Origin of the sequence: Halocynthiibacter styelae, from assembly GCF_016123485.1 — a bacterium.
Taxonomy (GTDB): domain Bacteria; phylum Pseudomonadota; class Alphaproteobacteria; order Rhodobacterales; family Rhodobacteraceae; genus Halocynthiibacter; species Halocynthiibacter styelae.
Genome location: NZ_JADCKQ010000009.1, coordinates 1 through 57671 on the forward strand (window position 1 = coordinate 1; position 57671 = coordinate 57671).

The window sequence follows — 57671 nt, forward strand, 5'->3', positions numbered from 1 at the left end:
AAAGCGTTCATTGCGGGCCAGGCCGCCTGTGCGGTCCACGCTGCCCTGGCCATAGACATACCAGCTGAGCGCATCAGATGGGGTTGCGGTGTAACGCAGGGCCAGATCGGTGCGGGTGCCGGTATTGATGGCATCCCCGGGGGTGACACGATCCAGATATTCCACACCGAAGGACAGCTCACGTGTGTCAGACAGTTTGTGATGCAGTTCCAGACCTGCTTCCAGATCTTCCCGGCCCGCAGCATTTTCATAACTGTCGGCATAGAAACGCAGACGGGTGCGATCTGAAGGCTCAATCTCTACAAAGACACCCCAGAGGGTTTCATCATCGACAACGGCATAATCGAGCGAGGTAAAGCCCGCATCGCGACGCTCATAATAAGCGCCAATCAGGCCAGGGGTCGCCAGACCGATTTCATTCAGATCGGCCTGGGCTTCCAGACGGATTGCCTGACCTTTGCCTCCCTGGGCGTCTGTTTCTGAGTTGGTCAAACCACCATCGGTGGAATTGCTGAAGCCAAAGCCCGGCCCGTCCGATTGTGCCACTTCCAGTTCCGCCCAGGTGGTTTCGGAATGCTGCCAGCGCAGATCCGCACCAAGGGCTGTCTGATCGGCAGCGCCTGTGTTCTCAACCATGCCAGTCGCACCAATGCGCACAGAGTCACTGACCCAGGCCTCAGCACGGGCACCATAAGCAAACCCATCCAGATCACCGGCAGTTGGCGTATATTCATAAGCCGCCACCAGATTGACGTTATTGTCGCCATTCGGGTTCTCGCTGATCAGACCGGATGTGCCGCCGTAAGCAGACAGGGGTTGGTTCAGACGGATTACGCCTTGCGTGTAGTTGATGGTGTAATCCGTGCCATAGGACAGGGTCCGGCGGTCCAGCACACGGCCATTGGTCGGATCTGTAATCTCAATGGTCAGATGATCCGACCCCCGGCTGATATCCTGCTGATTGAGGAAGTAGATCGACCCGCCGGTGCCCCGGAAGATATCTCGTCCCGGCAGATTGTCGGGCTGGGCCGCATAGGCATTGATGCGCAGGCGCGCTTCGCCGTCGGCTGTGGTGTTCTGTGACGCCCATTCCCCGTGCAGTCCGTAAAGCGTGCGGGTGTTGCGGATGAACTCAGCGCCCTCAAGGTTCGCTTTGCCATCGCCCCAGGTGATGTGATTGCCATCCCGTTCCGCCCGCAGATAGAAACGACCGCTGGTTGGGGCGTCTTCCACGATGGAACTGTCATCGCCGTAAGTCGGGTAAGCATCATCCGTATCAATCCGGTTCAGGACAGAACGCGGATCACGTTTGTCGAGGTTGCGGAAGATATCAGACAGATCCTCTTCGCGCGTATCAACAGAGGCTGTGATTTCCGTGCCATTGGCCAGGCGCCCGTTGACGTAACCGGCAATGCGGCCGCGCTGATAATCCTCAGAGCCATCCGTGTCATCTGAGCGCCAGCCAAGGGTCACATCTGCGACACCAACATAGAACCATTCAGATCCCGGGATCTCAATATCACGCGTCAGATCAACGGTGCGGGCCGCGACCTGCACCGCGTGATCGCCAACCGGCATAATGCGCTGGATGACAAAGCGACCGGAACCATCGGCTTCAATCACCTCACCAAGGGTACGGATACGGGCCCCTGCGGGCAGACCAGTGCCGGATACAGTGACAGCACCCCCGCGCACAGGGATGTTCTGACGTGCCAGGGCTGAGGTGCCTTCTTCCTGTGTGGCCACATCAGAGATGCCGCGTGTATCGCGTTGTGACAAGGGCAGAGCAACAGTTTCATCATAACGGCCATTGGCATCATAAACCCGGTGCACAAAGGCAAGATTGTCGCCCGCAGGCAGGGTCACAGAAGCCTGCGTGCCTGGCGTGATGGCAACGGTCGCAACCGTCTTTGCCCCACCACGGGCCGCCGTATCAAGGATCCGGATTTCGCCACGGGTGACAAAAGCCGGATAGTTCATGCGGCTCTGGAAGGTGACCGTATCACCCGCCTGCCAGGCCTGATCTCCGATCACATGCGCATCCAGGCGACGGGACTGATCCAGACCGTCATAGCGGACCTGAATATCCGCCGCCGCAAGGGCCACATCCGCCCGGCGCTGTGCCTCAATCAGGCGGGTGTCCCCTTGTGGTGTGGCCCCGTTAATTGAGATCGCAAAGCCCTGTGCTTTTGGAGCCGTTGCGGCCACTTCGGCATTTGCCCCCACAGGCATGCTGACCACAGCCTGTGCGTTGGCCGCGCATTCCAGATCTGTTGCACTGCAGGTTTCGGCCCATGCACTGCCCGGAATAATCCAGGCAGCTGTCATCATGAGACCGGCGATTGTTGATTGCGTTTTCATAGTACTGGTTCCTTACCGGTCTTATTGGTTGAGACGCAGGGTTTCACGTTCCACCAGAAGGCGGGTACCGCTTTGCCCTGTCCAGGCGTCGTTCAGGATGTTTTCCACCAGGTCGAGATGACGGCGGGCTGTGCGCGGGCGTTCACTGCCGGCGCGGTGGTAACGCAGATGCACCACAGACACCGGATTGGCAGGATCGTTCAGCATTGCACGCAACGCCTGATCCAGAGCCGGGATCGCCACAGGGCGTCCGTTCTGATCTGTGGCAAACGCCGTTGCATCCAGATCAATCCGCGCCACATCCGCAATGGCTGCACCAAAGTTCATGCGACCAAAGCGACCCGCAGTCAGACGCAGAACCCGTGGGTTTTCCGTCGTCATACGGTAGCCGGACGGCAATGTGCGGGTGTCCACTTTCAGAGTGAAGTTAGACCCGCCATCCGCTGGCAGCGCTGCACATGGCACATGGAAGCGACCATAAGCATCCGTCGTAATCAGATGACCATTCACAGTCACAAGACGTACTCCAGAAAGACCAGGCTCGCCCTTATTAACCACTTTCGGAGCAATACTAGCTTTGCTTGCGTCATAGTTTTGATCAGACAAACCTGCCAGGCTGTCAGGACCATCCTGAATGCCATTGCCATTGCGGTCATCAAAGACCTTCCCGATCACATCAGAGCAATGGAAAACATGTTCTGCTTCGATACGGATGGTCGCAGACCCGATATTTGACACAACAGTGTTGCCTTGAAGCGCCCAGGTCTTGTTCTCAAGCTCCCGTGTTGCGCGGTCCGGCAGAACACGCGCAGCCAATGTGACTTCAACAGAGGCACCAGCCGCGATATCCACACCAGACCACGTCAACTGACGACCAGCAACAGAAGGTTCTATCGCCACACCAGCCAGTGCAGCCGTGCCCGGCGTATAAGCCAGCCCACCTGGCAGTTCATCCAGAAGATCCAGATCAGCAATATTCAGGGCGGATGTGTTCTCATAAACCAGCGTGTAGGTCACCGTATCACCATAGTTCACAACGCTAAGGTTGGCTGTCTTACTGACAGTGATGGCACCCGCTTCCGCAGCCAGAGGCGTCAGAGGCACGATGGTCGGGTCGCTGGTCGGGTCCCCATCCGTGTTGCCTTCAAGATCCGGATCATCAGATGTTTCAGAGCCACCGCCGTTGCGGGTGTCGGAAACATCCTCAGCCGGGCCAGCGGTGGACGTTCCTGTAACCGTTGCGGTTTTCTCAATACCACCGGTATTAAAGTCATCCACAGTGATCACATGCGGATCCGCCGTACAGGTCGCCATTTCGCCCGGGGCCAGTGTGGTCGGGTTACAGACAATATTGTTCAGGTCCGCGCTGGTGATGATGATGTCTTCCATCGTCACGTCACCATCATTGGTTACGGTCAGCGTGTAAGGCACTGTGTCACCCGGATCCGTCACAGATGGATCCGTACCGCCATCTGTCCCGGGGGTGCCGGATTCCAGTGTCAGCGTCAGCTTCGGAACACCAATGGTGATCGTCTCTGTCGTTGTGGAACAGGTAACAGGGGCTGCTTTGGTGCAGATTTCATAATCTACAAAGTAGTCACCCGCTGCCAGACCCGGATCAATTGTGATCAGGCCCGTTGCCGGGTCCAGGGTCAGACCTGTGACAGGCTGGCCGCTGGCATCCTTGTAGTCACCCGGAACAGGGGCTGTGATGTCCACAGTGGACAGATCCGCAGTTTCACCGTTCAGGGTATCCGACGCCAGGATAGATGGGGTTGTGCCCCCGGCAGGACCGAAGGTGTCAAAGGTTTCAGGGGCTGCTTCGATCTCAGGTGTGACTGTGATGGTCGCCGTGGCGGTCTCACAGACAGGCACTGTATCAAGGCTACACAGCTGGTAGTCAAAGCTGTAAACGCCAGGCGCCGTGCCGGGCTTTACATCAACGCTGCCATCCGGGTTCACCGTCAGCTCGCCTGGAACAGAGGTCGGATCCACAGGCACAACCGTTGCATTGGTTGTGTCCGCAGGATCGCCATTGATCGTGTCGCCGTCAAAGAGGTTCACAACACCGGTCGCCCCCGCATCCCCCGTGGATCGATCAATGGTTTCCGCATCGTCTGTGGCAACCACGTCGCTTGGCAGAACCGTCACAGTTTCCACAGCCGTATCACAGGTGACAGGCAGGGCGATTGTGCAGATCTCATAGGCCACATTGTAGGTGCCCGCATCTGTGCCAGGGGCCACGGTGATGATGCCCGTCGCCGGATCAAGCGTGATGCCGGATACGGTGCCACCGCCGAGTTTGCTGTAATCAGCGGCCATAGGGGCTGTGATCTCCACAGTCGTCAGATCCGCTGTCGCGCCGTTGAGCGTGTCAGACCCAAGGATCGAAGTGGTATCCCCACCCGCTTGCGTAAAGTCCGCAAAGGTCTCAGGCGTTGCTTCAATCTCAGGTGTGACTGTGATGGTCGCTGTGGCGGTCTCACAGACAGGCACTGTATCAAGGCTACACAGCTGGTAGTCAAAGCTGTAAACGCCAGGCGCTGTGCCGGGCTTTACATCAACGCTGCCATCCGGGTTCACCGTCAGCTCGCCTGGAACAGAGGTCGGATCCACAGGCACAACCGTTGCATTGGTTGCATCCGCAGGGCCGCCATTGATCGTGTCGCCGTCAAAGAGGTTCACAACACCGGTCGCCCCCGCATCCGCTGCAGAACGATCAATCGTCTCTGCATCATCCGCAGGAAGCACTTGTGTCGGAGGCGTCACAGTGGTTGGCGTGCCGGTGTCCTCATCCGGTGTGCCGGTGCCGCCATCTGTGACGTCATCAGATTTGTCGCTGATACGTGTGCCATCCGGACGATCGCCTGACGCGGTTGCGGTGTTTTCGAACGCAGTCGCAGAGGTTGCAGCCGGATCAATGCGCACGGTGAAGGTCACGTTGATTGCATCACCGGTGCCAAGCTGGCCGTTGGCGGCAAGCATGTTTGCACCGTCACCGGCCCAGGCAGAACTGCCGGTCAGACCAGAGGATTCCGCAGAGAGCGTACCAACAGGAGACACGACAGGTGCAAACACAACGGACACAAACGCTGCACCAAACTGAGCTGCCAGATCATCTGTCACAATCATATTGCGCAGGTTGATGTTGGACATGTTCTCGACCGTGATGACATAGGTCACATCAAAGGTGCCATCCGCATTGCGCGAACCTACGGTCGTAGCGGCCTTTGTGGTGTTAATGGATGTTGTACAGGTCGGGGCCAAAAACATCGCGGCATTATTGTCGTCGTCTGGTTCCGTCGTGAAGATTTCAAACTGGGTTGCCGGCGTGACTGAGGACCAACGCACCTGTTGTGCAGGTAAAGCACCAGAGTTGCTCAGAGGCCGTGACACGCCATATTCATTGCCGTTGCGGTAAGCGGTATATACGCTTGGCGCAAGGCTGGAAATCAGCGCATATTCCACACCATCAAGCGCACGGAAACCATCGGTGTCACCAGGTCTAAGTGCCTTGCCGTGCTGCGGTTCAATATATATAGGATGCGTGCCTGATAGGGTGAAGGTCGCCGTCGGCGGCGATGCGGTAAGGCCAACCCCGATGCTGCTACCACTACGTCGGTTGTAATTCGCATCCACGATCACACTGCCAGCCGGGAAACCTGGGAACAGGTGGCTGATATCCGCACCGACAATCGAAGTCGCCAGTTGAGATTCTGGTGTATGCGTGCCCGTACCATTCGCGGCACTGATCACCGCAGCGTCAAACAAAGCACCACCAGACATGTTCAGTGAGGTCGGGAAACAGCGTCCGGGCTGGGGCCCTGGATTTGTGATCGGGGGAACGTCTGAGCTGGTAACAACAATCGTTTCCACCGTTGTTGCACAGTTGGAAGATAAATCCTGCGCACAAATTTCATAGTTGATTTTGTATGTCCCGGCGGGTGTCCCCGCAGAAACAGAGATCAGGCCTGTTGTCGGATCAAGAGAAAGCCCAACCACAGGATCACCATCTGCGTTCGTATAATCAGCAGCAACCGGTGCTGTAATTGTCACATTCGAAAGTGTTGCTGCGCCACCATCAAAAGTATCGCTGCCAAGAACAGAGGTCGTGACACCGCCGGAAGCACTGTCAATGTCAGAGAATGTTTCAGGATTTGCGTCGATTTCTGCGCCAATAGTGAAGCCAACAGAGGTATCGTTGTTTGCAGGGTTGGTATCTGTCTGCAACATCGACACGTCGGACAGGGAGATCGCGTTGGTGACAGTGTCGCCAGAATTTCCGCTGGTCACTTCGAATGGCAGGGTCAGAGTAACGCTTTCGCCAATCTGAAGTGTCCCAATTGTCCAGACCTGCGTTGCAGGGTCATAGCTTCCCTGGGATGCGGTGGCTGTGCCATTCAGGGTGACCTCAACCGGCAGAACATCCCGCAGAGAAACGAGAGACGCAGAAGAGGCCGATGGGCCACCTGCATGGGTTACGGTGATAACATAGTTCGCGGTGCTTCCGACGCTGAGAACCACGCCACTGTCCATACCATCGATGGTTTTATTGACAGCAAGATCTGCTTCAGACAGCAATGAGAAACGAAAGCCTTCCCTTGAGGCGCCATTGATTGCTTCAAGCCGCAGGTTCCCATCTCCGTCGAAGGAAGGGGTGCGAACCTGCCAGTCCAGGCAATTGTTCCGCCATGCACCAGAGTTTCCAGCAATGCAGCGTTCCGCAATGACGGCATCAAGATGCGCCTGTGTCGCCCCTGGCAGGCTGGCCTGAAAATCCGCCAGGTTCTGCACATTGATGATCGGTTGCTGGAAGGTCACCCCGCCCGGAACTGCGCTGAGATTGGACAGCTGGCCCGGGAACGACAAAAGCGGCACCACACCATTGATCAGATAGGCCGGATCTACCTTGGCAGGAGCACCGCTGGCACCGGGTGCGGTCACCGTGTACTCATCAAACCGGGCACCAAAATCGTCTCCCCGGCCGCTGTTTCCTTCCAGAACAAGAACATATTTGAAGCCTGTCGCATCGAAAGCTGTAGGATCAAGTTCTACGCCCAGAGTTGCATCGAGATTCCAGGTTTCGAACCGCCGATTGTGATCGTAGGAAAGCCCTGTGCCATCAGACTGCAAATCCCCCCCGGGAACCTGCACAGTCGGAGACAGGGCGTTCGCCGTTTGCGTCGTGAACGTCCAATTACCAATATCTATTCCATTTACGATCAGCTCACCGGCGAATACACCGTTAGACCCGGACCCGACAGGCATCGTGATCTGTGCATTTGCAGCAGTATTCAACGCGATAAGCGAACCGGCCATCCCGCCCGCAATCATTGCCGCATGGGGGAACAGTATATTGTCCAGCTTGAAGAAGCTGAGTTTCGATTTGACACGACTGAAGAGTGCAGTGCCAAAGCCTGCGCGCGAAATTCTATAGAACATCTCGGGCCTTATGTTTGTTATAAAAGGGGGGGCGAACGACCAGTAATGAGAACTACCTGAATTTGCGATCCTTCAATGTCGGAAATTCCCGCATTTCGAAATTCCGCAAATTCGGCGACACCAATTCACGTAATAATTGATAGATTCAAATTCATTTCCCTCAAAAGAATGTGAAGTTGCAAAAATACCTCAAAATTCATGCAATTACCCGACGTCTCATTTTATTTCATAGCGGGGAATTATCTCAGAAATTCCCCATACTCGCTTTAGTGAATGGAATTTCCCTATTTCCTTTATATTCAATACATAAGACGCGAATCAAATGACGAATCCCTCCCGGTAGCACTGCGCAGCCATAATCGATTGAAGTTTGATATTCTTATGCGTTCACGCGCCTGATTCATTTCCGAATGTACCGTAATGCTTCTCGGCTTCATTTCCGTATGGGCATCATCCAGGCACTCTGAGGAAATACAGTATTAACTCATGATATAAGGATAGACGTTTCAGACGGATCATAGATCAGCCTATGGGGTATCAATACCGTTATGCCCGCCAGATTGCGCCTGCGTCCACAAGATGTCCGACTGCATTACGCGGCTCAACAAGCAACCGGGATTCACGGGCAATCCCCCTCCCCTGTCTCCAACGTTTGTTTTAAATGTCGAGACTGCTGGCTGCTGCACTGTTCGGATCGTGCCCTGACAATTGCACCGCTACCTGCCCCGGGTGAAATGGCCCTGTTCGGGATAAAGGAAGTGTCCGTGACGAACGCAAACTTAAGGTGCTTCTGCATGCCACCAAAGCTTGCCGGTATTTAGGTCTCGGCAGGTCCAGCTTTCACAGATGGCGTGACGCTGACCAAAAGCATGGCGCGGCTGGCTTGAAGAATGGCCGGCAATTCCGCAGAAACCCGTTAATCAAATGCCATCGTTTTCACTAATAGACAGACAACAATTTACCTTAAGCGACTGAAAGCATAATACGCTCTACTATTTCATAGGTTTCTGATTGCCGGAACGCGGGCGTGAGCCTGGCGACCATATTGCGCGGCAGTTCGACCGATGCGGCAAAAGGACGAACGAGATGACCGCGCTCTAACATTGTTTCGACCAGACTTTCATCGGCGATTAAGACACCGCCGCCGTGGCGTGCCTCTTCTAAGGCAATGGAATAAAGGGAATGTGTAGTGCCTGTGCGACGGATCTGGTCTGAGTCTGGTTGATGTCTGAGCCAAATGTCCCAATCATCCGCCCAGGCACCCTCATGCAACAGGGTTTCCTGAGCAAGGTCACTGATGCTGTGCAACCGTTCGGCTATGGGTGGGGCGCACACCGGAAAAATCCGATCGCCTGCGATTTTGACTTCATCTTTGCCAGGCGGATCTGACAAGAAAAACAACGTCATATCAAAAGGTTCCCGTGCCAGATTGGGCGGGGTATTCTGGGCAACGACAGATACGGGAATCTCTGGTGCAACCTCGCGCAACAGGCCCAGACGTGGTGCCAGCCAAAGCTGGGCGATTGCGGGCAATGCCGCGACCTTTATCTTTTGTGGCGTCGCCTTATTGCGCAGGGCGTGAACGGAAAATCCAAGTTGATCAAACGCTTGTGTGAATCCCGGCAGCAATTCTTCGGCAAGCAGTGTCAACTTTACACCGCGTGCGTTGCGAATGAACAACTGCGTTTCTGCCCAGGCTTCCAGCGTTTTGATATGCTGCGTTACAGCCCCCGGTGTGACGGAAAGTTCGTCAGCGGCGGCAGTAAAACTACCCAATCGTGCGGCGGCCTCAAAGGCGCGCAGGGCATTCAGATGCGGCCCTTTGGGACGGACAGGGGAAAGCGGTCTGTCTGCTTGAGGCCATGTCTGATGACTTCAAAGCCTACGGCGCACAGGTTAAAGCGAACGCGGCGAAATTGGCAGAAACCCTGCAAAGCCGTGGTCTGCGCATCGTTTCCGGCGGCACGATGCAGAGAAACAGTTGCAGATCTGTGTCAGTCCTTCCCGTCTTACCCGGCCTGATCCCTACTTGTAGTTCCCTGGCAGGACTGCAACTCTGGCCCTGCTGTTTCCCTATGCAGCAGGGTCTTTTTATACCAACCTCATAGCAACGAAGGATGACATCATGATCGACGCACAGCTGAAATCACGCCTGCAAAAAGGCACGCCATTGCTGTGGGTTAATCCGGATCAAATTCCGGTCTTGATGGCCGAGGTTCCGGTCCGGCCCGCACAGGTGAAAGATGCAGAACAGAACTGGCGTGATCTTGCCCCGCTTTTGCAACAGTGCTTTCCCGAATTGCAGGGTCCGAATGGTGCAATTTCATCTGACCTGATTGAGGTTGCAACCCTCGCCCAGGTTATGGGCAACGATCAAGGGCGCCATTTCGTAAAGGGCGACCATGCCTTGCCCGTTGCCGGGTCGGTCAAAGCGCGCGGAGGTATCTATGAGGTCTTTCTTTACGCTCTGTCGCTTGCCCGTGATCTCGGCTTGATCAAGGCCGATGATACGCCCATGGCCCTGGCACATCCCGACGTGAAAGCAGCTTTTGCGAACTATACAGTTGCGGTTGGGTCCACCGGAAACCTGGGTCTCAGCGTTGGGATTGCGGCCCGTGCGCTTGGATTTCGTGCTGTGGTGCATATGTCGTCTGACGCCAAAGCCTGGAAGGTGGAACGGTTGCAACGCCACGGCGTTGATGTGGTTCAACATGACGCGGATTACGGCAGCGCGGTTGCCGCTGCCCGTGATCAGGCCGACGCAGATCCGAAAACCTATTTTGTGGATGATGAGCGATCTGAACTGCTGTTCTTTGGCTATTCGGCCGCCGCAGCGGAACTGCGAGATCAGCTACGGGCTCAGAATATCCAAGTGGATGCGGAGCACCCCCTGTTTGTCTATCTGCCCTGTGGCATCGGCGGCGCACCAGGAGGCGTGGCTTACGGCTTAAAACAAGTGTTTGGTGATCATGCCCATTGCTTCTTTACAGAGCCCGCCCAATCCCCCTGCGCATTGGTGCAACTGGCCGCAGGGCTTACGAAGCAGGTGAATGTCTATGACATCGGTCTGACCAACAAGACCGAAGCTGACGGCATGGCCGTGGCCGAGATCAGCTGGTTTATCGCCCAGGTCATGCACCCACTGCTAAGTGGCGTTTACACCGTGGACGATAATGATCTGTTTCGCTGGCTGGCGCTCGCCCATGATCACGCAGGCCTGCAACTTGAACCTTCCGCTGCCGCCTGTCTTGCCGGACCGGGTGTGATCAACAGTACCCCCGAAGGCCAAGGCTATCTGACAGCGCATCACCTGCAAAACCACATGCCCAATGCGACCCATGTGATGTGGACCACCGGCGGAAGCTTCGTACCGGATGCGGAATTCCAAGACTTCCTGAGCAAAGGCAAAACGCTTTTGTAGTGGCCATGTCGTGATTGCACTCTGGCCTCTCAATTCAATTATGCGGCCTTTCTTTCAACGATAGATAAGCAATCTGCCGAAGGGAGGCGAATGGACTGGCAGGAATACGGATCGACGTATCACCGCCAGATCACCCCTTCACCAGTCCAGTTGTTCAACGTCGAAACTCAACGATGCATCGTATTGCCATATCTTGTCCCCGTCATAGCACGCATTGCTCGACAGAGACCGGAACCAAATCGTGAAACTCCAGCTTCCCTGAAATGCTATTTACTCAGTCGCCGCATTTTCAGCTTCAAGCCTGGAAGCATGGGATTCGACTTGCTCGACAATATGATCAACCATCTGATCATTGCTCAGCTTATGGCTGACCTTGCCTGCAAGATAGACCATGCCAGAACCCGCGCCCCCGCCAGTAAAGCCAACATCCGTCATCAGCGCTTCGCCAGGGCCATTCACCACGCAACCAATGATCGACAGGCTCATGGGGGTGTGAATATGGGCCAGACGTTGTTCCAGGGCCTCAACCGTTTTAATCACATCAAACCCTTGCCGTGCGCAGGACGGGCAGGAAATAATGTTCACGCCACGATGGCGCAGGCCCAGAGATTTCAGAATCTCAAAACCCATTTTCACTTCTTCCTCGGGCGGCGCAGACAGGCTGATGCGGATCGTATCACCAATCCCGGCCCAAAGAAGATTGCCAAGACCAATCGCGCTTTTCACCGTGCCGGACATCAACCCACCGGCTTCGGTCACGCCAAGATGCAGAGGGGCATCCGTGATATCCGCAAGCGCGTGATACGCCGCAGCGGTCATGAAAACGTCAGAGGCTTTCAGCGAAATCTTGAAATTGTGGAAATCATTGTCCTGCAGGATCTTGATGTGATCCAGACCACTTTCCACCATCGCATCGGGACAGGGTTCAGCGTATTTATCCAGCAGATGTTTTTCCAGCGACCCGGCATTCACACCGATGCGCATAGAACAATTGTTATCAACCGCGGCTTTGATAACTTCTTTTACGCGCTCTTCTTTCCCGATGTTGCCCGGGTTGATGCGCAGACAGGCCGCACCTGCTTCTGCGGCTTCAATACCCCGGCGGTAATGAAAGTGAATATCGGCCACGATAGGAACCGGGCTTTCTTTTACAATCTCTTTCAGGGCGGCGGATGAAGCTTCATCCGGCACCGAAACCCGCACGATATCAGCCCCTGCTTCGGCGCAACGCAATACCTGTTCGATCGTTGCTTTGGCATCTGACGTAATGGTGTTGGTCATTGTCTGAACCGCGATCGGAGCATCGCCGCCTACCGGTACATTCCCAACCATGATCTGGCGGGATTTCCGGCGTTCAATATTGCGCCATGGGCGGATGTGATTGTGGCTCATGAGGATAGCTCCGGCTCAGGTTATGAGACAGATATACGGATCAGCGGAAGGCGCTGCAATGGGGCCGGAAGGCGCAGGGGCGATTATTCAGAGGTTTCGACGTCAGTGATCAGCACTGAGGTCGCAGCTTCTGCAACAACACGTGCAAGATCCTGATCTGTTCCAAGGTCAGCGATTTCATAGTTTGCAGAAATGCTGTCAGCCGTCAGGGCAACATCAGAGGTCACGACACCGCGTGGGCCAACAGGCCCGTAGATATCACTGCCAAGACCAAAATACACGGCACCGGATTCACCGACCTTCAGAAGAGAAGCTTCTTCGGTTTGCGGTGGGACATATTCTTCGCCCGCATCCATGATCTTTTCAAAGAGGATCGCACCCCCTGCCCCCTGAACCCGGACCCAGGCCGGGCGCACAGCGACAATGCGCATGGCGGGCAGTTCGGTTTCAGTCACCTGAACCGGTGTTTCTGCCAGAAGCCCTTCCACAGCCGCCCGCAGCTGCAGGTCCGGAATAATGTTATCCTGACGCAAAGACGCCGGCGCAAAAGCACCCGTGGTATCTGTATTCAGCGTGGCAATCGGGCCGTCACGCGGCACCAGAACAGGCACTTCCAGCGCTTCGGGGCGATAGAGGCGTTCAAAGGCTTCCGCATCAGACACGGCGGTAGCAGCGGCAACAATTTCGCTGGCTTCACGGCGCGCCAAAGGATCAGGGCCAACCACCTCAAAACCGTCAGTAATCAGTTCAGAACTGATATCACCTGCAATATCAACGCGTTGAATTTCATTCAGTACAGTCCAAGCGCCAAATCCAATGGCCCCTGTCAGCCCGATAAGAACCGCCAAAGACCCCAGTGCGCCAGGCTGAATACCGGAAAACCGGTTGTCTTCACGAGGAATGAAGGTCGCATTCGGATCAGCAAAAGGATCATTCGCAGCCACAACAGGTGTCATCGCAGTGCGGCCGTTTTTCAGAGTAGAGGCACCGGCAGACATACCATGGGCAGTTTCAAAACCACTTTCGGCACAGAAAATGCCAAAAGCTTCATCCGGGTCCATGCCAAGATAGCGTGCATATGAACGGACATAGCCAGCAATAAACCCCGGTGTTTCAAAAGCAGAAGGGTCAGCATTTTCGATCGCAGCCACGTAAGAGGCTTTGATTTTCAGTTCTCGCTGGACATCAAGAAGAGATTTTCCAAGGGTGGCACGTTCGCCGCGCATCATATCGCCAAGGCGCACCTCAAAATCGTCAAAGCTTTTCGGCCTTTCCGGTTTTGATTCGACAGGTGATCTGAAACGCCCGATCATCCCAATGCCCCTTATTTACTTATCGCAATCACCAGTTTGTGATCACGTACCCTGTCCCCAAAACCGTCAGATGATTCCCTGTAAGGTCCGACGGTTAATTTTTTATAGCATAGGAAACCATTAAATGCACAAAAAGGGGGAATTATCCCGCAAGTTCAGCACGATTCAGCGCACAATGCGACCAAAGCCCATCCATTGCCGTCACAAGCGCATCCATTTCGCGCGGGCCATGCACCGGTGAAGGTGTAAACCTCAGACGCTCAGTGCCACGTGGTACTGTCGGGAAATTGATTGGCTGCACGTAAATGCCATGGTCTTCCAGCAACATGTCAGAGATCATCTTGCACTTCACAGGATTACCAACATGCACAGGCACAATATGGCTGCCGTGATCAATGATCGGCAGACCCAGGCCCTTCAGACGCAGCTTCAGGATCGCCGCCTGTGTCTGGTGTTGTTCACGCAGGGCCGGTGTCACTTTCAGATGTTCAATAGACGCAGTTGCACCGGCGGCCACGGCAGGCGCCAGAGAGGTCGTAAAGATAAAGCCCGGCGCATAAGAGCGCACAGCATCCACCATCTTTTCGCTGGCGGTGATATAACCGCCCATCACGCCATATGCTTTCGCAAGCGTGCCATTGATAATATCGATCCGGTGCGCAAGGTTATCACGCTCTGTCACCCCACCGCCGCGCGGGCCATACATGCCCACCGCGTGAACTTCGTCGATGTAGGTCAGCGCATTGAATTCTTCAGCCAGCTCGATAATTTCTTCAATCGGGCCAAAGTCACCATCCATGGAATAGACGGATTCAAAAGCGATCAGTTTTGGTGTTGCCGGATCATCTGCCTGCAGCAGCTCACGCAGATGCGCAACGTCATTGTGACGGAACACACGTTTCGCACCACCATTGCGCCGCACGCCTTCGATCATGGAAGCATGGTTCAGGGCGTCAGAATAAATGATCAGACCCGGGAAGATTTTCGGCAGGGTCGAAAGCGTCGCGTCATTCGCGATATAAGCAGAGGTGAACAGAAGCGCTGCTTCCTTCCCGTGCAGATCCGCAAGGCTGGCTTCCAGCTGTTTGTGATAAACAGTTGTGCCGGAAATATTGCGTGTACCGCCTGAACCTGCGCCGGTGGCATCAATCGCCTCATGCATTGCATTGAGAACAACCGGATGCTGTCCCATGCCAAGATAGTCATTGCCACACCAGACAGTCACCGGGCGCTCAGAACCATCCGGGTGGCTCCAGGTCGCGTGGGGAAACTGACCGCGCTTGCGTTCAATATCAATGAAAGTCCTGTAACGGCCTTCGTCATGCAGGCGCTGCAGCGCTGCGTCGATACTGGCAGAGTAATCCAAAATGGCACCTCGGCTGGCGGCCTGCAAAGCAGGCGGGTTGTTCGCGCAGGATTCCTGACAGAATCCCTTGGGGCTATTGCTAGCCTGAATTTCAGACCTGATACTTGATTCAGATCATATAAATCCAGTCTTATGATTACATTTAGTCCTGAATTACCGTGTAACAATCCGTCGCAGCGGTATTTTCTGTGCCATCTCCGACATTGCAAGCCTCAAGCGCCAGCCCCACAGCCCCTACCCCTTTGGCAAATGCGTGGTTGCCTGTGGCCGCGGAAATCGCGAAGGCTTTCTCATCACGTCCACGGCGATATTCGCGGAAAGCCTCTGTTGCGGTCTGTGACATTTCAAGCGCACGGCCCGCCTCGTAATTGCGCGGCAGAAAATGCATCACGATCACACAGGCGCGTGCACTTGTGCGGGCCTGATTACAGGCAGCCAGCGCTGCAACTTCGGCAGAAGCAATCGAATGATGGTTCGCCGCGGCCTGATTTGCCTCAGACAGAAACCCCTCATCCGGGGCAACGGCGATTGCACCATAATAAGGAATTGCCCCGCCCATTTGTGAAAGCTGTGCTTGCTGTTCCTCTGTCAGCACGTCATTGGGCAGTAGAACAACCTCCCCCCCGCGATGATCAAACAACTGCCCCCGCGCAGATCGCGCGTCCATGGTATCCTGCGCAAACGCGAGGTTTGTGAAGGCCATAACAAGCCCGGTACTCATGACTGATTTCCCAAAACATCGCATGGTAATCTCCGTCTTTCAAATCTTTTTAACTGCCAGCTAGTGTCGCACGTCAGACCAGTATCGCAAACCGCTAAATCCAAACAACATACAGTGTTTCTACGGCGGCGCAGTTGCTGGACATCCGGCGGGGCAGCGGACAGAGTGTGCGCAAAGCAAATCAACCGGAGACCTCAGATGAGCCTTGATGCCGTCCTTGCCGAAATTGACAACAGTCTTGATGATGCGATGGAGCGCCTGAAAGGGCTTCTGCGTATTCAGTCGATCTCAACCGACCCGGCGTTTAAAGCCGATTGTGACAAAGCCGCTGACTGGCTGGTCGATGACCTGAAAAGCATCGGTTTTGACGCAGAGAAACGTGTCACAACCGGCCACCCGATGGTTGTCGCCCATGATCCGAACGCGCCCGAAGGCACACCACATGTGCTGTTTTACGGTCACTATGATGTGCAACCCGTGGATCCGCTGGACCTGTGGGATGTGCCGCCGTTTGAGCCCACCATTGAAAGCCGCCCCGAAGGTGATGTGATCCGCGCGCGTGGTTCAAGTGATGACAAAGGCCAGCTGATGACCTTTATCGAAGCCTGTCGCGCTTTTAAAAAGATCCACGGTCATATGCCGGTGAAGATCACCTTCTTTATGGAAGGCGAAGAAGAAAGCGGATCCCCGTCGCTTGTGCCATTCATGGAAGCAAACAAAGACGAATTGACCTGCGACATCGCCCTGATCTGTGACACGGGCATGGTGTCCCCGGGGGTGCCGTCAATTGCCAGCCAGCTGCGCGGCATGCTGAAGGACGAATTTACGCTTACCGGCCCGGCACTGGATCTGCATTCCGGTCACTATGGTGGCCCTGCCCTGAACCCGCTGCGCGAGATTTCCAAACTGATCGCAACCTTCCATGATGATACCGGCCGCGTGGCTGTGGAGGGCTTCTATGACGGCGTGGAAGACGTGCCAAGCCAACAGCTTGCGGCCTGGAAAAACTGTGGTTTTGACGAAAAGGAATACCTCGAATTCGCCGGCATGAGCAAAGCACATGGCGAAGAAGGCTATTCCGCACTGGAACAGCAATGGGCCCGCCCGACGCTGGAAATTAATGGTCTTTGGGGCGGCTACAACGGTGCGGGCACCAAAACCGTGATCCCGGCGGATGCCCATTGTAAGATCACCTGTCGCCTGGTCGGTGACATGGACCCGGACAAGCTGCGCGCGGCCCTGCGCAAACATGTAGAAGATCGCCTGCCCCAGGATGCGATGATCACCTGGAACCAGGATCTCGAAGGCAGCAAAGCCTCTGTCATGAATATCGACCGCCCGGAATTTGTCGCGGCAAAATCTGCCCTGTCTGATGAATGGGAACGCGAAGCCGTGTTCGTCGGTATGGGCGGATCCATCCCGATTGCAGGCTTCTTTAAATCAATTTGGGGCATGGAAAGCCTGCTAATGGGCTTTGCCAATGATGATGATCGCATTCACAGCCCGAATGAGAAATACAACGTGCAGAGCTTTCACAAGGGCATCCGGTCCTGGGCGCGTATGCTGGATAAACTGGCACAAAACTAAACAACAAAGGGCCGCCATCATGCGGCCCTTTTTTTATTCAGAGAGACCCACAAATGACAGATGACAGCCCCACATTGCTGAAAGCCAGTGAGATCGATGCCATGCCGGGTCAGGAAAAAACACACTTCCTGAACCCCAATGCGCAGAGGGTACAGAAATCTCTGGGGGATATCTGTGGGCTGACCGGGCTTGGCGTGCATCTGATGGAAATTCAGCCCGGGGCTGACAGCACGGAACACCATGTCCACTACTATGAAGACGAATGTATTTACGTTCTTGCTGGTCAGGCAACAGCGCGGATTGGCGATACACACGAAACAATCGGAGCTGGTGATTTTCTGGGGCATCCGAAAAACGGCGCGGCGCATTCCATCACAAACACAGGCACAGAGCCTCTGAAGATGCTGGTGATCGGGCAACGTTTGGATCATGATGTAGCAGATTACCCGGATCAGGGAAAACGTATCTTCCGAAACGCAGGCATGCCCTGGGATCTGGTTGACATTGCGGCCCTGGCAGCCCCGCGCCCACCAAAGGCATCGGAATAGGTCAACCCCGTGGGGTGCGTAGGCACAGGGCCAGTTTCACAATCAGCAGAACCACCGGCAACCCGTGCATCGCAAGATCAAAGATATCGACCGGCTGCGTCAATGTCCCTGCCCCAAGCATCATCAGCTTTTCCACCAGATGCGGCATCGGGCGAAACGGCGCAAGGCCAAGGGCAAAAGCCACAATCGCCACATAGGATAGCGGCAGACGATCAATCAGGGTCATAAATCTGGTCATGGCGAATGTATGGCACAGCGCCCTGCCCCATAGCAGCGCGCGCAATGCCGCAGTCTGACAATTGCCATGGGATGTACGGCGGGGTGAAACGAAAAAAGCTCCCACAAGGGGAGCTTTTTCAAATATGGCGCGGTTGACGGGACTCGAACCCGCGACCCCCGGCGTGACAGGCCGGTACTCTAACCAACTGAGCTACAACCGCGCTATGGGGGCTGTTTAGGGTTCCCACCGGGTGGGGTCAAGCGACAAAATGCGGGTTTATGAAAGTTTTTCCCAGCCTCTTCCAGCAGGCGGCACCAAGATACCCAAAACGCGCATTTTCACCTCCACAGGCCTTCATTTCTCAGTCGGACACAGCTTTTACAGTCTGCTTCGCGATGCAATTCGTCCCAAGTTTCGAGGCTGATCAATATCATCAACTGCCAAATGCAACCAGCATTGGGCAGTTGCGCAGTCTCTATCTGATTTATCGATACTCTCTAACTTGGAGGTTTCAATTTTAAGGTAGAGATGAGCGTCGATCGTCTTTCCTCTGAAAGTCATCCGTATTGTCACCACTATGCAAAAGGTTATCTAGATGCCTGTAATTAGAACTCTTTACCTTGGTAAGCTCACAGTTATTGACCCCGTAGGAGCCGGAGCTACAGGCCCGAATGAAAACGCGTCCTCTATTCTCGGAACATACGGGAATGCCGGAAACCCGCTTGCCGCCAATGCGATCTCAGTTGACGTCTCTGGAAGCAATCCAGCGCTATTGGGAACAGACCACAACAATAATTTCCTCACCAGTTATATTGTGAAATTTGATATTGGAGGTGGTCAGGTCACAAAAACTGTTGATGCGATTCAAACCTATGGAATGACTGTAAAGTTCTCTGGTGGCACAAGCCAAAATCTAAATTTACAGATTTTTCAGACGACCGACGGGCATACATTTCTTGCCGTAAAAGATACTCTGCAACAGACATTCAATAAAGCTGTTGAATCCGTATCGCTGAATTCCGTTCCATCAACCTCAGTACGCACACTCGGGATTTCTCAGTTCGACAACTTTCAATTTGTTTGCTTTGCCAAAGGCTCTGCAATTCAGACCCCGCATGGAGAAACATATGTTGAAGATCTGAAGTCAGGCGATCTGGTCTCTACAGCAGACAGTGGCGATCAGGATATAATATGGATCGGCAACAACACAGTCATCGGGAATGACAAGAACTCGCCCTACAGAATTCCACGGGGCTATCTGAATGCGAACAGAGACCTGTATCTTTCCCCTCAACACCGTGTCGCAATCGACACCAGCGACTTTTCTGGTAACCCGGAAGATCCGAGGGCCTTTCTGGCCATCAAACACCTCGCGCTGATCAGCCCCGTAGTTCAGGTGCCTGTTGAAACGGTCACCTACTATCATGTCTTAACGAAGAAACACGAAACACTTATCTCCAACGGCGTCCCCACCGAAAGCTTCTATCCCGGGCCTGTGGCTCTGGATCTATTGCCTGATGTGCAGAGGACAGTGCTGGAGGACTGCCTGACCGCACATGATCTGACCCTGGAAACCTACGGTGATACAGCTTTGGAAACACTCCGCAGGAAGACAGTTCTCAACTGGACAAGGAGTACCGCGCTTTGCGCGTAATCTTCAGCTAAGCTCCACCTCCAGGCGCCAGTAGCTTCGATAACTGCCCCACCCCAGACAGAGCTTCCTCCAGAAAGCAACACATCTATCAGAAAACAAAAGAGGCTTCCCGAAGGAAGCCTCTTTCTGCAGCAGTGGCGCGGTTGACGGGACTCGAACCCGCGACCCCCGGCGTGACAGGCCGGTACTCTAACCAACTGAGCTACAACCGCCCGCTGCACTCCCGATTGGGAATGAGCGGGTTCTAGAAGCCCCAGCCTCTGGCGTCAAGCAGTTCTGACACGATTTTCTGACTTTTTTGTCTGCCACTTCATTTCCCGGACATCACCGGTATTTTGCTACAGGAGAACGCAAAAGCCCTGCTGCGTTAAGCAGCAGGGCCATGTTTGCACTGTTCAGAGGTGGTTCAGATCATTCGACCACGGTCGACGCATTGTTCAGTGTGATATCTCCGACAGCAAGTGTCTGACCACCCGTCACAAAGGCCACTTCCACGCCATCTATCAGAATACTTGCCCCGGTGTTTCCGGCATCAACTTCAAGCGTAACCACCGGCGCATTGGCAGGGTCAGTCCATTCAACATTGAGCTCAATATTGTCATCTGCCGGATCAAAGTCGCTGATGGTCGCGACGTCGTTGACGCCTGTTCCCGCATCATTACCAATCCTGAAGGTGTCACTACCTGCACCACCGATACCCGTATCACCAGCGCCCAGCAAAAGCGTATCATCGCCTTCACCACCATCCAGTGTGTCAGCACCTTCATCGATGCTGGGGTTCTCGTTATCGGTATGGTTCTCAGTGAAACCGCTCAGGAAGTCGTCGCCAGCGCCTCCGTTGATCGTATCTGCGCCAGAGCCGCCATAGAGATTGTCATTATCATCGCCGCCATTGATCGTATCAGAACCACTGCCACCGTGAATGGTATCCTCGCCGACACCACCATCCAGCGTGTTCGTACCACCGTTGCCGCTGATTGTATCATCACCTTCACCACCCGTTACGGTGTCGTCCCCATTCCCGGCAGAAATCGTGTCATCACCTTCGCCACCTGAAATAGTGTCATCGTCATTGCCACCATTCATCGTGTCGTCGCCAACGCCGCCATCAAGCACGTCATCGCCGTTGTTGCCGTTTACGGTGTCATCACCTTCGCCACCGGAAATAGTGTCATTATCAGTCCCGCCGGAGATAACATCGTCACCAACACCACCGGTAATCTGATCTTCGCCATCGCCACCATTGATGGAATCATCACCTTCATCACCAGTGATGACATCGTTCCCAGTGCCCCCGGTGATCTGGTCATTGCCCTCGCCCCCGGTGATCTGGTCATCCCCATCGCCACCGTTCAGAGCATCATTCCCGATTCCACCATCAATAATGTCATTGCCGCCATCGCCATTGATCTGATCATTGCCAACACCGCCTTGCGCAGTATCGTCACCATTCCCGCCAGTGATCTGGTCATTGCCGTTGTCACCATAGAGAAGGTCGTTACCTTCGCCACCAGACAGGAAATCATTGCCATAATTTCCGTGCAGCTCATCGTCACCTTCGTGACCGGTGATCTGATCATTTCCAAGACCAGCCTGCACAAAATCATCACCGTCAAGGAGGGTATAACTCCGGGCTGTGGTATCAGTATGGGTATAACTGTCATTGTCGTTAGACCCGGTTATATTGGTGGTGCCTGTGGGTGTGGACGTACTGTCGTCGTCCCCCCCACTCAAAAGGGCAAAAAGCAATGGCCCTAAAAATAAAAGCGCATTGCCTAAAAACGCCAGGTCCATCCCCGCCATAATCGCTACTCCTGCTCAACTAATATGAGTATTTATTTACTCTTGTTGCAGATTGGATAGCAGAATTCCGCCAATTCTGTCAAAGTGAATTGGCGGAACCAAGGCTATGCTTTCGGGGGATATGCGAAAATGTCACCCTTTGACGATCTGATCCACAGCCTTCAGGTCTTTGAGAAGATCAGCCATCTGAGCCAAAGGCACCATATTCGGGCCATCGGATGGCGCATTATCCGGATCTTCGTGGGTTTCGATGAACAGGCAGGACGTGCCCACAGCCACAGCTGCACGCGCAAGTGGCGGCACGAATTCGCGCTGTCCGCCAGAAGTGGTCCCCTGCCCGCCTGGCAGCTGCACGGAATGGGTCGCGTCAAACACCACCGGATACCCTGTCTGCGCCATGATCGGCAGGCTGCGCATATCAGACACCAGCATATTATAACCAAAGCTTGTGCCGCGGTCCGTCAGAAGAATACGTTTGTTGCCGGTGCTTTCCACCTTCTGCGCGACATTTCCCATATCCCATGGCGCAAGGAATTGACCTTTTTTCACATTCACCGCTGCGCCGCTTTCACCGGCAGCCAGCAAAAGATCTGTCTGACGACACAGAAAGGCCGGGATCTGCAGAATATCCACATGTTGTGCGGCGCGGGCACATTGGGAGGCCTCATGCACATCGGTCAGCACGGGAACATCAAACTCATCCCGGATCGCGGCCAGCATATCAAGCCCTGCTTCAAGCCCAACACCCCGTTTAGTGGTCACCGAAGAACGGTTGGCTTTGTCAAAGCTTGCCTTGAAAACATAGGGGATGTTCAGATCTGCGCAGACTTCTGCCATTTTACCAGCAATCATCCGGGCATGATCAAGACTTTCCAGCTGACAGGGACCGGCGATCAGTGCAAAGGGCTTGTCATTTGCAATTTCAATGCCGCGGATATCAACTGTGTTCATGGCTCTGCTTTCCTGAAGGTGGGCTTATGTGATCTCTACACAAGGCCGCCGGTGAATGCCAGCACCCGCATTGACAGTCGCAGGAATTCGCGCAGTGTAGCGGCAACCAAAAAGGAGAAATCTATGTCCATCACCCGCAAGCACCTGAGCGCGCGTTCCAGCGCAATCGTCATCCATAATGATACAATTTACCTGAGTGGCCAGGTTGCTGAAGGCGCCGACATTCAGGAACAGACAAAGATCATGTTGGGCAAGGTTGATAAGCTTCTGGAAGAAGCCGGATCCTCCAAGTCGCATCTTCTGCAGGCCGTTATCTGGCTGTCCACAATGGAGAATTTTGCTGCGATGAACGAAGTCTGGAACGCCTGGATCGATCCTGAGAACCCGCCGGCCCGCGCCTGTGGCGAAGCAAAACTTGCCCGGGACGAATTGCTGGTCGAAGTGATCATTACTGCTGCAAAGCCCTGATCAGTTTTGAAAACGCCCCCGGATCTCAAACATGGGATCCGGGCCACGCAGCCAGCCCGTCAGCTGATCAGCGACCTGTTCCGGGGCCAGACGTCCCCGCCCTTTCAAAGCGCATTCCCAGACCTGCGCAACGCGCCAGCCCTGATCCCGCAATGCCGCAATATTTCGCTGGTCACGCGTGCGGTTCCCAGTCAGCTTTTCACGCCAGAAGTCCTGCCGCGTGCCAGGCCATTTAAACATCGCACACTCGTGCAGATGCCAGAAACAACCCTGCACAAAAATTACAGCGTTATATTTCTTCAGAACAAGATCCGGACGGCCGGGAAGTTTCTTTCCCTGCAGGCGATAGCGAAAACCACGTTGCCAGAGCAACTTCCGCACAATCAGTTCAGGTTTCGTGTCGCGCCCCTTAATGGCACGCATATTGCGCTTACGCGTGGCGATGTCGTGGACATCAGCCATTTTGATCCACAGCCACCTCGATATGGGGACGCATGATCCGTGCAACCTCTGCAAAAACCGGCACAGCGACGGAATTGCCAAACTGCCGGTAGGCCTGGGTGTCAGAGACCGGGATTTTAAAATCTTCCGGATAGCCCATGATGCGGGCGCATTCCCGGGGTGTCAGCTTACGCGGGTTTCGCCCGGGCTGAGCGACCAGAATTTCAGAACCGTCTTTATAGTAGCGTGCAGAAAGCGTGCGGCAGGTATCATCTGGCCCCACCAGACCAAACCCAAAACCATTGCCTTTGGCCTTATGCTTGGCCGCGTAATTCTGCAGATATGACCAGAGCTTGTCAGACAGAGTATATTTCGCGGCAACCAATGCATCCGGACCTGCGGTAAAAGGTGGCACAGGCAGCTCCGCCCCATTTTGAGGGTGCAGTACACGGGACATCTTTACCTGACCTTTCGGCGACAAGATCATATTATCAAATGAAAAATCGCACTCCTCACGAAATCCGACAATCACAATCCGTTCACGATGCTGTGGCAGAAAATGCAATGCGTCAATCACGCGGGTGTGGATATGATACCCAAGGTCATCGCGCAATTTTCGCTCAATCACTTCCCATGTACGCCCCTTATCGTGGCTCATGAGGTTTTTAACATTTTCCAGCAAAAAGGCCGCCGGGCGATGATGTTTCAGAATGCGCAGCACATCAAAAAACAGCGTCCCCTGGGTTTCATCATCAAACCCATGCGCGCGGCCCAGGGCATTTTTCTTGGATACCCCGGCGATGGAAAACGGCTGACAAGGGAAGCCAGCCAGCAACACATCATGGGCAGGAATATCTTCCGCGTCCACCTGCTGAATATCCCCGACAACAGGGCGATTATCCGGGTAATTCGCATGATAGGTTTTCTGGGCAAAGCGATCCCATTCCGACGTGAAAACACAGGTGCCGTCAATGCTTTCCATGGCCCGGCGCAACCCGCCGATACCCGCAAATAAGTCAATAAACCTGAACATGCTGCCCCCGATTGTCATTCGCCGGACTATGCAGGGATCAGCATCCGGCAGCAAGAGTGAGTTAAAGCGCATATTGAATTACAAAGCGAAATGCGGACATTCTGGTTTTCTGGTTTTCTAGTAGAACTCGTGTGAAATGACACAAAGTCAACGCTCTAAGCGTTTGAAAGGCTACGCGCCTGCCCTTCCTGCATCAATGCACCGGTTCCACCCACCGCTGCCACGGCAAGGGCACCGCATTTATTCCCCTGCAACAAACACTCAGGCACTGGCAAGCCCGCCAGCCAGCCATCCAGAAATCCCGCATTAAATGCGTCTCCTGCTCCGGTTGCATCAATGACATCAACAGCTTCAACGGGCACATGGGCCTGACCACGCGGGCACCAGGCCCCGGCACCATCAGCCCCCTGTTTTACAATTGTCAGCGGTGCCGTGCGCAACGGCACGCCAATACTTTCAAGCCAGGCCTGTTCCGCCCGATTGGGCAAAAACACATCGACCCTGGCAATAAGTGGTAAAACTTCATCCCGGGTCAGACTGTCATCCCAACCACAATCCAGAGAAACTGTCAGGCCCAGATCCTGTGCGAGATCCAGAATCTCAGGCATTTCAACAAGTGTCGTCATCTCACCAATGTGAAGGTGAGATAGAGAAATCTCTTCTACATACTCCGTTTCCGGCAAAGTCGCTGCCGGACCGGCCCGACGTGTGATAAATGATCTGTCCGCACCATCAGGCAGAACCACCGTCACCTGTGGATCATTCCCCGGATCTGAAGGCGAACACAGGCTGAGATCCGGGCCAAGTTGCGCCAGATCACCTGTGATTGCTTCCGTAAACGGGCCGGTCGGTAAAGTCGCACAGAGGTAAGCCTCTCCCCCAAGCGCGGCCAGCCAGGCCGCAGTGATCGCCGCCCCCCCCCCAGGCGCAAGCCTGAGACCCGGTGCAAATAGTTCAGTACCCTGTGCCGGCGGGCCGTCAATGCCGGAAAAGACCAGATCGCAATACAGCCGCCCGATACAGAGAACGCCGCCATCCCGCCCGACAGGTCGCAACTGTGCACCACTCATTTCACAACCTCGCCGGTCAGGGCATCAAAGAGATGGATATTCTCAGCCAGTGCCCCCATTTTCACAACTTCCCCAACTTCAGGAGGATTTTTTCCGGGTGCGCGTAAAATGACTTCGCCCAAAGTCGTTTCAACATAAAGCAACGTTTCCGGGCCAAGGGGTTCGCGCAGTGTGACATGGCCTTCCAGTAAAGGATCGGCCGGGTTCAGCATCAGATCATCCGGGCGCAAACCCGCTTTCAGCGGCATGCCCTCTGCCAGATTCGCAGCAGAAATCGGCAGGGCCATATCCCCCAGCATCACCCGTCCGTCCCGCACGCTTGCCGACAGCATATTCATGGAAGGTGCACCGATAAACTGCGCCACAAAGATGTTGACGGGGTTGCGATACAGTTCTTCCGGCGTTCCGACCTGCTGAATATGCCCGTCTTTCATGATCACGATACGATCCGCCATTGTCATGGCTTCAACCTGATCATGAGTCACGAAAACCACTGTATTTTGAATGCGTTGATGTAACTTCTTAATCTCAAGTCGCATTTGGGTGCGCAGTTGTGCATCTAGGTTGGACAGAGGTTCATCAAAGAGAAACACCGCCGGATTTCGCACCATGGCGCGGCCAATGGCAACGCGTTGACGCTGTCCACCTGAAAGCTGATTAGGGCGGCGATCCAACAGATCTTCCATATCAAGGATCTGCACAACTTCGCGGATGCGGGCCTCTTTTTCGGGCTTTGACAGCTTGGATGTCCGCAAACCGAAGGCGATGTTTTTCTTCACCGTCATATGCGGGTAAATCGCGTAGTTCTGGAACACCATAGCGATGTCCCGGTCTCGGGGTTCCAGGTTATTAACCACACGCCCGCCAATATTAATCTCACCCACAGAGACATCTTCAAGCCCGGCAATCAGGCGCAATGTCGTGGATTTCCCGCAACCCGATGGGCCGACAAATACGATGAATTCGCCAGAGGCGATCTCCAGATCAATGCCCTTCAGAACCTCGGTTTTGCCGTAGGATTTGCGCAGATCGGAAAGGGTCAGGCTGGACACATCAGGCCTCCTTCAGGGAATTAAATACGGATTTCAGGGCCTCTGCCGCAGATGCGCGCCGGGTCAGACGGGCATCTTGTTTCAGACGCAGATCAGCCTGATCCCGGGCGTAGATTGCAAAGGCTGCCTCCAGCGCGGGCAATGCAGGCCCACCCGGACGATCACGACGCGCGATGAAACCTTCCGGGGAAACTGCTTCAAGAAAGGCCTGCTGATCCAGCGCGGTTTTCCGACCAGTCTGGGTGCGGAAAGCATCTGTGAAAGCATGATATCCGGCCTCAAGCCCCTGCCCCATGGCGATCACTTCTTTGGCCACAGTCGCGGCCACCTCATGAGCTTCGCGGAAGGTCAGACTTTCATCGCGCACAAGCGTATCGGCCAGTTCGGTGATCGTCACACAGGCCGCATTCATATTTGCACGCACGCGGTCTTCATTGATCGTCACCGCCGGGATGAAAGCCGTCAGAAGTGCCGCGCAACGCATGGCGCTGTCAAAGGCGGCATAGCCCCCCTGCTGCACCTCGCCTTCGCTATCGTTCATATCGGTGAACGGCGTGTTGTGCATTGTGGTGACCACAGCCTCTGCCCGGCCACACGTCATACTGGCGAGGTGGCGCATATGTTCAATGGGTACGGGATTGCGCTTCTGCGGCATAATGGATGAGATCTGCACAAGCGCACCCGGCACATGCAGCTGCCCGACCTCAAAGGCGGACCAGAACTGCATGTCCTGGATCAGACGCCCGAGATGTAGGAAGGTAAGCTTGATGGCGCTGTAGAGACCTGTGACGTAATCCACGCTGGCGATGCAGCCATAAGAATTAAGCAGCGGTTCACTGAACCCCAGAAGTTCCGCCATACGGGCACGATTGATCGGAAAGCCGGAAGTGGTGATGGCGGCGGCTCCCATCGGACAATGGTCAAGCCCCCCAGCCGCTGCTTCCAGACGGGTGATATCACGCAGCAACACTTCAAGTGCCGCGGCAAGGTAATGACCGAAGGTCGTGGGCTGTGCAGGCTGGCCATGTGTCCAGGCGGTGATCAGGGTGGATTTTTCTGCCTGGGCCTTATCCAGCATAGCCGCGCCCAGCGCGTGTAATTGTGCGATCAGGGTCTCTGTCCGGCTTTGCAGCGCCAGTTTAAACAGAGTGTGATCCATATCATTGCGGGACCGCGCGGTGTGCAATGCCCCACCAAGGTCACCCAGATGGTGTTTGAGTTCAGCTTCGACAAAGAAAAAATAATCTTCATGTTCGCCGGTATAGGTCAGCGCATCGGGATCGGTTTCTGCTTCGATCTGAGTGAGGGTTGAAGCGATCTTCACAGCATCACTGGCAGTCAGGATATCTTCTTCCCGCAGCATCACCAGATGGGCCCTATTGATCGCCATCATATGCCCGGCGTAATGGGTTTTTACCCCTTCAAAGAGCGGGGCAAGCACGGTGTCTTTGTAGACGGGGTGCGGGAATGTGTCGGTGTCAGTCATTCTGGAAAACTTTCGCAGTGGGGGCCACCCCCCCCCCGGAGTATTTATGGAAAAGATGAAAAGATGTGTTCTGCATGGGTTATCCCTTCAGCCCGGCCATGACGACGCCGCGAATGATGAAACGCTGGAAGACGATAAAAACAATCAGCGTGGGAATCGTGGAAATCGCAGCACCGGTCATGATGAGTTCCCAGGCGACGTCTGCTTCATCGCCAAACCCGGACAGCCCCACGGGCACCGTATACATTTCAGGTGAATTGGTAACAATCAGCGGCCAGATAAAGGCGGTCCAATTGCCAAGGAACACAAAGATCGCAAGCGCGGCCAGGGCGGGTTTCACCAGAGGCATGGCGACGGACCACCAGATCTGCAGTTCATTCAGCCCGTCAATGCGGGCGGCTTCGAGGAAATCATCGGGCACAGTTTCAAAGAACTGCTTCATCAGGAAGGTGCCAAAAGCGGTCATCAACCCCGGGAACATAATGCCCCAATAGGTGTCGAGCCAACCGAAATTCTGGGACATGATATACCAGGGGATCACCAGCATCTCTGTCGGGATCATCAGGGTCGAAAGGATGGCGATAAAAATGATGTAGCGGCCCGGGAATTTGAATTTACACAGGGTATAGCCCACCAGTGAATCAAACAGGATGTTTGACACCGTGGTGATCACCGCGATGATGATCGAATTCATGAACCAGCCATAGAAGCGCCCGTCTTCCAGCACATAGGTGTAATTCTCAATCGTGGGCTCATCCGGGATAAGCTTGAGGTTATAAACCTCATGCGGCCATTTCAGGGAAGTCGAGATCATCCAGGCAATCGGCATCACCATGGCAATTCCGCCAAGGAACAGCAGCAGCCAGCGGATATACTGGCCATAGCTGCGTTTCACCGGGGCCTTGGTCGTCAGAAGCGTATCGCTTGAAGGGCGTATGTCAGTCGCGGTCATCTTAACGATCCCTCAGCAGATACAGTTGCAGCAGGCTTACACACAGCAGGACCGTGAACAGAACCACCGTCTGTGCCGCCGCATAACCCATGTTAAAGCCGTTAAAGGCTGTGTCATAGATCATCAGAACCAGGGGCTTGGTGGAGTTCAGGGGACCTCCGGGATTGTTTGTCGTCATGTTAAACACATGATCAAAGATGCGCAGGAAACCGATGGAACTGAAAACCGTGATAAAGATGATCGTCGGCTTCAGCAGCGGGATGGTGATCTGCGTCAGGATCGTGAAGCCGGATACACCATCAATGCGCGCGGCCTCATAGTAGCTTTGTGGGATCGCACGCAGGCCCGCCATGAAGATAATCACCTGAAACCCCAGCCCGGCCCAGACCGCAGGCGCAAGCACCGCAGGCAGGGCGTTGGTGGTAGAATTCAGGAAATTGATCTGCGGGATGCCAAAACTCGCGAGGATATTGTTAAAGATCCCTACGGGCACCGGCTGATAGAACCAACGCCAGACCCAGGCCATGGCAACCGCGCTTGTCATAAAGGGCAGGAAATACAGCATCCGGATAAACCCGTGCATAAAACGCACGCGATCCAGGTGAAAGGCAATCAGGAAGCTGATCACAAGACTTATGGGCGTACCCAGCAGAAGGTAAACGAATGTGTTCCTAAAAACCTTCCAGAAGACGTCATCATGCCAGAGCTTTATGTAATTTTCCGCCCCGGCCCAGGTCCGGTCCCCCAGAAGGTTCCAGTTCTGAAAGCTCAGCAGGATCGCATTACCCGTGGGATAGAAACGGATCACCACATAGAAGATCACCGGCAGGGCCAGAAGTCCCCAGGCCCAGAGGATATGTTTCTGACGGATGGTCAGGTTCTGTCGCAAACGCATGAAAGTCTTTCCGGGTGTCAGGGGTACTGCATGCCCCCACCTTCCGGCAGGGGCGCACAGTAGCAGAACAGGATCAGTCGGCGTAATATTCGTCGAGTATCACCTGCTCTTCTTCAGCAGCGGTTGCTAAAGCTTCGGTAAGCGGTAGATCTTCAATGCTGACGCGTTGCACCATATCCATCAGAACCTGACGCTGCGCGCTTTCATTGGCAAAGATCGTTGTATTTGCATATGCAAGACCACGGATGAAGGGCCCGTAGACCTCGTGGTTGGCATTGGCATCGGTCATGCCCACAGATGGTTTCGCAGGCAACTCCCCGACCACATCAAGCCAGATCTGCATCGCTTCATCCGACGTGACATATTCCATGAATTTGACCGAAGCATCATAGCGTTCGTCTTCGGCCTTTGTCGTGATCGCATTGACCCAATAAGACGAATAGTTCGACCGCATCCCTTCCGCATTGGCAGGCAGTTCAGTCACGCCCCAACGCAGCCCACGCACTTTATCAAGCGCGCCAATACGGAATGACCCGTCAATATGCATCCCGGCCATGCCTGCTTTGAACGCTGCCTGGGGTTCATCCATGAAACCTGCGGCGGTTACGCCATGTTCTGCTTCCAGCCCGGTGTAGAAGGCCGCAGCCGCCTGACCGGCGTCCGTGTTGTAGTTCACGGTTTGATAGTTGTTTTCATAAGGATCGCCGCCCATCTGACGCACCAGAACCTCGCGGAACCAGTGGTGATCCTGGGCATTCATACCCGTGGTAATCCCAACCTGTGTGATATTGCCCGCACCATCGCGTTTCGTCAGCTGCCCTGCAATTTCAACAAGTTCATCAAGAGTTTCCGGTGGGCTTTCGATCCCTGCCTCTTCAAAGAGACGTTCGTTATAGAACAGCGCAAGCGAACGTACAGCTGTTGGCAGCGCCCAGTACTGATCGCCATCCTTCATAGCCTGCACCATCGGGAAGAATTCCGCATCAATGCGCGCAGGGTCAAAAGTATCAGCAGGCAGTGGCTGGATCAGCTCGGCCTCGACGTAATCATTCAGCCAGCCGTAAAACAGCTGCACCACATCCGGTCCCTCGCCTGCCGGGATCGCAGCGGCAACCTTCGTGCGGTAATCCGCATAAGGGAAATGGGTCATATTGACGGTGATGTCCGGATTGGCAGCCTCGAAGTTTTCGATCAGTTGTTCCATCGCAGTGACGCGCGCGTCAAAGAAATACTGCCAGTATTCGATCTCAACCGCCTGTGCGCTGCCGATGGCTGCAAGGCTGACCGCGCCGCTCAGTAAATATGTCTTTAGTGCATTCATTCCTCTGCCCCTCCCTGGCTGGCCGAAATCCTCCCCGATTCCGGCATATTCTGCCAGGATACAACCATTAGCAGAATCTCTGGATGAGATATGATTAACTCAATCATGTTGAGTTATCAAGTGCCCGGTGCTAACCTCACCTTATGACATCAGTATCCCGCAACACCAAACGCCAGAGCGCTGGCGCAAATTCAGAACGCACACGCCAGCACAACAGTAAGTTTGTGCTGAGTACGCTTCGCCATGCACAAACCCAGGGCGACACCGCCGGGCGGGCTGAAATTGCCCGACTTTCCGGACTGTCGATCCAGGCTGTCAGCAATATCATCGCCGATCTTGAGCAACGCGGACTGATCCGGGCCTGCGGCAAGCGAAACCAGGGACGCGGGCAACCCGCAGTGCAATATGAGATCTGTGCAAATGGGGCTTATGCGCTGGGGTTTGAAGTGCGCCCTGATGCGCTTTTCTGCACCCTCCTTAATCTACATGGCGAAACAATGTGCCAGAAACGCAGCGCCCTGATGCGCGCGACACCTGACGCGGTGGCACAGGCCATGCGGGAAACAAAAACCACCATCCTTGCGGAACCAGGCCTCGCGCATGAGAAAATTCTTGGGGCTGGTATTGTTATGCCCGGTCCCTTCGGGACAACCGGGATCAGCGGCCATGATTCTGAACTACCGGGCTGGCAGGACATTGAAATTACGTCCTGGGCCGAAGATCTTCTGAACCTGCCGGCACTGATTGAAAACGATGCAAATGCCGCCGCAATGGCAGAACGCATATCCGGGGTCACACAGGGGTTACAGCATTATGCCTGCCTTTACTTCGGCGCGGGACTTGGGCTTGGGGTTATCAGCAATGGACAGGCCTTACATGGCGCACGGGGCAACGCCGGTGAAATCGGACACATCCGTATCGCCCTTCCATCCGGCGCGCAGCCCCTTGAAGCTGTTCTCAGTCGGCTTGCCCTGCAGGATCACCTGAAATCAAATTCCATCACGGCAGACACATCTGAAGATATCGCCGCACTGTTTCACGCAGACTGCCCGGCTCTGCTGGAATGGCTTAACCTCGCGCGGATTGCGCTTTGCGAAGCCATAAATCTGATCGAAAATCTGCTTGATCCATCAACCATCGCCCTCTGTGGGGCCATGCCCAGCGCATTGTTGGATGCGCTTGTAAAAGATCTGCCCCTGAACCCACATTCAGTTGCAGCCCGGCCTGAACGCATGCTCCCACGTGTCATCCGCGGCAGCTCTGGTCCAATGACCGCTGCACTGGGTGCGGCAGCACTTGTATTGAATGACGCGTTTACACCGCAAATCACCACTTCAACCTGAAACCATTTATCAGGGGGCTCTCATGTCAGATGCCGAAATTTCCCGCCTTACACTGCAGCAGACGAACCCGCGGATCACCGCGCTGTGGCAAGCCTTGCAACCCTTGCGCACAACCCTGTCATTCATGAATTCAGGTGCACATCCGGATGATGAAACCAGCGCCATGCTGGCGGCCTTACGGTTTCGGGACGGAGTACATATATCTTACGTTTGCGCCAATCGTGGTGAAGGTGGGCAGAACAACCTGGGGCGTGAAAGCGGGGCTGTCCTTGGTGCTTTGCGCACAGCGGAAATGGAACGCGCCGCAAAGCACCTTGATATGCGGCTTTACTGGCTGTCTGAAAGCCCCGATGACACGATTACAGACTTCGGGTTTTCCAAAAGCGGGGAAGAAACCCTGAAGAAATGGGGCAAGGCGCGTACGCTGAAACGCTTTGTGGATGTTGTCCGGCGCGAACGCCCGGATATCCTCTGCCCGACCTTCCTGGATGTCCCCGGTCAACACGGACATCACCGCGCCATGACACGCGCGGCCCAGGACGTCATGAATCTGGCCGCAGATCCCGATTACCCCGACAGTGATCTGCCGATCTGGCAGGTGAAAAAACTGTTCCTGCCCGCCTGGGGTGGGGGTGGCAGCGCTTATGATGACGAAGTGCCGCCTCCGACTGCGACCCATGTCATCTATGCCAGGGGCACAGACCCGGTTACCGGTTTCAGCTGGGAGAACATCGGTCAGCAAAGCCGCGCATTCCACAAAAGTCAGGGTATGGGGCGTTGGGTTTCACCAAAAGATGAACGCGACTGGCCGCTACATCTGCTGGACAATCGTGTTGCAGATGGCCCTGATCTGGCCGCACATATTCCCGCCACGCTTTGTGATCTCGCCGCTTTGCCTGGGGCAGAGGACATCGCATCACTGTTACAGTCAGCCCAGACACAATGCGATGCATCCATCGCAGCCTGGCCTGATGAACAAGCAATCACAACAACTGCGACGCAGGCCCTTTCATCTATCCGGCAGGCGCGCCAACTTTGCCCGGACGTGTTGCAGAATGAAGTGCCCCACCGACTTGCACGCCTTGAAACCGCACTGCAACGGGTCATCTTCCTTGCAAGCGACGCTGATGTCCGGGGATATTGCCTTGGCAACACCCTGCACATTGAAAACCGCGCGTCTCACCTAGAAAACCTGCGCGCAGCCGCCTTGCTGTCTGAAGGCTGGCAGGCACAGGGGGATCAGATCATCCCAAGCGCGCAGGCCGCCTTACATGACGGGTACCGGGATCACTACGATCCCGCACTGCCGCCTTTGCCCGCCCTGGAGATACAGTTTGACCAAAGCGATCAGCAGATTTGCCTTCGCATGCCCCTGGAGAATCCCCCCTTGTCCCTACCAGCGCAAAGCCTGCGCCTGAACGCGGATCGCAATGTGATCAATATGCAAAACGGGATTGCCCCCCTGCGCATCACCCTTGCAGATCTGACCCCGGAAAACGCACAGGCTGAGGTGCAGATCCCTGACGGCTGGGGCGTGGAACAAACTGATCAAACAATTCTGCTGACACCCCCTTCCGATCTGCAACCCGGCTTGCACACCCTGCCCGTGTTGCTAAACGGCCAGGCTGCCAGAAGCGTAGAAAACATATCCTACCCACATCACGACCCGACAACGCTGATCAGAGAAGAGAACATAAAAATCAGAGTTCTGGATTGTAAAGTTCCACCTGTGCGCGTTGGATATATCGGCGGAGGAAATGACCGCACGGATCATTGGCTTGCTTCAATGGGGGCAATGGTTACCCCCCTGACAGATGAAGATCTGAAATCCCCTGAAACGCTCGCGCAATTCGATACGATCCTGATTGGGATCTTTGCGCTTGGCTTCCGTGCAGGGCTGGTCGACAACCTACCCGCGCTCCACAACTGGGTGCATGCAGGCGGCACGATGATCACACTTTACCACCGGCCCGGTGACAACTGGGATCCGGAAACCTCTGCCCCCGCCCATCTTGAAATAGGCTTACCTTCGTTGCGCTGGCGGGTCACCGATGAAAACGCCACGATCACGCATATTGCCCCGAACCACCCGCTGCTGAATACGCCAAATGAAATCACCCCAGATGACTGGTCCGGCTGGCATAAGGAACGTGGGCTTTATTTTGCGAAATCCTGGGATGCGAAATATCAACCTTTGCTGTCTCTGCGCGACCCCGGCGAGCATCCACATGAAGGGGCACTACTGGCCGCCGAGATTGGAAAAGGACGCCATATTCACTGCGCCCTGATCCTGCATCACCAGATGGAAAACCTGGTGCCCGGTGCGTTCAGGCTGATGGCCAATCTGATAGCGAAACGCTGATTACTGCATCTGAGCCCGGCTGAGCTGCACGGAATCTTCGCGCCCGTCATCATAGATGATACGCACAGAAACACTTTGCACGGATCCACCACCATGCCCCATCATCCAGCGGGAAGTATCCCGGATGGCATTCGGGCGTGGGTCACCTTCATAGCAGCTTTCCATTGCAAGGGCCTGTTCGCCACCGCTATTCACCCTGTAATGCACGGCACGAAGACCGCAACGCCAGGCGGCGATTTGCTGAAAATCAAGAACATCCTGACCACCGCTTTCCCGCAGGCTGACCCAGCCTGAACGGGTCGCCGTCAGAATCGGGCGAACTTCACCCGCTGTGGTAAAATTATCGGCCGCAGCAGGAAATGCCAGGGCAGACAGAAACAATACCGCCAGAATACGGCGCATTGCTGTGGTTTTATAGCTCAGACCAGACAATTTTTTCTCCGGTATCATAAATCATGCTTTCAGATCAGGACTGACACCGCCTATAAACAAGGTCGTGGCAGCAGGCAAATTGTGTAATTATGGTAAAAAATAGAGCAAACTCCGAAAAATTCAATGTTGTGATCATAGCACAGTCCGGGCGATTGTCCTATGAGGCCGTGATTTTTGTAACAACCTTCCGTCGGCACAACCCGGATTTCGAAGGTAAGCTCTTCGTAGCCGAGCCGCAACCAGGCGATAAATGGCACGGAGATCCGCGGATTCACAACCCGGATATTCGCGCGATTCTGGAAAATCACGGGGCCGAAATTATCCCCTTTGACAGTCTGCATTTCGGTCAGAACTATGCCAATGGCAATAAGATCGAAGCCCTGAAAGCCTTGCCCAAAGGCGAACCATTTGTCTTTTTTGATACAGATACCCTGATCACCGGCGACCTGCAGAAGGTGCCTTTTGATTTTAACAACCCTTGTGCATCCATGAAACGCACCAACACCTGGCCACAGATTGAACTTTATGGTCCGGGATACGGGCAAATCTGGAAATCGCTTTACGATAAATTCGGATTGGACTTTGAAACCAGTCTGGATCTGTCCCAGCCGGATGAATACTGGCAACGCTACATGTACTTTAACGCGGGCTGGTTCTTTTATCGCTGCCCGCATGAATTCGGAAAGTGGTTCACGGAATATGCGGTTGCGATCCGCGATGACCGCCCGGAAGAACTGGTCTGTCAGGAGCTTGATCCATGGCTGGACCAGGTCGCCCTGCCGCTTGTGATCCACAAACTGGGCGGTGGCCGCCAGACCATTCCGGCCGGTCTGCTGGATGGCTCTGTTTCCTGCCATTACCGTCTTCTACCCCTGCTCTATGCACGTGAGTCCAACGCTGTGGTCGCTGAGCTGGAAGAAGCGATTGCCCATAACAAGATCAAAAAAGTGATCAAAGCTTATGAACCGATCCGCAAGCTTGTGTACCAGAAGAAGGGACATAAAGTGCGGGGGATGTTTGATCAGAACAATCTGCCGCGCAAAGAACAGTTCATGCGCAATCAGATCAAAAAGGTAAAGCTCTGGCTGCGCTGAAGCTGGTCGGGCCGTGTTTATCCCTTTCGGCTCTGTGCTTTCTGAAATCCGCGAATCCGGATTCATTGACGAATAAGTTCTGAATGGCCCCACCCATTCAGAACATTTTCCCGATCTTACCTCGCGGGATTGACCTTACAGGAACCACAACCCAATCTGCCCTCAACTGACGTATATTCACGAGGGAGATTCCAATGTCTGACACCCCACTGGGTTTTGACACACTGCAAATTCACGCGGGCAGCGCACCTGATCCTGCCACAGGCGCACGCCAGACACCTATCTATCAGTCCACCGCTTTTGCCTTCCGCGATGCAGATCACGCAGCCAAGCTGTTTAACCTGCAAGAAGTTGGCTATATCTATTCCCGCCTGACCAACCCCACAGTTGCTGTACTGCAAGAACGTATCGCAACACTTGAAGGTGGTGCAGGTGCGGTTTGCTGCTCTTCCGGTCACGCAGCCCAAATCATGGCGCTGTTCCCTCTGATGGCACCGGGGCGCAATGTGGTGGCCTCTACCCGTCTTTACGGCGGCACGCTGACTCAATTCAGCCAGACCATCAAACGGTTCGGCTGGGAAGCCAAATTTGTTGATTTTGACGATACAGATGCGGTGGCCGCGGCGATTGATGACGACACACGCGCGGTCTTCTGTGAAACGATCGCAAACCCGGGTGGTGTCGTGACCGATCTGGATACGATCTCTGCCGTGACCAAAGCCGCAGGCGTACCCCTGATCGTTGATAACACCACTGCAACACCTTATCTGTGCCGCCCGTTCGATCATGGCGCATCCCTGGTTGTGCATTCCACCACGAAATACCTGACCGGCAATGGCACTGTGACCGGTGGCTGTGTTGTCGACAGCGGCACCTTTGACTGGTCCGCCAGCGATAAGTTCCCGTCCCTGTCCGCACCCGAGCCCGCCTATCACGGCATGAAGTTCCATGAGACCTTCGGCGCACTTGCCTTCACCTTCCACGGCATCGCTGTGGGGCTGCGGGATCTGGGCATGACCATGAACCCACAGGCGGCGCATTACACATTGATGGGGATCGAAACCCTGTCCCTGCGCATGCAGCGCCACGTGGAAAACGCAGAAGAAATCGCGAACTGGCTGGAAACCGATCCACGCGTCGAAAGCGTTGGTTGGGCCGGCTTGGCATCCAGCCCCTACAAAGACCGCGTTGCCCGCATCTGTCCAAAAGGTGCCGGTGCGCTGTTCACCGTTGCCCTGAAGGGCGGCTATGAGGCCTGCGTGAAAACAGTCGACGGTCTGAAGATCTTCAGCCATGTGGCGAACCTGGGAGATGCGCGTTCACTGATCATCCACCCGGCGTCCACAACCCACCGCCAGCTGACCGAAGACCAACAGGTCGCCGCCGGTGCTGCGCCGAATGTGGTGCGCTTGTCGATTGGCATTGAAGACGCCGCCGACCTGATCGCCGACCTTGATCAGGCAATGGCCTAAAATACAAAAGCCCCCCGCTTCACATCGAAACGGGGGGCCTTTTTTTGTTGTATCGCCAGTGACGTTATTCTGCAGCGGTTGCGGGCGTATCGCCTGCGTCCAGCTCACCATTTGCGATCTGTTCGCGTTCAATCGATTCAAACAGCGCTTTGAAGTTGCCTTCGCCAAAGCCATCATCGCCTTTGCGCTGAATGAACTCGAAAAAGATCGGCCCGATCACAGTTTTTGAGAAGATCTGCAGCAGAATGCGGGTTTCTCCGCCATCCACAACGCCTTCACCATCAATCAGAATGCCGTGTTTTTGCATGCGTTCCAGCGGTTCTTCGTGATCGACAACGCGTTCATGGCTCATCTCATAATAGCTGGCGGGGGGGGGCGGCATGAAACGCAGACCGCGATCATAGATCTCATCTGTCGCGTCATAAAGTTCTTCGGTCCCAACCGCGATATGCTGAATGCCTTCGCCTTTGTATTTCTTCAGATAAGAAACAATCTGCCCCTTCTCGCCACGATCCTCGTTGATCGGAATGCGGATACGGCCACAGGGCGACGTCAGCGCGCGGCTGACCAGACCAGAGTGCTTACCAGAGATGTCGAAGAAACGGATTTCTTTGAAATTGAAGAGATTTCCGTAGAACCCGAACCACTTATCCATGTTCCCTTTGAACACATTGTGGGTCAGGTGATCGAGGTAATAAAAGCCCACGCCCGCCGGGTGCGCCGGTGCGATCCAGTCGAATTCGTCATTGTAAGGGCTTGTGTCATGATACTGATCAATGAAGTACAAAAGCGATCCGCCGATCCCTTTGATCGCAGGCACATTCAGAGATTTATCATCGGCATCATGGGGTTCCGCCCCCATTTTGATCGCATGTTCATAGGCATGCTGCGCATTCACAACGCGCCAGCCCATTGAGGGGGCACAAGGGCCGTGTTCATCGACAAATCGCATGCCGAATGATCCGGGTTCAGCGTTCAGGATGTAGGTGATATCGCCCTGCTTCCACAGCTCAATCGCTTTGGTTTTATGGGTTCCGACATGTTGGTAACCCATCTTCACAAACAGATCGCGCAGCTCCTGCGGGTCTTCATGGGCGAATTCTACGAATTCAAACCCATCGGTTCCGGCGGGATTTTCTTCTGAAATCACAGATTTCGGTGCGTTATGTGGAAAGGGTCCCATGGGGGTCTCCTGTGTCTTCTGTTGCGCTTTTTCGGATTATGTCGCAAAATATCCGCAATTGACGCGCATAATGACGGTTCAATTACCACATAAGCGCGTCAGATCTGCAATTTAGGGGATTTCAATGCAACAATCACGCATCGCACTGGATGACATCGATTCCCGCCTGCTGGCCGCACTGCAACGTGATGCGCATCTGACCGCCCAGGAACTCAGCGAACAGCTGAACCTGTCCGCAAGCCAGATCAGCCGCCGTCGCCAACGCCTTGAAAACACGGGCGTGATCGCCGGTTATTCCGCGCGTCTGTCGCCGAAAGCCGTCGGGTTGACCGTACAGGCGTTTATCCAGGTGCAAATGGAAAGCCACGCCCCCGAACGGGCCCGTGAATTTGCAACATTGATCAGCACGCGACCCGAAATCACCTCGGCCTGGACGCTGACCGGTGAGGCCGATTATCTGCTGCGCGCCTGGTGTGACGATCTGGCGGCGCTAAATCATCTGATCCATGATATTCTGCTGCCACACCCTTCGGTGTCGCGCGTACAAAGTCAGATTGTTATGGACCAGCTTAAGGCAGACGCCCCCCTGCCCACCTGACATAAGGAATTGAACATGCAGGAATTTTTGCTTCAGGCGACAATTTATCTTGGGGCTGCCGTGATTGCCGTGCCCATTGCCGCGCGTCTTGGGCTGGGATCTGTGCTGGGCTATCTCATGGCCGGCATAGTCATTGGCCCGGTGATTGGCCTTGTGGGGGATGAAACCGAAAGCCTGCGCCATTTTGCGGAATTCGGCGTGGTCATGATGCTGTTCATCGTCGGCCTGGAACTGGATCCACGTGCCCTGTGGGAGATGCGCCATAAGCTGCTGGGACTTGGCGGCTTGCAGATCGGTCTGACGACCCTTGCGATCACCGGCATCAGCATGGGCCTTGGCTATAATTTCCCGATCAGCCTTGCGATCGGCCTGACATTTGCCCTGTCATCCACCGCGATTGTTCTGCAAACCCTGTCTGAAAAGGGCCTGATGGCCAGCACCGGCGGGCGATCATCTTTCGCCGTCTTGTTGACCCAGGATATCGCCGTCATTCCCATGCTGGCGCTTGTGCCGCTACTGGCAATGTCACAAGCGGCGGTCCATCACGACGATCACCACAGCACAGCCATGTCCCTGGTCGAAGGTCTGCCTGGCTGGGGTGTGACGTTTGTGACACTGGGGGCGATCGCCGGCGTGATCCTCGCGGGCCATTATCTGACCCAACCCCTGTTCCGATACGCCCATATGGCCCGCCTGCGCGAGCTTTACACAGCGCTTTCCCTTGTCATTGTTATTGGCATCGCCTTCCTCATGAGCCTTGTGGGCCTGTCCCCTGCCCTTGGCACTTTCCTGGCTGGCGTGGTGCTGGCGAATTCAGAATTCCGCCATGAACTGGAAGCCGATGTAGAACCTTTCAAAGGCCTGCTGTTGGGTCTGTTTTTCATCACCGTTGGCGCAGGCATCAGCTTTGAGCTGCTCTTTGCCGCACCACTAATGCTGATCGGTGCGACCCTTGGGGTCATGACAGTCAAAGCTGTGATCCTCTACATCATCGGGCGCGGGTTTGGGCTGAAAGGGCGCGATCAGTGGCTGTTCACCCTGTCGCTGGCCCAGGCCGGGGAGTTCGGCTTTGTGCTGCTCAGCTTCATGGTCACGCAAAACGTGCTGCCCGGCCCGCTTGCAGATCAGCTTCTGTTGATTGTCGCGCTCTCCATGCTACTGACCCCTCTGTTGTTCATCGTCTTCGACAGGCTCACCCATCACCTGCTGTCTGACAGCGAAGTCACGCCGGATGATGAGATCACTGAAACCGGCAAAGTCATTGTCGCGGGCATTGGGCGGTTTGGGCAGATCGTGAACCGGATGATCAATGCGTCCGGGTTTTCAACCGTGGTGCTGGATCACAACCTTGCAGCGGTCAACATGATGAAACGCTTTGGGTTTAAGACGTTTTTCGGCGACCCCACCCCCCCGGATGTGCTGATGGCGGCCGGACTGAAAGACGCCGATATACTGGTGATCGCCATTGACGGACCAGAGGCCGCGGTGAAGCTGACACAATTTGCCCGCAAAGCCCGCCCGGACATCCATATCATCGCCCGCGCAAAGGATCGCATGCATGTGTATGAACTGTATCAGGCAGGCGCGAATGATATTGTGCGTGAGAATTTTGACAGTTCTCTGCGGGCCGGGCGCTATGCGCTCGAAAACCTGGGGCTGACAGAATATGAAGCCCACCAACAGTCAGAATCCTTCCGCGTGATGGACCGGGAAGCCGTGAAAGAACTGGCGCAATACTGGAAACCCGGGGTGGCGATTGACGACAACCCGGAGTTCATCCACCGCGCCAGCGACATTACCCGGGAACTCGACGTCGCTCTGCTGCGCCAGCTAGAGGAAATGCGCGGAAAGTCCGACAGCAAAGATCCTGAATAGTCTTTGCTGCCAGCGCCATTATGCGCGTTTCATGGCAACGGTTGCAACACCCATAGCCATCAGTGCGCCGCCGCCAAAGCGGGAGAACCAGGCAAGGGCACCGGGGCGCTTAAAAAAGACACGCATTTTGTCGCCAAGCAAAGCCCAGGCCAGGGCGTTCAGCGCCGCAAGCGTAACGAAGGTTGCAGTGAGGAGTACAAACTGTGGCCAGAGCGGACGTTCGACGGAAATGAACTGCGGCACGAATGCGATGAAGAAAACAATGGATTTCGGGTTCAGCGCGGTCACAGCGGTGGCATGGCCAAAGATCTGCAGAGTGCCTTTACCGCTGACGTCTTCCACATTGCCCAGAGAGGCGTCAGATGCGCTGCGGAACAACTTAATACCAAGATAGATCAGATAGGCCGCCCCCACCCATTTCAGCACTGTAAACACAGTGGCTGAAGCAAGAACCAGCGCCCCGAGGCCTGCAAGCGATGCCGACATGGCAATCAGATCACCAAGCGCCACGCCTGTCGCAGTGGCCAGCGCCACAGAGCGACCTTTGCTGATGGCATAGCTCAGAACCAGCAGAATGGTCGGGCCGGGTACCATCAGCAATGCTGAGGACGCCGCCACGAAAGTAAGCCAGATTTCGATGCTCATGATAAGAATTCCTCTTGTCAGATCCGGTTCAGCCAGCCACAGGAACACCCACCTGTAAAGCAAAAAAGCCGCAGCGATTGCTGCGGCTTTTCTATTGGTCTGGTGTCGCGCTTAAGCAGCAGAGGCGCGGGAGGACAGGACGTCCCCGATCTGGCGTTGTGCATTGCCTTCATCGCCACCAACAACAGCAGCAACTTCGCGGGTCAGGCGTTCAAGCGCTGCTTCATAAAGCTGACGCTCAGAATAGCTTTGCTCACGCTGGTCATCACTGCGGTGCAGGTCGCGCACAACTTCAGCAATCGCGATCAGATCGCCAGAGTTGATCTTCTGTTCATATTCCTGCGCCCGGCGGGACCACATGGCACGTTTCACCTTGGCTTTGCCTTTCAGCGTGCCCATCGCCTGATCAATCATCGCAGGGGATGACAGACCACGCATACCAACTTCGGTTGCCTTATGGGTCGGAACCCGCAGGGTCATCTTGTCTTTTTCAAAGGAAATGACAAAAAGTTCCAACGCGATCCCGGCGATCTCCTGCTCTTCGATAGAGATGACTTTCCCTACGCCATGAGCTGGATAAACCACAAAATCGTCTGGGCGGAACTCAAGTTTCTTCGCTTTGCTCATATGTCTCAGCTTCCTTCAATGCGTTGAGGCAGGGTCATTGGCGACAAAAAGAACCCCGCAGTGGAAAACCACCCCGTAGCGTTTAAATTGTCGGGCAAAAAGACCTGTATTGGGCCGCCTGAACGAGCCCGCTGCCTGAGTGCGTGCGTGTGTTTGTAACCCTAATATATCAGAAAAACCGGCATGATAAAAGCTGAGCTGCTCACCCCTGCCCTACTTCGCCAGGATCCCTTTAAAATAAGGGGAATAACAAAAAAGGCACCCGAAGGTGCCCTTGTCATTCGTGTTCTGATCCGAATCAGCCTCAGCCGCCTTCGCCCGGGGCCTCAGAGAACATGGTTTCCAGTTTGCCGGTCTTGCCGTCGTTTTCTTCGGCTTCCGGCAGCTGGTCTTTCTTGGTAATGATCACCGGCCAGATTTCCGCGTATTTGCGGTTCAGCTCGACCCAGCTTTCCATGTCTGGTTCGGTGTCCGGACGGATCGCATCTGCCGGGCATTCCGGTTCACAGACGCCACAGTCGATACATTCGTCCGGGTGGATCGCAAGGAAGTTTTCACCTTCATAGAAACAGTCCACCGGACAGACTTCGACGCAGTCGGTGTATTTGCATCCAATGCAGTTGTCAGTGACGATATAGGTCATAGCTAAAGTCCGGGAAATCTACGTTGCTCTGCCCCAATTAATCTACCCGGCGGGATCAATCAAGGAGGGAGCCACCGGAAAGAGGCATATTGCGACGATCTTTCTTTGTCGGACGTCCTTTTCCCTCATATCGGGGCACCGGGGGGAAATTATTCTGATCCTCACGCTTTTCGCGCGGTTTTGGTGGATCAAGATCCTCATACAGTGCCTGCGCTTCCGGGGCCGGGCCACGCCGCGTGCCAAAGCCAAGCACTTTGATCACCCGAACGTGATCATCCTTAGGAAACGTCAGCACATCACCAGTGGCAATCATACGTGCAGGTTTGCTGATTTTTGTGGAATTGACGCGGATCTTACCTTCAGAGACCTGCTTTGCGGCAAGGGTACGGGTTTTAAAGAACCGCGCATGCCAGAGCCATTTATCCACCCGGAGCGAAGTTGACTCCGCACCGGGGGTGTTTTTCGTATCAGACGTCTTTTCAGACATGGCTGATCACTTGTCTTTCAACCCCATCAGCGCGGCTGCAAAAGGATTATCCGGATCAATCGGCTTTTCCTTCTTCGCAGGCTTGGACGCCCAGGCTTTTGGCTTGTGATCATTGCCACCTTTACGTCCCGGCTTGCCACCTGGCTTGCCTTTAGCACCCTGTTTGCGACGATCATTGTTGCCACCCTCATTGCGGCGGTTGCCACCCTGACGGTTGTTCTGGCGCTGCTGACGTGCCCAGGTGAAGGTGAAGAAGGTTTCCATTTCAGGACCGGTTACTTCAGCAGGCGCTTCTGTGGTTTCCACAGGCGCTGCCTCAGCTTCCGGCGCAGCTTCAGTCACTGCTTCTTCTGATGCAGGCGCATCAGTCTCCGCAACGGCCGGAGCCTCTGCAACGGCTTTCACCTTCTCGCGCTCGCCCTCTTCGGCTTTATAGCCAAGGCCACGCATAAGGTCTGCGAATTGCACAAGGGTCATGCCGGTGATGGACAGCATATCTGCATTTGCTTCAAAGCCACCACGACTGTCTTCCCCACGCAGCATATCCGCCAGGCGTTCCAGCATGTCGATACGGATCGCACGTTCACCAGCCTGACGATAGCCACAAATATTGTGGTAACCCGCAGCAACACCCTTCACTGATGGAATAGTCACCAGACCCGGGGGCGGGCTTTCCGCAAATTCAGCGTGATCTTCTGACAGCGCCCAGAGCACCAGACGCAGACGGGTCGGCGCAGGTTTCAGCAGCAGCGGCATAAAGATCGTGAACTGACCAAAACGCACACCGTGCTTACGCAGCAGCCCACGCGCATCCTGATCCAGATCTTTGACTTCCATCGCAACCTGATCACGGGGCATAATGCCCAGACCTTCCATCAGGCGGAAAGCAAAGCCGCGGGCGATTCCGGTGAGCGTCTCATCGCGGGACATGGCCAGCATGGGTTCAAAGAGATTCGCAACTTTGCGGTCGATGAAATGCTGCAGACGGCGTGTGACTTTCTCAGCCACATCGCTGCCAGCTTCGTCATCAACAAAAGCCTGAACGCGTGGTTTCAGCGCTTCGTCGCCTTTGACAAGCTTACCAACCGCGTATTCGCCCCACATCAGACCACCCTGTTCGGTGAAGTCAATTTCTGTGTCCGGCGCATTATAGAACCGATCAGAACGCAGTGAGAATTCAGGCGCAAGCGCTTGATACGCAGCGGTTTTCAGTGTTTTCGCTTCATCCCCTTCTGCGGATTTATCCAGGGTAAAACGGAACCCTTCAAGACGGCCAGCAAACTGCCCCTCAACCGTTACTTCGCCATTTTCATTCACGTCAGCCACCAGGCTCTCCTTCTGTTTCAACCGGCGCAGCAAAACGGATGTGCGCCGATCAACAAATCTTTGCGTCAGCGCGTTGTGCAACGCATCCGACAGGCGGTCTTCTACAGCGCGCGTCGCCCCGCGCCAATGGTTTTCGTCTTTTGTCCAGTTTTTACGCTGAGATACATAGGTCCAGGTGCGTATAAACGACAATCTTTTGGAAATTGCGTCAATATCACCATCACTGCGATCCAGCCGCTTAATCTGACGTGCAAGCCAGGCCTCGGGCAGCGGACCTTCTTTCAGGTAGGTAAAGATCGTATTCAGAAGCCCCGCATGTTCGCCGGGTGAAATCCCGCGAAAATCAGGAACACAGCAGACATCCCATAGCAGGCGCACATCATGTGGGCTGTTCAGGCGGGACCGTATCAGATCATCACCCGACAGCGTGCGCAGCGCAATCAGATCATCCGCATCACGGGCACGGCTGAGACGCGGATCATCGGGCTGACGTTCCAGCGAGTGGATCAGGTGATCAACTGTACCGAATTCCAGCCTTGAGTTCCGCCATTCCAGTTTTTTCAGTGGCGCGAACCGATGATTACAGATCGCATCCGCCAGGCCATCCTCCAGCAGCGGTGCCTCACCTGTCACGCCAAAGGTACCATGGTTCATATGACGCCCGGCCCGCCCGGCAATCTGGCCCATCTCATGGGGGAATAACTCACGCATACGGCGGCCATCAAACTTCGCCGTCGCTGAGAACGCCACATGGTTGATATCCAGGTTCAGCCCCATGCCAATCGCATCGGTCGCCACCAGATAATCAACATCCCCGTTCTGATACATCTCGACCTGGGCGTTACGTGTGCGCGGGGACAAAGCACCCATAACCACAGCCGCCCCACCCTTCTGGCGCTTGATCAGCTCGGCCATACCGTAAAGGTTATCAACCGAGAACCCGACAACCGCCGAACGCGCAGGCATGCGCGAGATCTTCTTTGAACCGGCATAGGTCAGTTCAGACAGGCGATCACGCGTAACAATATCTGCCTCTGGCACCAGATCACGGATCACATCGCGCATGGTGGATGCGCCCATAAACAGGGTTTCATGGGTACCACGTGCATGCAACAGGCGATCCGTGAAAATATGGCCGCGTTCCGGATCACCACACAGCTGGATTTCATCAATCGCCACGAAATCCGCACCAATGGAAACCGGCATAGCTTCAACTGTGCAGACCCAAAATTTCGCCCGCGGCGGCACAATGCGTTCTTCACCAGTGATCAGGGCCACAACAGATGGCCCGCGGATCGCAACGATTTTATCGTAAACTTCCCGCGCCAGCAGCCGCAAAGGCAGGCCAATGACGCCAGAATTTCGCGCCAACATACGGTCGATTGCGTAATGGGTCTTGCCCGTATTCGTCGGCCCGAGAACCGCTGTAATCTGCCTGTGCATAGCCCCTGCCCGCGCTCGCGTCTGAAATCAGATCTTTTCGCCGCTGGTGCGGGCTTCGAGATCTTCTATCGCGCCAGATATATGAGGCTGATGCGGATGTATAGCGGCGGAGGTCTGAAAGGCCCGCAACGCGGCCTCTGGTTCGCCCATTTCGTCCAGGATGACGCCGAGACCTGAAAAAGCCTCAAAATGTGCGGGGTTCAGCGCCACTGTACGCTGTAGCGCATCCAGGGCCGGGCCATAATAACCGCTGTGGAAATAGGCTTTGGCCAGCATGCTCCAGCCTTCGGCAAACTCCGGTGCATGATCAGTCAGGGCCGTGGCATGTTCCAATGCGGCCTGCATATTATCCGTTTCCATGGCCTCAATCGCCCGGTGCAGCAGATAATCCACGGAATGAGACCCCGAGCGGGACCATTCAACGCGGATTTTCGCTTCCACATCTTCCCAACCTTCCAGATCCGGCGTGGTCAGCAATGTCAGCAGATCATTGATTCCCGTACCTTCCGCATCAGGGCGCACCATTGCCCCCCCGTCCTGCGCATGGGCAGCAGAAATAAACGGTGTAAAAACAAGCGAATTCACGCCGGTTAACGCAATTGTCACGATAGCTGCCGTAAAGTAAGCTTTGAGATATGAGAAGAAATTGACCATAACGTAAGCATAGTATCACCTTCCCCGCAAAAAGCGAGAGCAGCGGGATCACAAACCGGAGAAATGTCATGAGCGACATCATCACTGCTGCCGTAGCAGCCCTGAGCGAAAAACTGACCGGCGGCTTTGACAGCGTGGCCAAATTCACCATCAACGGCGAAGGTTCGCTGGTGATTGATGCAGACGGCGTGCGTGCAGGCGACGACGACGCAGAAGTGACTCTGACAGCAGATTCAGACGTCTTCCAGGACATCCTGTCCGGCGATCTGAACCCGACCACCGCTTTCATGACCGGCAAGCTGGCGGTTGACGGTGACATGGGTGTTGCCATGAAACTTGGTGCAGTTCTCAGCTGATGGAAGCCGCACCTTTTCACGCAGAACTGGCTGACGGGCCTGAAGGCGGTCACGCTGTCTGGCTGCATGCCTCTGACGGTGTGCGCATCCGGGTCGGTCATTGGCCCTATGCAAATAAAGGTGCAGAAAAAGATGTAAAAGGGACGGTCCTGATGTTTCCGGGCCGTACCGAATACATCGAAAAATATGGACGTGCGGCGGCAGATTTTGCGACCCGCGGCTTTGAAATGATTGCCGTGGACTGGCGCGGTCAGGGTCTTGCCGATCGTCTTCTGGATGACCCGATGGTCGGACATGTCACGCAATTCACAAATTATCAGAAAGATGTGGATGCGGTTGTGGCCTGGGCGGAAAGCCAGGATTTACCAAAACCCTGGTACCTTGTCGGCCACTCAATGGGCGGGGCCATAGGCCTGCAGGCGGTCTTTAATAATCTGCCCGTGAATGCCGCCGGGTTCTCTGCCCCAATGTGGGGCATCAAAATGAGCCCCCTCACACGCTTCTTCGTCCCAACAATCGCAAAAGCCGCGAAATGCCTGGGCCTTCTCAACAGCTACGCCCCGACGACCAAAGGCGTATCTTACGTGCTGGACGCCGGGTTTGATGACAATATGCTGACCCACGATCCCGACATGTGGGCCTTTATGGTCGGCCATATCGAAGCTGAAGCGCGCTTTGGCCTAGGTGGCCCGTCAATCAACTGGGTTGGGGAGTCCATCCAGGCTTGTGATGAACTGGTTGCCCGCCCTGCCCCTGATCTGCCTGTCGTGACGCTGTTGGGCTCTGACGAACGCATTGTCGATATTCCGGCGGTTCACAAACGCATGGACACATGGCCCGGCGGCAAACTGCATTTGATTGATGGCGCGGAACACGAAGTCATGATGGAACTGCCAGACATTCGCAAATTCAGCTTTGACACGCTCGCAGACCATTTTACGGCACACCCCTGATCTGATAGATGCCGGACTGAATCACTTCTGACTGCTGCCAAAACGGACCAATCCCATGACAGATCGCAAACGCGTTGTTCTTTCCAGTGACCACGCAGATATTGAACTGCGAAAAACCATCGCAAAACATGTTGAAACCCTCGGCTTTGAGGCCGTGGACATCGGCCCGCAAACCTCTGAAAGCACCCATTATCCCCTGCACGGCCAAGCCGCGGCACAGATGATTGCTGAGGGCGATTGTGAACTGGGCATTCTGATCTGTGGCACCGGCCAGGGCATCATGATGTCCGCCAACAAAGTGCCCGGCATCCGCTGTGGTGTCTGTTCTGACACATTTTCCGCCCGCATGACCCGTGCCCATAACAACGCACAAATGCTGTCCATGGGCGCACGCGTGATCGGCGAAGGCCTGGCGCTGGAAATCGTCGAAGCCTTCCTGACCACCAATTTCGAAGGCGGCCGCCACGCCACCCGCGTCGATATGATCGAAGCCTGATACGATGCCTTCAGGACTGCCCCACCTTGGTCGGGCAGTCCTTTGCAAGCTCTTGCCTGAAATAAAACATCAAATGACGTCTGATCACTCCATCGCGCATCATTCCGTGAATGGCGGGAATGAGCCCATTTTTCCGACTTTCTGCAGTGCAGCTAATGTCTGCTGGTGCGGAAGAGTTGAAACTTGCCCAACTCTTTGATGACTGCTGATGGCCATGAAGATATCAGGGCTGGAGAAGTCTGATTATTTTGGTTGCGTCACCCCAATGTATTATTGTCTAAATCCGGCAAGTAAATCGAGCAGGATGAGAAATATGTTGGAGTTTTTCTGGGGCATGGTTGGCAGCCGTCCCATAGAGTGGATCGCGGTTGTATGTGGAATACTGAACGTAAGTCTGATCATCCGACGTTCGATCTGGAATTACCCGTTCGGCTTTGCCGTAGTGACGTTGTATTTTTTCATCTTCTGGGAATACCGACTTTATAGTGACGCGCTGTTACAGGTCTATTTCTTCTTTATTCAGTTCTACGGCCTCTATGTTTGGCTAAACGGTCGATCACCCGATGGGCGGATCATCGTGGCACCTTTGGGGACAGGCATGTTCGCGTTGTATCTTGGGGCGACCGCCATTGTATGGTTGATCGTTGCGAGCCTGATGGCAGCTTACACCGATGCAGCCGCCTCGTACTGGGATGCGGCAGTGGCAGCGCTAAGCATAACTGCACAATTCCTATTGTCGCGAAGATACTTGCAAAGCTGGTATTTGTGGGTTGCCGTGGATGTGCTGGCGATTGGCCTTTTCTACACGCGCGGACTGGAGCCGACGGCAGCACTTTACGTCGTGTTCCTAGGCCTTGCTATCACAGGATTGTTCCAGTGGCGTCGGGCCGCGATGCAGCCTCTGACGACATGAAAACACACGGCTTTCTACTGGGGAAGTTTATGCCGCCCCATGCGGGCCATCTCTATTGTGCCGAGGTCGGGAAGGCCCGGTGTGATGTCATGACGGTCCTGGTGTGTAGCCATGACGCAGAGCCAATCGACGGAAATCTAAGGGCCAAGTGGATGAGGGAATGCCTGTCGCTGCCCGGCTATCGCGTGCTGCACATGCATCGCGACATTCCGCAGGCACCAGAGGATCACCGTAACTTTTGGCCTATTTGGCGCGCAGCAATTACGGAGTTTCACCCTGAGCCTATTGATTGGGTCTTCGGCTCGGAAGGTTACGTCCACCGCCTCGCGCAGGAAGTCGATGCACGACCCTTTCCAGTGGACCCGGAGCGACAGGTTGTGCCGGTGTCGGCCACGGCAGTCCGAGAAGATCTGACGAGCAATTGGAGCCATGTACCAGTTCCAGTGCGGAGCCACTACCAACGCCGCCTTGTTCTTGTGGGGGCAGAAAGCACCGGCAAGACGGTATTGTCCGAAGCTTTGGCGGCACGGCTTAAAAGTGTGCCGATCCCTGAATATGGGCGTGATTACGACGCCGTCTTCCGGCATGGGCAAGATTGGGTCGCGGCAGACTTCGAGGCGATCATGGCGGGCCACAAAGCGTTGGCCGATACGATGGCGGCGCGAGGTGGACCGATTATTGTCGAGGATACGGATGCCTTGCAAACGTTGGTTTGGGCCGAGGCGTTGTTAGGCAAAGTGCATAAACCGCTCGTTGACTGGGCACGTTCTGCGGTCAAAGGGAAGACTTACCTTCTGCTCGACCACGCAACGCCTTGGGAAGATGACGGAACACGATATTTCGCTGATCCGGGGCGCCGAGCGTGGTTCACCGGCAGGCTGCGCTCTTGGTTGGTTGAGTTGGGGGCGGAGTGGAGATGCATCGAGGGAGAGGATTGGGCCGAGCGCACGGCAGTGGCCAATGACTGTCTGGATACGCTTAGCTAACCTCACCAAAGGAGGGCCGTTAGTTGAACGGTTCGCCGAAGCAGACCTTAGCGTACTTTGACCCAAGGTCCGAAAAGTCCGCATTGCAGTCATATTGTCCCACACTTTCTATCCGAGCCAGCAAACCTAAAACACCCAGCATCCGAAGCTGTCTTGCAAGACGCAGAAAGCAACTCGACCCAGGTCTGCTGCATCTGCAAGGCAATTGGCTTTTCTCTTGTCTCTGTCGCTCCGCACGCCTATCTCAGAAGGAACCAATTTCTGAGAGGTCTCTATGCAGTTTTCCCTTCCACTCAATGCACCCGTACTGACACGCGATGCAGCCACTGAAACCGGGGGTGATGCGCTTGGCAATCTGCCGGAATGGAACCTCGATGATCTGTACACCGCTGAAGACGCGCCCGAACTAAACGCCGATATGTCCTGGCTGGAAGAAAACTGCGCGAAATTCGCAGCGGACTATGCAGGAAAACTGGGCGGTCTTGATGCAAGCGCCATGCTGGCCTGTATCCAGACCCAGGAAGAGATCAACCAAAAGGCCGGGCGCATCATGTCCTATGCGGGCCTGCGGTATTATCAGAACACCATGGATGCGGGCCGTGCGCAGTTTATGCAGAACTGCCAGGAAGCCCTGACCGAATACACCAGCCATCTTGTGTTCTTCTCGCTTGAATTCAACCGTCTGAACGAAGATCATCTGGCGGGCTTGCTGGCTGAGAACGCTGATCTGGCCCGCTACAAACCCGTCTTTGATCGCATGCGCGCGATGAAACCGCATCAGCTGTCCGATGAGCTGGAACAATATCTGCACGACCAGTCCTCTGTTGGGGCTGCCGCCTGGAACACGCTGTTTGACGAAACCATCGCGGGCCTGATGTTCAACATGAACGGCGAAGAGCTGAACCTTGAGGCAACCCTGAACTTCTTGACCGACCAAGACCGTTCCAAACGCGAAGCCGCATCACATGAGTTGGCACGGGTGTTTGGCGAAAACGTCCGTCTCTTTGCCCGCGTGCACAACACGCTTGCGAAAGACAAAGAGGTCGAAGATCGTTGGCGCAAAATGCCGTCCCCCCAGGCCGGCCGTCACCTGTCCAACCACGTGGAACCCGAAGTGGTCGAAGCCTTGCGCAACGCCGTTGTCGCTGCCTACCCCAAGCTGTCGCATCGCTATTATGCGCTGAAGGCGAAATGGCTAGGCCTTGAGACCATGCAAACCTGGGACCGCAACGCGCCGCTGCCGATGGAAAGCGAACGCCTGGTCAGCTGGGACGAAGCCCGCGCGATTGTTGACGGCGCATATGGCGATTTCGACCCACGCATGAAGGAAATCGCAGCCCCGTTTTACGACAAGGGCTGGATTGACGCCGCCGTGAAACCCGGCAAGGCCCCTGGTGCCTTTGCGCATCCCACCGTGGCCAATGTGCATCCTTATGTGATGTTGAACTATCTTGGCAAACCGCGTGATGTCATGACTTTGGCACATGAGCTTGGCCACGGCGTGCACCAGGTTCTGGCGGCGGATCAGGGCGAGATGCTGTCTTCGACCCCACTGACCTTGGCAGAAACCGCATCCGTGTTTGGTGAGATGCTGACCTTCCGCAAGCTGCTTGATGGCGCAAAGGACCAGGCAGAACGCAAAGTCATGCTGGCGGGCAAAGTTGAAGACATGATCAACACGGTGGTGCGCCAGATCGCGTTTTATGACTTTGAATGCAAACTGCACGCAGCACGCGCCGAAGGAGAGTTGACCCCGGACGACATCAACGCGCTTTGGATGTCCGTGCAGGCACAAAGCCTTGGCCCGGTGTTTGAATTTGCGCCTGGCTACGAAACCTTCTGGGCCTACATCCCGCATTTCGTGCACTCGCCCTTCTACGTCTACGCCTATGCGTTTGGCGATGGCCTCGTGAATGCGCTTTATGCGGTTTACGAGGAAGGCGATGCGGATTTCCAGGAGAAATACTTCGACATGCTCAAAGCCGGTGGCTCCAAGCACCACTCCGAACTGCTCGCGCCCTTCGGCCTAGACGCCTCAGACCCTGCCTTCTGGGACAAAGGCCTGAGCATGATTTCCGGCATGATTGATGAGCTGGAGGCGATGGAGTAACCTCCCACACCGGTATTTACTGCTTTTCCTGTTCACATATAGTTAGTGCAGGAAAAGCAGACCATATCAGATTCGCTCAGACATTTGACAAAGGTGCTGCATGGCACAGGATCAATATCAGGACTATCTCCGCTACAATAAACTGGGCCTACGCAAGGAAGCTGGCAAATCTGTCCTATGCTTCCTTGAGACGATATCGTCGTTTTCTGAAAAGGAAAAATGGACGCGTGAAAACCTGCTGACATGCCCGAAAAACGGCGCGGGCAGAATCCGGCACGAGATCTACGAAGGCGTTGTTCTTCCGGTATTGTTAAAGGGCTATCAGAGTAATGATCCCGAATACATCTATCTGCTGGCCATGAGTTACCAGAACCTTATTGCCTGCCGGGATGTCCATCAGAGACTAGTATATGTTCCAAAGCTTGAACTTCTAAAGAAAGCTCACTCCCTTGCCCCTGACGAGCAAAGATATGAAAAGGCCCTATTGGATGAGCTAATGGAAGCTCTCTGGTTTTGCGACCATGAATGGCCTGCAGGGTTACTGGGCGACAATTACCCCTTTGCAGCCCTCTGGAATGACATCGCAATGGCACGAGAGCTGGACAAGACCGATATCTATGCAGATCGTCTGAACGAACTCTCAGATCGGCTTGAGCAATACAGTAAACAGCAGGAAACGCTCACGCGTGACCAACTACAAAGCTAGAAGCCCCTTCCCTCACAAAGCTGACCCTTCCCGCATTTTGTCCTGCTCGGACGGTGTCGGCGTGTGGTTGAAGACATAGGCGTTTTCACAGGCGTCTGCGCCGCCCAGTTCCGCGATGCGGGCTTTCTGATCTGCGAAGGCACGGGCGTTGACCTCTTCCGGGTTGCAGATTTCATGCAGTCGCTTCAGACCTTCGGCAAGCGCGGCATGAACCTCAGCCCCGCTTTCCCCTGCCAGATCACGCATCTCACGCGAGTCCGCTTCCAGATCGAACAACTGCGCAGGCTGGCCCACATAATGCACGTATTTCCAACGGTCCCAGCGCACCATGAATGTGCCGGTCTTTGATCCGCCATCATGATATTCACTGAACACCGTGCGGTTCGGATCATCCGCCGCATTGCCAATCACACGCAGGGACTGACCGGGCAACGCCTGACTTGCGGCATCATCCGCAACGCCTGTGACCTCCCGTGCGGTGGCGGCCAGATCCAGCAGGCTTGTACCGGTTTTCACCCGTCGCCCCGCCGCGACGCCGGGACCGGCAGCAATCATCGGCACCCCGGCAGAGGCCTCATACATCACCTGTTTCGTCCAGAAGCCCATATCCCCCATCATATCACCGTGGTCAGACACATAGACAATCACCGTATCCTCAAGTTGCCCGCTATCTTCAAGCGCCGTCAGGATACGCCCGACACAGTGATCCATGAAACTGGTCAGCGCATAATAGGCGGCTTTGGCTTCGCGGGTCTTTGTCTCATCGAAATGGGCGCCGTAGTCAAAGAAACTGCGGATATTGGCAAGTTCCGGGTGATCCGGGCGCTCTCCGGAGTTGCGGCCATATGGTAGATCCATTTCTGCCGGGTCATACATATCATACCATTCCTGGGGTGCCGTCAGTGGATAATGCGGGCTGACCAGCGAGATAAACCCGGCCCAGGGCTTTTCCTTGCGCACAGGATCCGCCAGCCAGACCTCTGCCGCATCGGTGATCGCGAGGTCATAGTCCGTGTAGGTCGAAGGCCCCGCCCCGACATCTGCGGCCAGTTCCGCAGCGGAATCGTAAGACGGGGGGTTTTCACGCAAAAGCCCCACGGCCCAGCCTACACCACCCACCACATGCATCGGCAGAATTTCCTCCGTAAACCCGTTATCATCCTCGCCCGAGCGAAAGTGCAGCTTGCCAATGGAAGTCACCGGCACGCCCCCATCGCGTAACTGCCGCATCCAGCTGCGCGGTTCACCATTGTATGGCGTCGCGCTGTCCCAATGGCCGGATTTATGCACATGATCCCCGGTGGCAATGGCGGCCCGTGTGGGCACGCACATGGGCGATGGCGTATAGGCATTTTCAAACACCGTGCCCCGCGCAGCCAAAGCATCGAGGTTCGGGGTTTTCACAATCGGATGCCCCATGCAACCCATGGTGTCGCGGCGGTGTTCATCTGAGATAAGGATCAGGAAATTGGTCACGGGGCGGGTTCCTCTGCTGGCACGCGCATAAGTGAACGCTGCACTACTTACCTCTCCCCCGTCAATCACAGATCGGCCATGTCAGGCAGTGGCTTACTTCAGTTGGCTGTCTTTAGATCCGCGTCGATTGATGCCGCCACGCGCCTTAAACGCCGTATCGCGTTCCGCCACACACTCAATACACAGTTTCACGCCGCGCACGGCTTCTCGCCGGGCCTGTGGGATTTCTTCTTCGCATTCCGCACAGAACTTCAGGCTTTCGCCAACGGGCTGCGCACGGGATTTCATGCGGGCAAGTTCATCGTTCACGCTTGCCTCAATCTGTTCAGATACAGCCCCGTCTTTTGCCCATCCGCCTGCCATGGTCTATCCTCCGTCTTCCACCACAAGACTGACGCAACGACAGCATAAGTGCAAGCCTGCGGGGCTTGTCAGATCCGGGATTTCCCCTAAGCTGCCCCCATAACAGGAGGAATTTTCATGCGGGTTTTCGGGAAATGGCTGGGACGGTTTTTGATAGTGGTTGTGGCGGCTGTTGTGGCTTTTCTGGCCTTTGCACCGGGGTATGTTGAAAGCCAGCGCAACGCCGTGTCACCCCATGATCCCTGGCCGGTTTCGGATGAGGCTGCGACGCTGCATGAAAACCTTCTGGTCGGCGACTGGCATTCTGACAGCCTGCTCTGGCGGCGGGATCTGACGCGGCGCGCAAACCGGGGCCATGTGGACCTGCCGCGCCTGATCGAAGGCAATGTTGCGCTGCAGATGTTCACGGCGGTCACCAAAAGTCCGCGTGGCCAGAACTACAGCAGAAACGCCGCAGACGCGCCTGATAACATTACACTTCTTGCCATGGGCCAGCGCTGGCCCGCGCGCACCTGGGACAGCCTTCTGGAACGTGCGCTGTATCAGGCAGAACGTCTGCACGGGTTTGAGGATAAAGCACCCGAGATGCTGCAGATCATCCGCAATCAGGCAGATCTGGATGCAGTTCTGGCCCGCCGTACAGCAGGTGAAGATGTCGTCGGTGGCCTGCTTGGGATTGAAGGCGCACATCCGCTGGAAGGCGATATGGCGAACCTTGATAAGCTGGTCGACGCTGGTTACCGGATGATCGGACTGCAGCATTTCTTTGACAATGAACTGGGCGGATCCCTGCACGGCACATCTGACCAGGGGTTGACGGATTTCGGCCGCGAACTCGTGCGTGCAGTTGCCGCCCGCCCCCTGATTATTGACCTTGCACATTCCAGCCCACAGGTGGCCCGCGATGTGCTTGCCATCACCGACGTGCCGCTTGTGGTCAGCCACACTGGCCTGCATTCCGCCTGTCGCGTAAAACGTAACTTTGAAGACCCTCTGATGCGGGAAATTGCAGCAACCGGCGGCGTGATTGCTATCGGCTACTGGGCCGATGTGACCTGCAATGAAAGCCCCGCCGGCGTGGCTTCGGTCATCCGTCAGGCGATTGCTGTGCTGGGCGAAGATCACGTGTCGCTGGGATCAGATTTTGACGGATCCGTGCGCACAGGGTTTGACACATCCGAACTTGCCGCCCTCACCCATGCGCTGATAAATGAAGGCGTGACAGAGCCTCAGATCCGCAAGGTTATGGGGAAAAACATGCTGCGTGTTCTGCGCGACCGACTAGAGGAATGATCTGAAAACAATGCTGTTTCTTTCTGCTCTTGTCATCGTAATCCTGGTTGCATCTGTCATCGTCTTTCGTCGTTTCCAGGAAAAACGCAGGCGTACAGCCCTGTTGGCTTCCTCTCTGAACGCGTATGAGAGGAACATCATTGCGCATGAAGTTCCTCTTTATCGTCAGTTGCCGGACAACATCCGGCACCCTCTGGAAGGTAAGATAAATCTCTTCCTGCATCAGGTGGAATTCCTTGGGTGCGACGGGCTGGAGGTCACGGAAGAAATGCGCCTGTCAATTGCCGCTCAGGCCTGCCTGCTGGTGGTGAACCGCAACATCTGGTTCGACACGCTGC

General features: G+C 55.1%; 49 protein-coding genes and 2 tRNA genes (1 of these 51 running past the window's edge). 21 read left to right on the top strand and 30 right to left on the bottom strand.

Annotated elements, in window-relative coordinates:
- The 3 genes from H1D41_RS12155 to H1D41_RS12165 all read right to left on the bottom strand — a co-directional run.
- The coding region (locus tag H1D41_RS12155) for a hypothetical protein (protein WP_228849162.1) at window positions 1–2361 on the bottom strand (2361 nt) is incomplete at its 3' end.
- A 21-nt stretch (window positions 2362–2382) separates the two neighbouring features.
- Window positions 2383–7803, bottom strand: coding sequence for a DUF11 domain-containing protein (locus H1D41_RS12160; RefSeq protein ID WP_228849163.1), 5421 nt, complete (start codon window positions 7801–7803; stop codon window positions 2383–2385).
- 963 nt (window positions 7804–8766) lie between these two features.
- Entirely contained in the window at window positions 8767–9615 is an 849-nt protein-coding gene (locus tag H1D41_RS12165; protein WP_324250282.1) for a LysR family transcriptional regulator, read from the bottom strand.
- Here H1D41_RS12165 and H1D41_RS18505 point away from each other — a divergent pair.
- Both H1D41_RS18505 and H1D41_RS12170 read left to right on the top strand, forming a co-directional pair.
- Window positions 9582–9911, top strand: a complete 330-nt coding sequence (locus tag H1D41_RS18505) for a hypothetical protein (RefSeq protein ID WP_394355409.1) — start codon at window positions 9582–9584, stop codon at window positions 9909–9911. The two genes, H1D41_RS12165 and H1D41_RS18505, sit on opposite strands and share 34 nt — an antisense overlap.
- Window positions 9912–9928: 17 nt before the next feature.
- Window positions 9929–11224, top strand: a complete 1296-nt coding sequence (locus H1D41_RS12170) for a D-serine ammonia-lyase (RefSeq protein WP_228849165.1) — start codon at window positions 9929–9931, stop codon at window positions 11222–11224.
- A gap of 270 nt (window positions 11225–11494) precedes the next feature.
- Here H1D41_RS12170 and ispG read toward each other — a convergent pair whose 3' ends face one another.
- From ispG to H1D41_RS12190, 4 genes are all read right to left on the bottom strand, one after another.
- Window positions 11495–12616 carry a flavodoxin-dependent (E)-4-hydroxy-3-methylbut-2-enyl-diphosphate synthase gene (ispG, locus tag H1D41_RS12175; protein WP_228849166.1) on the bottom strand — a complete coding sequence of 374 codons (1122 nt, stop codon included), beginning with the start codon at window positions 12614–12616 and terminating at the stop codon, window positions 11495–11497.
- Between the two features lie 83 nt (window positions 12617–12699).
- Window positions 12700–13929, bottom strand: coding sequence for a helix-turn-helix domain-containing protein (locus H1D41_RS12180; protein WP_228849167.1), 1230 nt, complete (start codon window positions 13927–13929; stop codon window positions 12700–12702).
- A gap of 142 nt (window positions 13930–14071) precedes the next feature.
- On the bottom strand, window positions 14072–15295 hold the full coding sequence (hemA, locus tag H1D41_RS12185; protein WP_228849168.1) for a 5-aminolevulinate synthase: 1224 nt from the start codon (window positions 15293–15295) through the stop codon (window positions 14072–14074).
- Between the two features lie 142 nt (window positions 15296–15437).
- On the bottom strand, window positions 15438–16016 hold the full coding sequence (locus H1D41_RS12190; RefSeq protein WP_228849169.1) for a 5-aminolevulic acid synthase: 579 nt from the start codon (window positions 16014–16016) through the stop codon (window positions 15438–15440).
- Between the two features lie 198 nt (window positions 16017–16214).
- Between H1D41_RS12190 and H1D41_RS12195 the strand changes: the two genes are divergently transcribed.
- Window positions 16215–17603: a dipeptidase gene (locus H1D41_RS12195; RefSeq protein WP_228849170.1), complete on the top strand. Its 1389-nt coding sequence runs from the start codon at window positions 16215–16217 to the stop codon at window positions 17601–17603.
- 53 nt (window positions 17604–17656) lie between these two features.
- On the top strand, window positions 17657–18151 hold the full coding sequence (locus H1D41_RS12200; RefSeq protein WP_228849171.1) for a cupin domain-containing protein: 495 nt from the start codon (window positions 17657–17659) through the stop codon (window positions 18149–18151).
- Between the two features lies 1 nt (window position 18152).
- Here the strand turns inward: H1D41_RS12200 and H1D41_RS12205 are convergent, their stop codons facing one another.
- A complete protein-coding gene (locus H1D41_RS12205; RefSeq protein ID WP_228849172.1) occupies window positions 18153–18377 on the bottom strand; it encodes an RND transporter in 225 nt (74 codons plus the stop codon).
- 137 nt (window positions 18378–18514) lie between these two features.
- A tRNA-Asp gene (locus tag H1D41_RS12210) sits at window positions 18515–18591 on the bottom strand.
- A gap of 375 nt (window positions 18592–18966) precedes the next feature.
- Here H1D41_RS12210 and H1D41_RS12215 point away from each other — a divergent pair.
- Entirely contained in the window at window positions 18967–20025 is a 1059-nt protein-coding gene (locus H1D41_RS12215; RefSeq protein ID WP_228849173.1) for a Hint domain-containing protein, read from the top strand.
- Between the two features lie 135 nt (window positions 20026–20160).
- Here the strand turns inward: H1D41_RS12215 and H1D41_RS12220 are convergent.
- The 3 genes from H1D41_RS12220 to kdsA all read right to left on the bottom strand — a co-directional run bounded on the left by H1D41_RS12220 (window position 20161) and on the right by kdsA (window position 22779).
- Window positions 20161–20237, bottom strand: a tRNA-Asp gene (locus tag H1D41_RS12220).
- 199 nt (window positions 20238–20436) lie between these two features.
- Window positions 20437–21828, bottom strand: coding sequence for a calcium-binding protein (locus H1D41_RS12225; protein WP_228849174.1), 1392 nt, complete (start codon window positions 21826–21828; stop codon window positions 20437–20439).
- A 132-nt stretch (window positions 21829–21960) separates the two neighbouring features.
- On the bottom strand, window positions 21961–22779 hold the full coding sequence (kdsA, locus tag H1D41_RS12230; protein ID WP_228849175.1) for a 3-deoxy-8-phosphooctulonate synthase: 819 nt from the start codon (window positions 22777–22779) through the stop codon (window positions 21961–21963).
- Between the two features lie 123 nt (window positions 22780–22902).
- Between kdsA and H1D41_RS12235 the strand changes: the two genes are divergently transcribed.
- Complete coding sequence (locus H1D41_RS12235; RefSeq protein WP_228849176.1) at window positions 22903–23247, top strand: RidA family protein; 345 nt, start codon at window positions 22903–22905, stop codon at window positions 23245–23247.
- Here the strand turns inward: H1D41_RS12235 and H1D41_RS12240 are convergent, their stop codons facing one another.
- From H1D41_RS12240 to H1D41_RS12275, 8 genes are all read right to left on the bottom strand, one after another.
- Entirely contained in the window at window positions 23248–23709 is a 462-nt protein-coding gene (locus tag H1D41_RS12240) for a very short patch repair endonuclease (RefSeq protein ID WP_228849177.1), read from the bottom strand. It lies immediately after the preceding gene.
- Complete coding sequence (gene dcm, locus H1D41_RS12245; protein ID WP_324250280.1) at window positions 23702–24721, bottom strand: DNA (cytosine-5-)-methyltransferase; 1020 nt, start codon at window positions 24719–24721, stop codon at window positions 23702–23704. Before dcm ends, H1D41_RS12240 begins: the two co-directional genes overlap by 8 nt.
- 155 nt (window positions 24722–24876) lie before the next feature.
- Window positions 24877–25791 carry a carbohydrate kinase family protein gene (locus H1D41_RS12250; RefSeq protein WP_228849178.1) on the bottom strand — a complete coding sequence of 305 codons (915 nt, stop codon included), beginning with the start codon at window positions 25789–25791 and terminating at the stop codon, window positions 24877–24879.
- Window positions 25788–26843 (bottom strand): ABC transporter ATP-binding protein, encoded by a 1056-nt coding sequence (locus tag H1D41_RS12255; RefSeq protein WP_228849179.1) that lies wholly within the window; start codon window positions 26841–26843, stop codon window positions 25788–25790. Before H1D41_RS12255 ends, H1D41_RS12250 begins: the two co-directional genes overlap by 4 nt.
- A gap of 1 nt (window position 26844) precedes the next feature.
- On the bottom strand, window positions 26845–28329 hold the full coding sequence (argH, locus tag H1D41_RS12260) for an argininosuccinate lyase (RefSeq protein ID WP_228849180.1): 1485 nt from the start codon (window positions 28327–28329) through the stop codon (window positions 26845–26847).
- 79 nt (window positions 28330–28408) lie between these two features.
- Window positions 28409–29281, bottom strand: a complete 873-nt coding sequence (locus tag H1D41_RS12265; RefSeq protein WP_228849181.1) for a carbohydrate ABC transporter permease — start codon at window positions 29279–29281, stop codon at window positions 28409–28411.
- Between the two features lies 1 nt (window position 29282).
- Complete coding sequence (locus H1D41_RS12270) at window positions 29283–30176, bottom strand: carbohydrate ABC transporter permease (protein ID WP_228849182.1); 894 nt, start codon at window positions 30174–30176, stop codon at window positions 29283–29285.
- Window positions 30177–30249: 73 nt separating this feature from the next.
- On the bottom strand, window positions 30250–31497 hold the full coding sequence (locus tag H1D41_RS12275) for an extracellular solute-binding protein (RefSeq protein WP_228849183.1): 1248 nt from the start codon (window positions 31495–31497) through the stop codon (window positions 30250–30252).
- A gap of 143 nt (window positions 31498–31640) precedes the next feature.
- Here H1D41_RS12275 and H1D41_RS12280 point away from each other — a divergent pair, with 143 nt between their 5' ends.
- On the top strand, window positions 31641–32840 hold the full coding sequence (locus tag H1D41_RS12280) for an ROK family transcriptional regulator (protein ID WP_228849184.1): 1200 nt from the start codon (window positions 31641–31643) through the stop codon (window positions 32838–32840).
- A gap of 22 nt (window positions 32841–32862) precedes the next feature.
- Complete coding sequence (locus H1D41_RS12285; RefSeq protein ID WP_228849185.1) at window positions 32863–35202, top strand: PIG-L family deacetylase; 2340 nt, start codon at window positions 32863–32865, stop codon at window positions 35200–35202.
- Here H1D41_RS12285 and H1D41_RS12290 read toward each other — a convergent pair whose 3' ends face one another.
- Window positions 35203–35634, bottom strand: coding sequence for a hypothetical protein (locus H1D41_RS12290; RefSeq protein ID WP_157947035.1), 432 nt, complete (start codon window positions 35632–35634; stop codon window positions 35203–35205). It abuts the gene before it with no gap.
- 89 nt (window positions 35635–35723) lie between these two features.
- Here H1D41_RS12290 and H1D41_RS12295 point away from each other — a divergent pair, with 89 nt between their 5' ends.
- Complete coding sequence (locus tag H1D41_RS12295) at window positions 35724–36728, top strand: hypothetical protein (protein ID WP_228849186.1); 1005 nt, start codon at window positions 35724–35726, stop codon at window positions 36726–36728.
- Between the two features lie 194 nt (window positions 36729–36922).
- A complete protein-coding gene (locus tag H1D41_RS12300) occupies window positions 36923–38200 on the top strand; it encodes an O-acetylhomoserine aminocarboxypropyltransferase/cysteine synthase family protein (protein ID WP_228849187.1) in 1278 nt (425 codons plus the stop codon).
- 64 nt (window positions 38201–38264) lie between these two features.
- Here the strand turns inward: H1D41_RS12300 and hppD are convergent, their stop codons facing one another.
- Window positions 38265–39383 (bottom strand): 4-hydroxyphenylpyruvate dioxygenase, encoded by a 1119-nt coding sequence (gene hppD / locus H1D41_RS12305; protein WP_228849188.1) that lies wholly within the window; start codon window positions 39381–39383, stop codon window positions 38265–38267.
- Between the two features lie 124 nt (window positions 39384–39507).
- Between hppD and H1D41_RS12310 the strand changes: the two genes are divergently transcribed.
- Window positions 39508–39981: an Lrp/AsnC family transcriptional regulator gene (locus H1D41_RS12310; protein ID WP_228849189.1), complete on the top strand. Its 474-nt coding sequence runs from the start codon at window positions 39508–39510 to the stop codon at window positions 39979–39981.
- A gap of 15 nt (window positions 39982–39996) precedes the next feature.
- A complete protein-coding gene (locus tag H1D41_RS12315; protein ID WP_228849190.1) occupies window positions 39997–41856 on the top strand; it encodes a monovalent cation:proton antiporter-2 (CPA2) family protein in 1860 nt (619 codons plus the stop codon).
- An 18-nt stretch (window positions 41857–41874) separates the two neighbouring features.
- On the opposite strand, the gene H1D41_RS12320 is transcribed toward H1D41_RS12315, so the two are convergent.
- The 6 genes from H1D41_RS12320 to H1D41_RS12345 all read right to left on the bottom strand — a co-directional run bounded on the left by H1D41_RS12320 (window position 41875) and on the right by H1D41_RS12345 (window position 47633).
- On the bottom strand, window positions 41875–42501 hold the full coding sequence (locus H1D41_RS12320) for a LysE family translocator (protein WP_228849191.1): 627 nt from the start codon (window positions 42499–42501) through the stop codon (window positions 41875–41877).
- 111 nt (window positions 42502–42612) lie between these two features.
- The gene (locus H1D41_RS12325) at window positions 42613–43128 is read right to left on the bottom strand and encodes a CarD family transcriptional regulator (protein ID WP_228849192.1); all 516 of its coding nucleotides are present in this window, start codon (window positions 43126–43128) and stop codon (window positions 42613–42615) included.
- A gap of 304 nt (window positions 43129–43432) precedes the next feature.
- Window positions 43433–43771, bottom strand: a complete 339-nt coding sequence (gene fdxA, locus H1D41_RS12330; protein ID WP_107498538.1) for a ferredoxin FdxA — start codon at window positions 43769–43771, stop codon at window positions 43433–43435.
- Window positions 43772–43826: 55 nt separating this feature from the next.
- Window positions 43827–44258 carry an RNA-binding S4 domain-containing protein gene (locus H1D41_RS12335; protein WP_228849193.1) on the bottom strand — a complete coding sequence of 144 codons (432 nt, stop codon included), beginning with the start codon at window positions 44256–44258 and terminating at the stop codon, window positions 43827–43829.
- Between the two features lie 6 nt (window positions 44259–44264).
- Window positions 44265–47027 (bottom strand): helicase-related protein, encoded by a 2763-nt coding sequence (locus H1D41_RS12340; RefSeq protein WP_228849194.1) that lies wholly within the window; start codon window positions 47025–47027, stop codon window positions 44265–44267.
- A gap of 27 nt (window positions 47028–47054) precedes the next feature.
- Window positions 47055–47633 (bottom strand): tetratricopeptide repeat protein, encoded by a 579-nt coding sequence (locus H1D41_RS12345; RefSeq protein ID WP_228849195.1) that lies wholly within the window; start codon window positions 47631–47633, stop codon window positions 47055–47057.
- 116 nt (window positions 47634–47749) lie between these two features.
- Here H1D41_RS12345 and H1D41_RS12350 point away from each other — a divergent pair, with 116 nt between their 5' ends.
- From H1D41_RS12350 to H1D41_RS12380, 7 genes are all read left to right on the top strand, one after another.
- Window positions 47750–48037 carry an SCP2 sterol-binding domain-containing protein gene (locus H1D41_RS12350; RefSeq protein WP_107498542.1) on the top strand — a complete coding sequence of 96 codons (288 nt, stop codon included), beginning with the start codon at window positions 47750–47752 and terminating at the stop codon, window positions 48035–48037.
- The gene (locus H1D41_RS12355) at window positions 48037–48990 is read left to right on the top strand and encodes an alpha/beta fold hydrolase (RefSeq protein WP_228849196.1); all 954 of its coding nucleotides are present in this window, start codon (window positions 48037–48039) and stop codon (window positions 48988–48990) included. The genes H1D41_RS12350 and H1D41_RS12355 overlap by 1 nt, the downstream gene beginning before the upstream one ends.
- Before the next feature lie 55 nt (window positions 48991–49045).
- Window positions 49046–49486, top strand: a complete 441-nt coding sequence (gene rpiB, locus H1D41_RS12360) for a ribose 5-phosphate isomerase B (RefSeq protein WP_228849197.1) — start codon at window positions 49046–49048, stop codon at window positions 49484–49486.
- Window positions 49487–49694: 208 nt separating this feature from the next.
- Window positions 49695–50399, top strand: coding sequence for a nicotinamide riboside transporter PnuC (gene pnuC, locus H1D41_RS12365; protein ID WP_228849198.1), 705 nt, complete (start codon window positions 49695–49697; stop codon window positions 50397–50399).
- Window positions 50396–51385, top strand: a complete 990-nt coding sequence (locus H1D41_RS12370; protein WP_228849199.1) for an AAA family ATPase — start codon at window positions 50396–50398, stop codon at window positions 51383–51385. The genes pnuC and H1D41_RS12370 overlap by 4 nt, the downstream gene beginning before the upstream one ends.
- A gap of 274 nt (window positions 51386–51659) precedes the next feature.
- Window positions 51660–53495 (top strand): M3 family oligoendopeptidase, encoded by a 1836-nt coding sequence (locus tag H1D41_RS12375; protein WP_228849200.1) that lies wholly within the window; start codon window positions 51660–51662, stop codon window positions 53493–53495.
- 100 nt (window positions 53496–53595) lie between these two features.
- Complete coding sequence (locus H1D41_RS12380; protein WP_228849201.1) at window positions 53596–54201, top strand: hypothetical protein; 606 nt, start codon at window positions 53596–53598, stop codon at window positions 54199–54201.
- Between the two features lie 12 nt (window positions 54202–54213).
- Here the strand turns inward: H1D41_RS12380 and H1D41_RS12385 are convergent, their stop codons facing one another.
- Window positions 54214–55677, bottom strand: coding sequence for a sulfatase-like hydrolase/transferase (locus H1D41_RS12385; RefSeq protein WP_228849202.1), 1464 nt, complete (start codon window positions 55675–55677; stop codon window positions 54214–54216).
- Between the two features lie 93 nt (window positions 55678–55770).
- The gene (locus tag H1D41_RS12390; protein WP_228849203.1) at window positions 55771–56040 is read right to left on the bottom strand and encodes a DksA/TraR family C4-type zinc finger protein; all 270 of its coding nucleotides are present in this window, start codon (window positions 56038–56040) and stop codon (window positions 55771–55773) included.
- A 117-nt stretch (window positions 56041–56157) separates the two neighbouring features.
- Here H1D41_RS12390 and H1D41_RS12395 point away from each other — a divergent pair, with 117 nt between their 5' ends.
- Together H1D41_RS12395 and H1D41_RS12400 are read left to right on the top strand one after the other, a co-directional pair.
- On the top strand, window positions 56158–57333 hold the full coding sequence (locus H1D41_RS12395) for a dipeptidase (RefSeq protein WP_228849204.1): 1176 nt from the start codon (window positions 56158–56160) through the stop codon (window positions 57331–57333).
- Window positions 57334–57343: 10 nt separating this feature from the next.
- Window positions 57344–57671: the start of a M90 family metallopeptidase gene (locus H1D41_RS12400; protein WP_228849205.1), read on the top strand. Its footprint extends 494 nt past the window's final position; only the first 328 of its 822 coding nucleotides appear in the window; it begins with the start codon at window positions 57344–57346; the stop codon falls past the right edge of the window.

Excerpts from the sequence above, each read along its gene's own strand:
- H1D41_RS12160 (WP_228849163.1), bottom strand. The coding sequence starts at position 7,803 with ATGTTCTATAGAATTTCGCGCGCAGGCTTTGGCACTGCACTCTTCAGT.
- H1D41_RS12170 (WP_228849165.1), top strand. The coding sequence starts at position 9,929 with ATGATCGACGCACAGCTGAAATCACGCCTGCAAAAAGGCACGCCATTG.
- ispG (WP_228849166.1), bottom strand. The coding sequence starts at position 12,616 with ATGAGCCACAATCACATCCGCCCATGGCGCAATATTGAACGCCGGAAA.
- H1D41_RS12180 (WP_228849167.1), bottom strand. The coding sequence starts at position 13,929 with ATGATCGGGCGTTTCAGATCACCTGTCGAATCAAAACCGGAAAGGCCG.
- H1D41_RS12190 (WP_228849169.1), bottom strand. The coding sequence starts at position 16,016 with ATGAGTACCGGGCTTGTTATGGCCTTCACAAACCTCGCGTTTGCGCAG.
- H1D41_RS12195 (WP_228849170.1), top strand. The coding sequence starts at position 16,215 with ATGAGCCTTGATGCCGTCCTTGCCGAAATTGACAACAGTCTTGATGAT.
- H1D41_RS12200 (WP_228849171.1), top strand. The coding sequence starts at position 17,657 with ATGACAGATGACAGCCCCACATTGCTGAAAGCCAGTGAGATCGATGCC.
- H1D41_RS12205 (WP_228849172.1), bottom strand. The coding sequence starts at position 18,377 with ATGACCCTGATTGATCGTCTGCCGCTATCCTATGTGGCGATTGTGGCT.
- H1D41_RS12215 (WP_228849173.1), top strand. The coding sequence starts at position 18,967 with ATGCCTGTAATTAGAACTCTTTACCTTGGTAAGCTCACAGTTATTGAC.
- H1D41_RS12225 (WP_228849174.1), bottom strand. The coding sequence starts at position 21,828 with ATGGCGGGGATGGACCTGGCGTTTTTAGGCAATGCGCTTTTATTTTTA.
- kdsA (WP_228849175.1), bottom strand. The coding sequence starts at position 22,779 with ATGAACACAGTTGATATCCGCGGCATTGAAATTGCAAATGACAAGCCC.
- H1D41_RS12235 (WP_228849176.1), top strand. The coding sequence starts at position 22,903 with ATGTCCATCACCCGCAAGCACCTGAGCGCGCGTTCCAGCGCAATCGTC.
- H1D41_RS12240 (WP_228849177.1), bottom strand. The coding sequence starts at position 23,709 with ATGGCTGATGTCCACGACATCGCCACGCGTAAGCGCAATATGCGTGCC.
- dcm (WP_324250280.1), bottom strand. The coding sequence starts at position 24,721 with ATGTTCAGGTTTATTGACTTATTTGCGGGTATCGGCGGGTTGCGCCGG.
- H1D41_RS12250 (WP_228849178.1), bottom strand. The coding sequence starts at position 25,791 with ATGAGTGGTGCACAGTTGCGACCTGTCGGGCGGGATGGCGGCGTTCTC.
- argH (WP_228849180.1), bottom strand. The coding sequence starts at position 28,329 with ATGACTGACACCGACACATTCCCGCACCCCGTCTACAAAGACACCGTG.
- H1D41_RS12265 (WP_228849181.1), bottom strand. The coding sequence starts at position 29,281 with ATGACCGCGACTGACATACGCCCTTCAAGCGATACGCTTCTGACGACC.
- H1D41_RS12270 (WP_228849182.1), bottom strand. The coding sequence starts at position 30,176 with ATGCGTTTGCGACAGAACCTGACCATCCGTCAGAAACATATCCTCTGG.
- H1D41_RS12275 (WP_228849183.1), bottom strand. The coding sequence starts at position 31,497 with ATGAATGCACTAAAGACATATTTACTGAGCGGCGCGGTCAGCCTTGCA.
- H1D41_RS12280 (WP_228849184.1), top strand. The coding sequence starts at position 31,641 with ATGACATCAGTATCCCGCAACACCAAACGCCAGAGCGCTGGCGCAAAT.
- H1D41_RS12285 (WP_228849185.1), top strand. The coding sequence starts at position 32,863 with ATGTCAGATGCCGAAATTTCCCGCCTTACACTGCAGCAGACGAACCCG.
- H1D41_RS12295 (WP_228849186.1), top strand. The coding sequence starts at position 35,724 with ATGGTAAAAAATAGAGCAAACTCCGAAAAATTCAATGTTGTGATCATA.
- H1D41_RS12300 (WP_228849187.1), top strand. The coding sequence starts at position 36,923 with ATGTCTGACACCCCACTGGGTTTTGACACACTGCAAATTCACGCGGGC.
- hppD (WP_228849188.1), bottom strand. The coding sequence starts at position 39,383 with ATGGGACCCTTTCCACATAACGCACCGAAATCTGTGATTTCAGAAGAA.
- H1D41_RS12310 (WP_228849189.1), top strand. The coding sequence starts at position 39,508 with ATGCAACAATCACGCATCGCACTGGATGACATCGATTCCCGCCTGCTG.
- H1D41_RS12315 (WP_228849190.1), top strand. The coding sequence starts at position 39,997 with ATGCAGGAATTTTTGCTTCAGGCGACAATTTATCTTGGGGCTGCCGTG.
- H1D41_RS12320 (WP_228849191.1), bottom strand. The coding sequence starts at position 42,501 with ATGAGCATCGAAATCTGGCTTACTTTCGTGGCGGCGTCCTCAGCATTG.
- H1D41_RS12325 (WP_228849192.1), bottom strand. The coding sequence starts at position 43,128 with ATGAGCAAAGCGAAGAAACTTGAGTTCCGCCCAGACGATTTTGTGGTT.
- fdxA (WP_107498538.1), bottom strand. The coding sequence starts at position 43,771 with ATGACCTATATCGTCACTGACAACTGCATTGGATGCAAATACACCGAC.
- H1D41_RS12335 (WP_228849193.1), bottom strand. The coding sequence starts at position 44,258 with ATGTCTGAAAAGACGTCTGATACGAAAAACACCCCCGGTGCGGAGTCA.
- H1D41_RS12340 (WP_228849194.1), bottom strand. The coding sequence starts at position 47,027 with ATGCACAGGCAGATTACAGCGGTTCTCGGGCCGACGAATACGGGCAAG.
- H1D41_RS12350 (WP_107498542.1), top strand. The coding sequence starts at position 47,750 with ATGAGCGACATCATCACTGCTGCCGTAGCAGCCCTGAGCGAAAAACTG.
- H1D41_RS12355 (WP_228849196.1), top strand. The coding sequence starts at position 48,037 with ATGGAAGCCGCACCTTTTCACGCAGAACTGGCTGACGGGCCTGAAGGC.
- rpiB (WP_228849197.1), top strand. The coding sequence starts at position 49,046 with ATGACAGATCGCAAACGCGTTGTTCTTTCCAGTGACCACGCAGATATT.
- pnuC (WP_228849198.1), top strand. The coding sequence starts at position 49,695 with ATGGCCATGAAGATATCAGGGCTGGAGAAGTCTGATTATTTTGGTTGC.
- H1D41_RS12370 (WP_228849199.1), top strand. The coding sequence starts at position 50,396 with ATGAAAACACACGGCTTTCTACTGGGGAAGTTTATGCCGCCCCATGCG.
- H1D41_RS12375 (WP_228849200.1), top strand. The coding sequence starts at position 51,660 with ATGCAGTTTTCCCTTCCACTCAATGCACCCGTACTGACACGCGATGCA.
- H1D41_RS12380 (WP_228849201.1), top strand. The coding sequence starts at position 53,596 with ATGGCACAGGATCAATATCAGGACTATCTCCGCTACAATAAACTGGGC.
- H1D41_RS12390 (WP_228849203.1), bottom strand. The coding sequence starts at position 56,040 with ATGGCAGGCGGATGGGCAAAAGACGGGGCTGTATCTGAACAGATTGAG.
- H1D41_RS12395 (WP_228849204.1), top strand. The coding sequence starts at position 56,158 with ATGCGGGTTTTCGGGAAATGGCTGGGACGGTTTTTGATAGTGGTTGTG.